The organism is Enterobacter cloacae complex sp. GYL001 (genome assembly GCF_049237125.1).
GTDB lineage: Bacteria > Pseudomonadota > Gammaproteobacteria > Enterobacterales > Enterobacteriaceae > Enterobacter > Enterobacter hormaechei_C.
This window is the reverse complement of the sequence record NZ_JBMKGW010000002.1, coordinates 456,875-514,545: the sequence shown is the minus strand read 5'-3', so window position 1 is coordinate 514,545 and position 57,671 is coordinate 456,875. Positions and strand designations below refer to the sequence as shown.

General features: G+C 56.1%; 45 protein-coding genes and 3 tRNA genes (2 of these 48 running past the window's edge). 13 read left to right on the top strand and 35 right to left on the bottom strand.

Going from position 1 to position 57,671, the window contains the following annotated elements; translation table 11 throughout:
• The 3 genes in view from queE to ACOTWU_RS06515 are tightly spaced (at most 54 nt apart) and all read right to left on the bottom strand, a layout consistent with a single transcriptional unit that may run on beyond the window.
• Positions 1-520, bottom strand: partial view of a 7-carboxy-7-deazaguanine synthase QueE gene (gene queE / locus ACOTWU_RS06525; RefSeq protein ID WP_015571722.1) — the 5' portion only. 152 nt of this gene lie to the left of the window's left edge; the window shows 520 of its 672 coding nt (coding positions 1-520); it begins with the start codon at positions 518-520; the stop codon falls past the left edge of the window.
• Between the two features lie 54 nt (positions 521-574).
• On the bottom strand, positions 575-1,282 hold the full coding sequence (locus tag ACOTWU_RS06520; protein ID WP_015571723.1) for an N-acetylmannosamine-6-phosphate 2-epimerase: 708 nt from the start codon (positions 1,280-1,282) through the stop codon (positions 575-577).
• Positions 1,282-2,841, bottom strand: coding sequence for a maltose/glucose-specific PTS transporter subunit IIC (locus ACOTWU_RS06515; RefSeq protein ID WP_015571724.1), 1,560 nt, complete (start codon positions 2,839-2,841; stop codon positions 1,282-1,284). The genes ACOTWU_RS06520 and ACOTWU_RS06515 overlap by 1 nt, the downstream gene beginning before the upstream one ends.
• 167 nt (positions 2,842-3,008) lie before the next feature.
• Here ACOTWU_RS06515 and ACOTWU_RS06510 point away from each other — a divergent pair, with 167 nt between their 5' ends.
• The gene (locus tag ACOTWU_RS06510) at positions 3,009-3,833 is read left to right on the top strand and encodes a MurR/RpiR family transcriptional regulator (protein WP_015571725.1); all 825 of its coding nucleotides are present in this window, start codon (positions 3,009-3,011) and stop codon (positions 3,831-3,833) included.
• Between the two features lie 52 nt (positions 3,834-3,885).
• Here ACOTWU_RS06510 and eno read toward each other — a convergent pair whose 3' ends face one another.
• From eno to rlmD, 5 genes are all read right to left on the bottom strand, one after another.
• Positions 3,886-5,184, bottom strand: a complete 1,299-nt coding sequence (gene eno / locus ACOTWU_RS06505; protein ID WP_006811784.1) for a phosphopyruvate hydratase — start codon at positions 5,182-5,184, stop codon at positions 3,886-3,888.
• A gap of 82 nt (positions 5,185-5,266) precedes the next feature.
• A complete protein-coding gene (pyrG, locus tag ACOTWU_RS06500) occupies positions 5,267-6,904 on the bottom strand; it encodes a glutamine hydrolyzing CTP synthase (RefSeq protein ID WP_003862718.1) in 1,638 nt (545 codons plus the stop codon).
• 223 nt (positions 6,905-7,127) lie between these two features.
• The gene (gene mazG, locus ACOTWU_RS06495) at positions 7,128-7,919 is read right to left on the bottom strand and encodes a nucleoside triphosphate pyrophosphohydrolase (RefSeq protein ID WP_126498807.1); all 792 of its coding nucleotides are present in this window, start codon (positions 7,917-7,919) and stop codon (positions 7,128-7,130) included.
• 67 nt (positions 7,920-7,986) lie between these two features.
• A complete protein-coding gene (gene relA, locus ACOTWU_RS06490; protein WP_003862722.1) occupies positions 7,987-10,218 on the bottom strand; it encodes a GTP diphosphokinase in 2,232 nt (743 codons plus the stop codon).
• Positions 10,219-10,269: 51 nt separating this feature from the next.
• Complete coding sequence (gene rlmD, locus ACOTWU_RS06485) at positions 10,270-11,568, bottom strand: 23S rRNA (uracil(1939)-C(5))-methyltransferase RlmD (protein ID WP_126498806.1); 1,299 nt, start codon at positions 11,566-11,568, stop codon at positions 10,270-10,272.
• Between the two features lie 57 nt (positions 11,569-11,625).
• Between rlmD and barA the strand changes: the two genes are divergently transcribed.
• Complete coding sequence (barA, locus tag ACOTWU_RS06480; protein ID WP_003862726.1) at positions 11,626-14,385, top strand: two-component sensor histidine kinase BarA; 2,760 nt, start codon at positions 11,626-11,628, stop codon at positions 14,383-14,385.
• Positions 14,386-14,435: 50 nt separating this feature from the next.
• On the opposite strand, the gene ACOTWU_RS06475 is transcribed toward barA, so the two are convergent.
• The 8 genes from ACOTWU_RS06475 to syd all read right to left on the bottom strand — a co-directional run bounded on the left by ACOTWU_RS06475 (position 14,436) and on the right by syd (position 22,770).
• Complete coding sequence (locus ACOTWU_RS06475) at positions 14,436-15,581, bottom strand: glycerate kinase (protein WP_040118044.1); 1,146 nt, start codon at positions 15,579-15,581, stop codon at positions 14,436-14,438.
• Positions 15,582-15,658: 77 nt separating this feature from the next.
• Positions 15,659-16,996 carry a glucarate dehydratase gene (gudD, locus tag ACOTWU_RS06470; RefSeq protein ID WP_045338400.1) on the bottom strand — a complete coding sequence of 446 codons (1,338 nt, stop codon included), beginning with the start codon at positions 16,994-16,996 and terminating at the stop codon, positions 15,659-15,661.
• Between the two features lie 15 nt (positions 16,997-17,011).
• The gene (locus tag ACOTWU_RS06465) at positions 17,012-18,352 is read right to left on the bottom strand and encodes an enolase C-terminal domain-like protein (RefSeq protein WP_126498838.1); all 1,341 of its coding nucleotides are present in this window, start codon (positions 18,350-18,352) and stop codon (positions 17,012-17,014) included.
• Positions 18,352-19,707 (bottom strand): galactarate/glucarate/glycerate transporter GudP, encoded by a 1,356-nt coding sequence (gudP, locus tag ACOTWU_RS06460; RefSeq protein WP_003862734.1) that lies wholly within the window; start codon positions 19,705-19,707, stop codon positions 18,352-18,354. The genes ACOTWU_RS06465 and gudP overlap by 1 nt, the downstream gene beginning before the upstream one ends.
• A gap of 308 nt (positions 19,708-20,015) precedes the next feature.
• Positions 20,016-20,465, bottom strand: coding sequence for a flavodoxin (locus ACOTWU_RS06455; protein WP_047741222.1), 450 nt, complete (start codon positions 20,463-20,465; stop codon positions 20,016-20,018).
• A gap of 15 nt (positions 20,466-20,480) precedes the next feature.
• Positions 20,481-21,266: a tRNA pseudouridine(65) synthase TruC gene (gene truC / locus ACOTWU_RS06450; protein WP_252049356.1), complete on the bottom strand. Its 786-nt coding sequence runs from the start codon at positions 21,264-21,266 to the stop codon at positions 20,481-20,483.
• Positions 21,263-21,592, bottom strand: coding sequence for a YqcC family protein (locus tag ACOTWU_RS06445; protein ID WP_045347787.1), 330 nt, complete (start codon positions 21,590-21,592; stop codon positions 21,263-21,265). The genes truC and ACOTWU_RS06445 overlap by 4 nt, the downstream gene beginning before the upstream one ends.
• Before the next feature lie 632 nt (positions 21,593-22,224).
• Complete coding sequence (syd, locus tag ACOTWU_RS06440; RefSeq protein ID WP_126498804.1) at positions 22,225-22,770, bottom strand: SecY-interacting protein; 546 nt, start codon at positions 22,768-22,770, stop codon at positions 22,225-22,227.
• A gap of 69 nt (positions 22,771-22,839) precedes the next feature.
• Here syd and queF point away from each other — a divergent pair, with 69 nt between their 5' ends.
• From queF to xni, 5 genes are all read left to right on the top strand, one after another.
• Positions 22,840-23,682 (top strand): NADPH-dependent 7-cyano-7-deazaguanine reductase QueF, encoded by an 843-nt coding sequence (queF, locus tag ACOTWU_RS06435; protein WP_015571734.1) that lies wholly within the window; start codon positions 22,840-22,842, stop codon positions 23,680-23,682.
• 116 nt (positions 23,683-23,798) lie between these two features.
• Positions 23,799-25,163, top strand: coding sequence for a nucleotide 5'-monophosphate nucleosidase PpnN (gene ppnN, locus ACOTWU_RS06430; RefSeq protein WP_003862748.1), 1,365 nt, complete (start codon positions 23,799-23,801; stop codon positions 25,161-25,163).
• A 504-nt stretch (positions 25,164-25,667) separates the two neighbouring features.
• Positions 25,668-26,957, top strand: a complete 1,290-nt coding sequence (locus tag ACOTWU_RS06425) for an HAAAP family serine/threonine permease (RefSeq protein ID WP_045907382.1) — start codon at positions 25,668-25,670, stop codon at positions 26,955-26,957.
• A gap of 62 nt (positions 26,958-27,019) precedes the next feature.
• Entirely contained in the window at positions 27,020-28,387 is a 1,368-nt protein-coding gene (locus tag ACOTWU_RS06420) for an L-serine ammonia-lyase (protein WP_126498803.1), read from the top strand.
• Between the two features lie 112 nt (positions 28,388-28,499).
• Complete coding sequence (gene xni, locus ACOTWU_RS06415) at positions 28,500-29,255, top strand: flap endonuclease Xni (protein WP_023295348.1); 756 nt, start codon at positions 28,500-28,502, stop codon at positions 29,253-29,255.
• Positions 29,256-29,312: 57 nt separating this feature from the next.
• On the opposite strand, the gene rlmM is transcribed toward xni, so the two are convergent.
• From rlmM to ACOTWU_RS06395, 4 genes are all read right to left on the bottom strand, one after another.
• Entirely contained in the window at positions 29,313-30,413 is a 1,101-nt protein-coding gene (gene rlmM / locus ACOTWU_RS06410) for a 23S rRNA (cytidine(2498)-2'-O)-methyltransferase RlmM (RefSeq protein ID WP_126498802.1), read from the bottom strand.
• Entirely contained in the window at positions 30,406-30,801 is a 396-nt protein-coding gene (locus ACOTWU_RS06405) for a DUF423 domain-containing protein (RefSeq protein ID WP_003862756.1), read from the bottom strand. Before ACOTWU_RS06405 ends, rlmM begins: the two co-directional genes overlap by 8 nt.
• Positions 30,802-30,840: 39 nt before the next feature.
• The gene (gene gcvA, locus ACOTWU_RS06400) at positions 30,841-31,758 is read right to left on the bottom strand and encodes a glycine cleavage system transcriptional regulator GcvA (protein WP_003862758.1); all 918 of its coding nucleotides are present in this window, start codon (positions 31,756-31,758) and stop codon (positions 30,841-30,843) included.
• Positions 31,759-32,108: 350 nt separating this feature from the next.
• Positions 32,109-32,336, bottom strand: coding sequence for a YgdI/YgdR family lipoprotein (locus tag ACOTWU_RS06395; protein WP_015571738.1), 228 nt, complete (start codon positions 32,334-32,336; stop codon positions 32,109-32,111).
• Positions 32,337-32,527: 191 nt separating this feature from the next.
• Between ACOTWU_RS06395 and csdA the strand changes: the two genes are divergently transcribed.
• Both csdA and csdE read left to right on the top strand, forming a co-directional pair.
• Positions 32,528-33,733, top strand: coding sequence for a cysteine desulfurase CsdA (gene csdA, locus ACOTWU_RS06390; protein WP_126498801.1), 1,206 nt, complete (start codon positions 32,528-32,530; stop codon positions 33,731-33,733).
• Positions 33,733-34,179: a cysteine desulfurase sulfur acceptor subunit CsdE gene (csdE, locus tag ACOTWU_RS06385; RefSeq protein ID WP_017382839.1), complete on the top strand. Its 447-nt coding sequence runs from the start codon at positions 33,733-33,735 to the stop codon at positions 34,177-34,179. The genes csdA and csdE overlap by 1 nt, the downstream gene beginning before the upstream one ends.
• Here csdE and tcdA read toward each other — a convergent pair.
• On the bottom strand, positions 34,170-34,976 hold the full coding sequence (gene tcdA, locus ACOTWU_RS06380; RefSeq protein WP_006811804.1) for a tRNA cyclic N6-threonylcarbamoyladenosine(37) synthase TcdA: 807 nt from the start codon (positions 34,974-34,976) through the stop codon (positions 34,170-34,172). The two genes, csdE and tcdA, sit on opposite strands and share 10 nt — an antisense overlap.
• A gap of 75 nt (positions 34,977-35,051) precedes the next feature.
• Complete coding sequence (gene mltA / locus ACOTWU_RS06375; protein ID WP_015571742.1) at positions 35,052-36,149, bottom strand: murein transglycosylase A; 1,098 nt, start codon at positions 36,147-36,149, stop codon at positions 35,052-35,054.
• Positions 36,150-36,357: 208 nt separating this feature from the next.
• Between mltA and ACOTWU_RS06370 the strand changes: the two genes are divergently transcribed.
• From ACOTWU_RS06370 to ACOTWU_RS06360, 3 genes are all read left to right on the top strand, one after another.
• Positions 36,358-36,434, top strand: a tRNA-Met gene (locus ACOTWU_RS06370).
• A gap of 44 nt (positions 36,435-36,478) precedes the next feature.
• A tRNA-Met gene (locus tag ACOTWU_RS06365) sits at positions 36,479-36,555 on the top strand.
• A 44-nt stretch (positions 36,556-36,599) separates the two neighbouring features.
• Positions 36,600-36,676, top strand: a tRNA-Met gene (locus tag ACOTWU_RS06360).
• A gap of 89 nt (positions 36,677-36,765) precedes the next feature.
• Here ACOTWU_RS06360 and amiC read toward each other — a convergent pair.
• On the bottom strand, positions 36,766-38,019 hold the full coding sequence (amiC, locus tag ACOTWU_RS06355) for an N-acetylmuramoyl-L-alanine amidase AmiC (RefSeq protein ID WP_017382840.1): 1,254 nt from the start codon (positions 38,017-38,019) through the stop codon (positions 36,766-36,768).
• 227 nt (positions 38,020-38,246) lie between these two features.
• Here amiC and argA point away from each other — a divergent pair, with 227 nt between their 5' ends.
• Entirely contained in the window at positions 38,247-39,578 is a 1,332-nt protein-coding gene (gene argA, locus ACOTWU_RS06350) for an amino-acid N-acetyltransferase (protein WP_252049355.1), read from the top strand.
• A 33-nt stretch (positions 39,579-39,611) separates the two neighbouring features.
• Here argA and recD read toward each other — a convergent pair whose 3' ends face one another.
• The 12 genes from recD to rppH all read right to left on the bottom strand — a co-directional run.
• Positions 39,612-41,432 carry an exodeoxyribonuclease V subunit alpha gene (recD, locus tag ACOTWU_RS06345; RefSeq protein WP_126498800.1) on the bottom strand — a complete coding sequence of 607 codons (1,821 nt, stop codon included), beginning with the start codon at positions 41,430-41,432 and terminating at the stop codon, positions 39,612-39,614.
• The gene (recB, locus tag ACOTWU_RS06340; RefSeq protein ID WP_252049354.1) at positions 41,429-44,971 is read right to left on the bottom strand and encodes an exodeoxyribonuclease V subunit beta; all 3,543 of its coding nucleotides are present in this window, start codon (positions 44,969-44,971) and stop codon (positions 41,429-41,431) included. The genes recD and recB overlap by 4 nt, the downstream gene beginning before the upstream one ends.
• Positions 44,968-47,850: a pitrilysin gene (gene ptrA, locus ACOTWU_RS06335; RefSeq protein ID WP_023304348.1), complete on the bottom strand. Its 2,883-nt coding sequence runs from the start codon at positions 47,848-47,850 to the stop codon at positions 44,968-44,970. Before ptrA ends, recB begins: the two co-directional genes overlap by 4 nt.
• Positions 47,851-47,989: 139 nt before the next feature.
• Positions 47,990-51,364 (bottom strand): exodeoxyribonuclease V subunit gamma, encoded by a 3,375-nt coding sequence (gene recC, locus ACOTWU_RS06330; protein WP_126498798.1) that lies wholly within the window; start codon positions 51,362-51,364, stop codon positions 47,990-47,992.
• Between the two features lie 12 nt (positions 51,365-51,376).
• Positions 51,377-51,700 carry a prepilin-type N-terminal cleavage/methylation domain-containing protein gene (locus ACOTWU_RS06325; protein ID WP_023295356.1) on the bottom strand — a complete coding sequence of 108 codons (324 nt, stop codon included), beginning with the start codon at positions 51,698-51,700 and terminating at the stop codon, positions 51,377-51,379.
• Positions 51,685-52,083 carry a DUF2509 family protein gene (locus ACOTWU_RS06320; RefSeq protein WP_126498797.1) on the bottom strand — a complete coding sequence of 133 codons (399 nt, stop codon included), beginning with the start codon at positions 52,081-52,083 and terminating at the stop codon, positions 51,685-51,687. The genes ACOTWU_RS06325 and ACOTWU_RS06320 overlap by 16 nt, the downstream gene beginning before the upstream one ends.
• Positions 52,080-52,640 (bottom strand): prepilin peptidase-dependent protein, encoded by a 561-nt coding sequence (locus ACOTWU_RS06315; protein ID WP_126498796.1) that lies wholly within the window; start codon positions 52,638-52,640, stop codon positions 52,080-52,082. The genes ACOTWU_RS06320 and ACOTWU_RS06315 overlap by 4 nt, the downstream gene beginning before the upstream one ends.
• Positions 52,631-53,095, bottom strand: coding sequence for a prepilin peptidase-dependent protein (locus tag ACOTWU_RS06310; RefSeq protein WP_047726665.1), 465 nt, complete (start codon positions 53,093-53,095; stop codon positions 52,631-52,633). Before ACOTWU_RS06310 ends, ACOTWU_RS06315 begins: the two co-directional genes overlap by 10 nt.
• Positions 53,096-53,279: 184 nt before the next feature.
• A complete protein-coding gene (thyA, locus tag ACOTWU_RS06305; RefSeq protein WP_015571751.1) occupies positions 53,280-54,074 on the bottom strand; it encodes a thymidylate synthase in 795 nt (264 codons plus the stop codon).
• 6 nt (positions 54,075-54,080) lie between these two features.
• The gene (gene lgt / locus ACOTWU_RS06300; RefSeq protein ID WP_003862787.1) at positions 54,081-54,956 is read right to left on the bottom strand and encodes a prolipoprotein diacylglyceryl transferase; all 876 of its coding nucleotides are present in this window, start codon (positions 54,954-54,956) and stop codon (positions 54,081-54,083) included.
• Between the two features lie 228 nt (positions 54,957-55,184).
• Positions 55,185-57,431: a phosphoenolpyruvate--protein phosphotransferase gene (gene ptsP / locus ACOTWU_RS06295; protein WP_015571752.1), complete on the bottom strand. Its 2,247-nt coding sequence runs from the start codon at positions 57,429-57,431 to the stop codon at positions 55,185-55,187.
• A 12-nt stretch (positions 57,432-57,443) separates the two neighbouring features.
• Positions 57,444-57,671, bottom strand: the final stretch of a protein-coding gene (rppH, locus tag ACOTWU_RS06290; protein WP_003862791.1) for an RNA pyrophosphohydrolase. It continues 303 nt past the right edge of the window; 228 of the gene's 531 nt are visible here — the last part of the coding sequence; its start codon lies off the right edge, out of view — the gene reads right to left on this strand; its stop codon occupies positions 57,444-57,446.

Sequence of the window (57,671 nt, the reverse complement as noted above, 5' to 3'; positions counted from 1 at the left end):
GTTCATCCAGCGCTTCGATGTCACGCACGCGCCCCACCGGATGTTTGATCTCATCAGCACGCTCAAGCGCCTGCGACAGTACGTCATACCCGCCGCGCATATTCACTTTTGGTGAAACCGTAACCCACGTTGAATGGGAGCAGCGCACTTCATGGGTGCCGCTGGTTTCGATCTGACAGCTATAGCCGTTCTTCTCGAGCAGTTCGGTGAGCGGCATCAGATCGTGAATGCAGGGTTCCCCGCCGGTGATCACCACATGCCGCGCCGTCCAGCCCTGACGACTAATAATGGCAAGCAGATCTTCCGCGCTGCCCGCGCCCCATTTATCGCTCTCTTTGGTTTTCGCCAGAATGCTGAACAGCGACACTTCCCGATCTGCGAGCTTATCCCACGTATGTTTGGTATCACACCAGGCGCAGCCAACCGGGCATCCCTGTAAACGAATAAAGATAGCGGGAACGCCGGTAAAGTAACCCTCGCCTTGCAGGGTCTGGAACATCTCGTTAATCGGGTACTGCATAGTCAACTCTGTTAAGGGGATAAACGATAAGTATCGCAGATCCCCGTCAGATGATCATGCTCCATCGGTGCTTTGCGCGCCAATTGCCGCCATAAACCGTTCCGTAATTTGCTGTGGTCGGGTGATCGCCCCGCCGACGACAACCGTGTGCGCCCCCAGCGTCAGACACCTGGCCGCGCGTTCAGGCGTATCCACGTTACCTTCAGCAATCACGGGGATCGTGACGGCAGACAGCACCTCTTTCAAAAACGCGCAGTCATTTTCCGGTAGCGAATGGCCCGCAGTCTCCGCCGTATAACCGTAAAGGGTGGTTCCGACGCAATCAAACCCCAGCGCCTGCGCGGTCACGGCCTCCTGCACGGTGGCAATATCCGCCATCAGCAGCAGCGAAGGGTAACGGGTGCGGATCTGCGCGATCAGCATGTCCAGCGATCCGCCACCGGGCCGTTTCCGGGCGGTCGCATCCAGCGCAACGATCTCCGGGCCGACCGCCATCAACTCATCCACTTCTTTGAGCGTTGCGGTGATGAACACCTCGCTGTCCGGATAGTCTCGTTTGATGATGCCGATTACCGGCAGTGAGACCAGCCCTTTGATAGCCTCAATATCCACCACGCTATTGGCGCGGATCGCAGCGGCACCGCCCTGGGCCGCCGCCAGCGCCATTCGCGACATAATAAACGGGCTGTGCAGCGGTTCGTTTTCCAGCGCCTGGCAGGAGACGACCAGTTTTCCTTTCAGGTTATCCAGTACAGTTTTCATTACGATAAGATCTCTTCTACTTCGTTTTTGATAATGGTGACGTGCGGTCCATAGATGACCTGGACACCGTTGCCGCGGACGATTACGCCGCGGGCGCCGGTCGCTTTCAGTGCAGATTCATTGACTTTGCTACCGTCTTTCACCGTGACGCGAAGGCGCGTGGCGCAGCAGTCAACGTCATCCAGATTGTCTTTTCCTCCCAGCCCGGCGATCACCGCCGCGGCGCGCTCGCTTTGCGGCAGGGTAGCCTCGTCAGCCAACGCCTCCTTTTCACGGCCCGGCGTGGCAAAATCAAAACGTTTGATCAGATAGCGGAAGGTACAGTAGTAAAGGAAGAACCACGGTACGCCCACCAGCGGGACGAACATCCAGTTAGTTTTCGCTTCCCCCTGCAAAATGCCGAACAGCACGAAATCAATAAACCCGCCGGAGAATGTTTGTCCGATGGTGATGTGCAGCATGTGCGCGAGCATGAACGCCAGCCCGTCAAACAGCGCATGAATGACGTACAGCACCGGGGCAATAAACAGGAATGAGAACTCTATGGGCTCGGTAATTCCCGTCAGGAATGAGGTTAACGCCGCAGAGAGCAGCAGCCCGGCAACCCGCTTTTTGTTCTCCGGCCTGGCCGTGTGGTACATCGCAAGGCAGGCGCCGAGCAGACCAAACATCATGGTAATAAAGCGCCCGGACATGAAGCGCGACGTGCCCTCATAGAAATGCTGCGTGTTCGGGTCGGCGAGCTGGGCGAAGAAGATCCGCTGCGTGCCCTCAACCAGGTGACCGTTAACAATTTCACTGCCGCCAAGCGCGGTGGTCCAGAACGGAAGATAGAAGATGTGGTGCAAACCAAACGGGCCAAGCATGCGCAGGATGAAGCCGTACAGCAACGTCCCCAGATAGCCGGTGGCATCCACCAGCCCGCCGAGGCCAAAGATCAGCTTCTGAAAATTCGGCCAGACCACGGTCATCAGCGCGCCGACGAGTATCGCCGCCAGTGAGCTGATAATGGGAACGAAGCGTGAGCCGCCAAAAAAGCCCAGGAATTGCGGAAGCGCGATTTTATTAAACCGATGATGCAGTGCGCAGGTCACCAGCCCAATAACTACCCCGCCAAACACGCCCGTTTCAAGCGTCTGAATACCCAGCGTCATGCCCTGCCCTACGGCGCCCGGGTTCTCATGCGCCAGTTTTCCGGTCAGGATCAGCAGCGCATTGATAGTGGCATTCATCACCAGATAAGCGAGTAACGCCGCCAGCCCTGCCGTGCCTTTATCATTTTTTGCCAGCCCAACGGCGACCCCAACAGCAAACAGTACCGACAGGTTTGCAAACACAATCGAGCCTGCGCTGCTCATGATGGTAAAGATGGCCTGTAGCCAGCCAACGTCTAAAAATGGATACGCGGTAAGCGTATTCGGATTCGATAGCGCCCCGCCGATCCCCAGCAACAGACCTGCTGCGGGCAGTATGGCGATGGGTAACATAAAGGATTTGCCGAAGCGCTGCGCTTTTTCAAACCATCCGCCGGAAGACGCTCCGCTGAACATTTGCATCATTTTTTTATCCCCCCTGGTTATTGATGAAAATTTTTACCATATATATTTTTAATTGTGAAAATTACCACCAAAAACCAGGGCACCGATCATACTTTTTCGAAATGACTGGCATCTCTCCCCCGCTTTCCGCCACACTAGTTGGCAGAGAAACGCATTAAGGATCTAGCATGTCGGACCATGAAAACCTGCTGCTGAAGCTACGCCAGGAGGCTTCCGGGTACAGCCCAACGCAACAAAAACTGGGGGAGTTTGTCCTCAACGATCCTGCCAGGGTGCTCTACCTGACGATCACCGAGCTGGCGCGTGAAAGCGGCACCAGCGAGGCCAGCGTCACACGCCTTTGCCGCACGCTGGGCTGTAAGGGATATAACGAATTTAAAATGGCGCTTGCGCTGGATATTCAGCAGGGTTTGCCGGAGCGTCAGGCAGGAGATGCAATAGATAACGTGGTGGATGAGTCTGTCCAGGCGCTGCAAGATACCGCAAAACTCCTCGACCGGGCCCAGCTTGAACAGGCGACACTGGCCCTGCATCAGGCGCAGTCAGTGCAAATTTACGGAGTGGCGGCCAGCGCGATTCTGGGGGAGTATTTGCATTACAAGCTGCTGCGACTCGGCAAACCTGCACAGCTGTTTAGCGATATGCATCGCGCCGCCATGAATGCGACGACGCTCTCGAAAGAGACGCTGGTGGTGGCCATCTCAAGTTCCGGCTCTACACGGGATCTGCTTCACGTGGTGAAACTCGCCCGCAAGAGGGGCGTTAAGGTACTGGCACTCAGCAATACGCCTCGCAGCCCGCTGGCCTCCCTGAGCGATTTACAGCTGGTTGCAGCCAAACCCGAGGGACCGCTGAGCGCGGGTGCGCTCAACGCCAAGGTTGGTGTGATGCTACTGGTTGAACTGCTAACCACTTCCCTTATTGCAGTAGACAGCCATTACGGTGACGTTAGCCAGCAAACGGCAAGCGCCACGTTGCCGCTTCTGCTATAGAAAACAAAAAACCCGCCGAAGCGGGTTTTTTCATAAGAACGAAGGTTCAGGCTTATGCCTGGCCTTTGATCTCTTTACGACCGTTGTAAGGTGCTTTTTCGCCCAGCGCTTCTTCGATACGAATCAGCTGGTTGTATTTAGCAACACGGTCAGAACGGCTCATAGAACCGGTTTTGATCTGGCCAGCAGCGGTACCAACAGCCAGGTCAGCGATGGTAGCGTCTTCAGTTTCGCCAGAACGGTGAGAGATAACCGCGGTGTAGCCAGCGTCTTTCGCCATTTTGATCGCAGCCAGCGTTTCGGTCAGAGAACCGATCTGGTTGAATTTGATCAGGATGGAGTTAACGATGCCTTTCTCGATGCCTTCTTTCAGGATCTTGGTGTTGGTTACGAACAGATCGTCACCAACCAGCTGGATTTTGTCGCCCAGTACTTTGGTCTGGTATGCGAAACCATCCCAGTCAGACTCGTCCAGACCGTCTTCGATAGAAACGATTGGGTACTGTTTGGTCAGGTCTTCCAGGAAGTGGGTGAACTCTTCAGAGGTGAACGCTTTGTTGCCTTCGCCGGCCAGAACGTATTTACCGTCTTTGTAGAATTCAGATGCTGCGCAGTCCATCGCCAGGGTGATGTCTTTGCCCAGCTCGTAGCCTGCTGCTTTAACTGCTTCAGCGATAACAGCCAGTGCTTCTGCGTTAGAACCCAGGTTTGGCGCGTAGCCGCCTTCGTCACCAACAGCCGTGTTCATGCCTTTAGCTTTCAGAACTTTAGCCAGGTTGTGGAACACTTCAGAACCCATACGTACCGCTTCTTTCAGGGTTTTCGCGCCAACTGGCTGAATCATGAATTCCTGAATATCAACGTTGTTGTCTGCGTGCTCACCACCGTTGATGATGTTCATCATTGGTACAGGCATGGAGTATTTGCCTGGGGTGCCGTTCAGTTCAGCGATGTGCTCGAACAGTGGCATGCCTTTAGCTGCCGCTGCCGCTTTGGCGTTCGCCAGGGAAACGGCCAGGATTGCGTTCGCACCGAAGTTAGATTTGTTTTCAGTACCGTCCAGATCGATCATGATCTTGTCGATGCCAGCCTGATCTTTAGCATCTTTGCCAACGATAGCCTGAGCAATAGGACCGTTAACAGCGCCAACCGCTTTCAGTACGCCTTTGCCCATGAAACGGGATTTGTCGCCATCACGCAGTTCCAGCGCTTCGCGGGAACCTGTAGAAGCACCTGATGGAGCCGCTGCCATACCGACGAAACCACCTTCCAGATGAACTTCAGCTTCAACGGTCGGGTTACCACGGGAGTCGATGATTTCACGACCGATGACTTTAACGATTTTGGACATTAGATTTTCCTCAGTACAAGTTAAACTAAAACTCCAGACAAACAACGCGTACCAAAGGTACGCGTTGCCGTTCTAACTTTTTTTACTTCGCCTGACGCTTCTGGTACTCGCTGGCGGCTTTCACGAAGCCTGCAAACAGCGGATGCCCGTCACGCGGCGTAGAAGTAAATTCCGGGTGGAATTGGCAGGCCACGAACCACGGATGGTTAGGCACTTCGATGATCTCGACTAACTGATCATCCCCGGAACGGCCCGCAACACGCAGACCCGCAGCTTCAATTTGTTTCAACAACATGTTGTTGACTTCATAGCGGTGACGATGGCGCTCGGTGATGACCGGCTCGCCGTACAGCTTGCGTACCACGCTATCGTCGGACAGCTGGCAGGCCTGTGCGCCAAGACGCATGGTGCCACCCAGATCGCTCTTCTCGGTACGGACTTCGACGTTACCGTCTTCGTCGCGCCATTCCGTAATCAGCGCCACAACAGGGTACTTACAGTCTGGCACAAATTCCGTAGAGTTCGCGTTTTCCATTCCCGCTACGTTGCGCGCAAATTCAATCAGCGCAACCTGCATACCCAGGCAGATACCGAGGTATGGAATATTGTTTTCACGCGCATAGCGTGCAGTGGCGATCTTGCCTTCAACACCACGGTAGCCGAAGCCGCCAGGGATGAGGATAGCATCCAGATCTTTAAGAATTTCAACGCCGCGCGTCTCCACATCCTGTGAATCAATCAGCTTGATGTTCACAGAGACGCGATTCTTCAGACCACCGTGTTTCAGCGCTTCGATAACTGACTTATAGGCATCTGGCAGTTCGATGTACTTGCCGACCATACCGATAGTCACTTCGCCGCCCGGATTGGCTTCTTCGTAAATCACCTGCTCCCATTCAGACAGGTTAGCTTCCGGACAGTTCAAGCTGAATCGTTTACAAATATAATCGTCCAGACCCTGTGATTTCAACAGGCCCGGGATTTTATAAATGGAATCGACATCTTTCATTGAAATAACGGCTTTTTCAGGCACGTTACAGAACAATGCAATTTTCGCGCGTTCGTTTGCCGGAATCGCGCGATCGGAACGGCAAACCAGGATGTCAGGCTGAATACCGATGGAGAGCAGCTCTTTAACAGAGTGCTGAGTCGGTTTGGTTTTCACTTCACCTGCCGCCGCCATGTAAGGCACCAGCGTCAGGTGCATGAACAGCGCGTGCTCACGACCAATATCTACCGCCAGCTGACGAATCGCTTCGAGGAACGGCAGGGATTCGATATCCCCTACGGTACCGCCGATTTCAACCAGCACAACGTCATGCCCTTCGCCACCGGCAAGGACACGCTCTTTAATGGCGTTAGTGATGTGTGGGATGACCTGCACGGTCGCGCCCAGGTAGTCACCACGGCGCTCTTTACGCAGAACGTCAGAGTAGATACGGCCAGTCGTAAAGTTGTTACGACGGGTCATTTTGGTACGGATGAAACGCTCGTAGTGGCCAAGATCCAGATCGGTTTCAGCGCCGTCTTCAGTAACGAACACTTCCCCGTGTTGGGTTGGGCTCATGGTGCCAGGATCGACGTTGATGTACGGATCCAGTTTCATCATGGTCACATTGAGGCCACGGGCTTCAAGAATGGCTGCGAGGGAGGCTGCGGCAATGCCTTTACCCAGAGAGGATACGACCCCGCCGGTCACAAAAATATAGTTCGTTGTCATGCTGAACCTGAGAAGTTAGGGTGAAACGATGGAATAACCAGGACGGGAAAGTAGTATACCCGAACACGACGAGCGCCACAAACTTTCATTCTCCGTCTCCACTCCAGGCCATGACAAACATAAGGAGTGAGAAAATAGCCCCTTTTGGGTAAATGTTTTTGACGCAAATCAAGCGCTTGTCATTTAAAAAATCACACAAATTGCGCTTGATCGCAAAATCTCGTTAGAGATCATGTTCCTGGCGTTTTACTTCATGCCAGACTTCTTCCATCGCGTCGAGGTCAATCCCGCTCATTTCCAGACCGCGCGAGGCCACAATCCGCTCAACTTCGCGAAAGCGTCGCTCGAATTTAATGTTCGCTTTTTGCAGGGCGGTTTCCGCTTTTACACCGAGGTGGCGCGAAAGGTTGACGGTCGCAAACAGCAGATCGCCCATCTCCTCTTCCAGCTTTGCTTCATCCACAACGGCCTGCTGCGCTTCATGCATCACTTCGTCGATCTCTTCGTGCACTTTTTCCAGCACCGGGCCGAGAGAGTTCCAGTCAAACCCTACCGCCGAGCAGCGCTTTTGAATTTTGTGCGCGCGCATCAGCGCGGGAAGGTTCAGGGGAATGTCGTCCAGCGCCGAGTGCTGGGATTTTTCAGCGCGTTCGGCGCTTTTTATCTGCTCCCAGCGCGCCAGCACTTCCGCACTGTTGCCTGCGGAGGCATCGCCAAAAATATGCGGATGACGACGCTCCAGCTTGTCGCTGATAGCGGCGCAGATATCGTCAAAGTTAAAGCGCCCCTCTTCCTGCGCCATCTGCGCGTAGAACACAACCTGGAACAGCAGGTCGCCCAGCTCACCGCGCAGGTCGTCGAAATCTTCGCGCGAAATCGCGTCCAGCACTTCGTAGGTCTCTTCCAGCGTGTAAGGCGCAATGGTGGCGAAAGTCTGCTCTTTATCCCACGGGCAGCCGTTTTCCGGGTCGCGCAGGCGTTTCATGATGCCAAGCAGGCGGTCGATTTGAGTCATAACAGATTCCATTAAATGCCTGAGCCGGGTGGCGGCGTTGCCTTACCCGGCCTACAGAAGAGGATGTTTAGCCGCCGTGCAGACGACGCGCGTCAATCACATCCGGCACCTGATTCAGTTTGCCGAGTACGCGGCCCAGCACCTGAAGGTTATAGATTTCGATAGTCATATCGATGGTGGCAAGCTGCTCGCGGGTATCGCTGCGGCTGGCAACGCCCAGCACGTTGACCTTCTCGTTGGCGAGAATGGTGGTGATGTCGCGCAGCAGGCCGCTGCGGTCGTTGGCAGTGACGCGCACCACCAGCGAGTAACCCGCCGAGTAGCTCTCCCCCCAGACGGCTTCCACGATACGTTCCGGCGCATGCGATTGCAGCTCTGCAAGCTGATCGCAGTCGGAGCGGTGAATCGAGATCCCACGCCCCTGGGTGATAAAGCCGACAATATCGTCTCCCGGGATCGGCTGGCAGCAGCGGGCAATATGGTGCATGAGGTTACCCACCCCTTCAACCACCACGCGGCCATTGTCCTTGCTGCGCTGCTGCGGAGCGTAGGTTTTCTGCTGGAGCTGTTTCAGCGCCGCCGCATCCTGCTCCGCTGCGCTTGGCTTGTTGAACTGCGCTTGCAGGAAGTTCACCATCTGGTTCAGGCGGATATCGCCGCCACCAATCGCCGCTAACAGTTCGTCGAGCTCGTTGAAGTTGTAGCGTGGCAGCAGGAACTTCTCCGCCTCTTTCAGGCTTATCCCGATATGTTCCAGCTCGTCGTCCAGGATCTGACGACCGGCAAGGATGTTCTTGTCACGATCCTGCTTGCGGAACCAGGCGTGGATTTTAGAGCGCCCACGGCTGGTGGTAACGTAACCGAGGTTCGGATTCAGCCAGTCGCGGCTTGGGTTTGGCTGCTTCTGGGTGATGATTTCAATCTGATCGCCCATCTGGAGCTGGTAGGTAAACGGTACGATACGTCCGCCGATCTTCGCCCCGATGCAACGGTGCCCCACATCGCTGTGGATGTGGTAGGCGAAATCGAGCGGCGTGGAGCCTGCCGGCAAATCAACAACATCCCCTTTCGGGGTAAAGACGTAGACGCGATCGTCGAAGACCTGACTGCGCACTTCGTCGAGCATTTCGCCGGAGTCGGCCATCTCTTCCTGCCACGCAATCAGCTTACGCAGCCAGGCGATACGGTCCTCGTGACCGGAGCGACCGCCGCCGGAGGTACCCTCTTTGTATTTCCAGTGCGCCGCCACGCCCAGCTCGGCGTCTTCGTGCATCTGTTTGGTACGGATCTGAATTTCCACCGTTTTGCCGCCAGGGCCGAGCACCACGGTATGAATAGACTGATAGCCGTTTGGTTTGGGATTGGCGACGTAGTCATCGAACTCATCCGGCAGATGGCGGAAGTGAGTATGCACTATCCCCAGCGCGGCATAGCAGTCCTGGAGACGCTCTGCCACGATACGTACGGCGCGCACGTCAAACAGCTCGTCAAAGGCGAGATGTTTCTTCTGCATTTTGCGCCAGATGCTGTAGATGTGCTTTGGACGCCCGTAGACCTCGGCGCGCACATTCTCCTCTTTCATCGACTGGCGCAGCCCGCTGACAAATTCCTCGATATAGTGCTCGCGGTCAATGCGGCGTTCGTGCAGCAATTTTGCAATGCGTTTGTATTCCGCCGGATGCAGATAGCGGAAGCAGTAATCTTCCAGCTCCCACTTCAGTTGCCCGATACCGAGACGGTTCGCCAGCGGCGCATAGATATTCGTACACTCTTTAGCGGCCAGGACGCGCTCGTCTTCCGGCGCATCCTTCACTTCACGCAGATGGGCAACCCGTTCGGCCAGCTTGATCACCACGCAGCGGAAATCATCTACCATCGCCAGCAGCATGCGACGGACGTTATCCACCTGCTCGGAAGAGACAGAGTCCGTTTGCGCGGCTTTAAGCTGACGAATGGCTGCCATGTCACGCACGCCGTGGATAAGCGCCACGACGGACTGGCCGACGCTTTCACGCAGGACGTCTTCCGTCACCACGTCGGCGTCCGCCAGGGGGAACAGCAGTGCGGCCTGTAGCGTTTCGATATCCATGTTCAGCATGGAGAGAATTTCAACCATCTCCACGCCGCGCCACAACAGCAGTTCAGCGTCCGGATGCCCCTGCGTTGTGCGTAAACAATAGGCCCAGGTTTCGGTTAAGCGTTCACACGACTGCTGGCTGGAAATCCCCAGACTTGCGATCCATTTTTGAGGGTCAAACTCACCAGCTTTATTTAAATGTGCACTTCTTACCGCAACCATCGTCCTCTCCTTTAGGGACAAGGGCCTGTCGAAGTCGACAAGCCAAACTCATTAGATGTGCTCGAACAACACCATCGATTCCAGATGACCAGTGTGCGGGAACATGTCCAGCATTGCCAGACGTCGAATCTGGTAACCCCCGCTCAATAATGCTTCGCTGTCACGGGCAAGCGTCGCCGGGTTACAGGAAACATAGACCACGCGTTCAGGCGCGAGTTTAATTATATGCTGCATCACGCCCGGCGCACCTGCGCGCGCCGGGTCGAGCAGGATCTTATCAAAGCCCTGCTTAGCCCACGGTTGCTGAGTAACATCATCCTCAAGATTTTGATGAAAGAATGTCACATTTTGCAAGCCGTTCTGTTGGGCGTTTTCCTGGCCTTTCACCACCAGCGCCTCAACGCCTTCCACCCCGACCACGCTTGCTGCTTTGCGGGCCAGCGGCAGGGTAAAGTTCCCCATACCGCAGAACAGATCGAGCACCCGGTCAGTGGGCTGTACGTCCAGCCACGCCAGCGCGTTCGCCACCATCTGCTGGTTCACGCCGTCGTTAACCTGGATAAAATCCCGCGGGCTGAACGTTAAGCGTAGCCCGTCTGACGCATACCAGGGCGCTTCTCCGCTGACCTGCTCAAGTATCTCGCTTTGCGGCGCGAGGAAAAGCGCAAGCTCATGAGAATGCGAAAAGCGTTCCAGTTTTTCGCGATCCGCCTTTGACAGCGGCGCGGTGTGGCGCAGTACCATCAGCGGGCCACTGTTGGCCAGCACCAGTTCGACATGGCCCAGCGAACGCACGCCATCCAGCGATGCAAGACAGTGGTGCACGTCCGGGAGCAACGCCTCAAGATGGGGCACCAAAACAGGGCACTGCGTGACAGAGACGATATCGCTGGAGCCGGCTTTGCGAAAACCCATCTCCAGCCGCTCGGTTTTGGACTGGTAGCTGAGGCTCAGGCGAGCGCGGCGACGGTAGCCCCAGGGCCGATCGGCAATGATGTCATTCACGTCGTGTCCGACCAGGCGGGCCAGCGCGCTGCTTTTACTTTTTTGCTGTAATTCTGTGCTGGCATGCTGTTGCTGGCAGCCACCGCAGACGCCAAAATGGGGGCAGCGAGGCATCACGCGCTCCGGGCTATCATTAAGACGGCGCTTGACCTGACCGCGCGCATACTGACGTTTTTCTTCCGTCAGCGTAATATCTGCGCGTTCTCCTGGCAGCAAACCTGCGATAAACAGTGTCTTACCCTTGTGACGCGCCACCCCCTGTCCAAAAGGATCGAGGTCCGTGGCTTCAACAGTTATGATCTGACGCGTCGTCACGCGTCGTTTTGCAGAGTAGAATTGCGCCATCGCCGAGATTGTTCTCAAATAAACATAATTAGCCTGATTGTCCCATAACGGAACTCCATGACCAACTACAGCCTGCGCGCGCGCATGATGATTTTGATCCTCGCTCCTACCGTTCTCATCGGTTTGCTGCTGAGCATTTTCTTTGTGGTGCATCGCTATAACGATTTGCAGAGACAACTTGAAGATGCCGGGGCCAGCATTATCGAACCGCTGGCCGTCTCCAGCGAGTACGGTATGAACCTGCAAAACCGTGAATCCATTGGTCAGTTAATCAGCGTGCTGCACCGCCGTCATTCAGAGATTGTGCGCGCCATTTCCGTTTACGATGAGCATAACCGTCTGTTCGTCACCTCGAATTTCCATCTGGATCCCACGTCGCTGAAAATCCCGGATGGTACCCCCTTCCCGCGTCACCTTACGGTGTTGCGGCGCGGCGATATCATGATCCTGCGCACGCCGATTATCTCCGAAAGCTATTCACCCGATGAATCCGCCCAGTCCGATGCGAAGTCCAGCAATAATATGCTGGGATATGTGGCGCTGGAGCTGGATCTTAAGTCGGTACGGCTCCAGCAGTACAAAGAAATATTCATCTCCGGCGTGATGATGCTGTTCTGTATCGGCATCGCGCTGATCTTCGGCTGGCGACTGATGCGCGACGTCACGGGGCCTATCCGCAACATGGTGAATACCGTTGACCGGATCCGCCGGGGTCAGCTCGACAGCCGCGTGGAAGGCTTTATGCTCGGCGAGCTGGATATGCTGAAAAATGGCATCAACTCAATGGCGATGTCGCTGGCGGCTTATCACGAAGAGATGCAGCACAACGTTGACCAGGCCACCTCTGACCTGCGCGAAACGCTGGAGCAGATGGAGATCCAGAACGTGGAGCTGGATCTGGCGAAAAAACGTGCGCAGGAGGCGGCACGTATTAAGTCTGAGTTCCTGGCGAACATGTCGCACGAGCTGCGCACGCCGCTGAACGGGGTGATTGGCTTCACCCGTCTGACGCTCAAAAGCGAGCTGAACCCGACCCAGCGTGACCATCTGCATACCATTGAACGCTCAGCCAACAACCTGCTGACCATTATTAACGACGTACTGGACTTCTCGAAGCTGGAAGCGGGCAAGCTGATTCTGGAGAGTATTCCCTTCCCGCTGCGCAGCACGCTGGATGACGTGGTCACGCTTCTTGCCCACTCATCGCATGATAAGGGTCTGGAACTGACGCTCAATATTAAAAATGATGTGCCGGATAACGTCATTGGCGACCCGCTGCGCCTGCAACAGGTCATTACCAATCTGGTGGGCAACGCGATTAAGTTCACCGAGAGCGGCAACATCGACATTCTGGTCGAAAAAAGGGCGCTCAGTAATAACAAAGTCCAGATTGAAGTGCAGATCCGGGATACCGGCATCGGTATTCCCGAGCGCGATCAGACGCGTCTGTTCCAGGCTTTCCGCCAGGCCGATGCGAGCATTTCCCGTCGTCACGGCGGAACGGGCCTGGGGCTGGTGATCACCCAAAAGCTGGTGAAAGAGATGGGAGGCGATATCTCCTTCCACAGCCAGCCTAACCGGGGCTCAACCTTCTGGTTCCATATCAACCTTGATCTTAACCCGAACGTGCAGACCGACGGCCCGGTCACCGGCTGCCTGAAAGGGATGCGTCTGGCCTATGTGGAACCGAACGCCGCGGCGGCGCAGTGTACGCTGGATGTATTAAGCAGCACGCCGCTGGAGGTCATCTACAGCCCGACCTTCTCCGCGCTGGCTAACGATCATTACGATATCCTGTTGTTGGGGATTCCGGTGACGTTTACCGGAGAACTGACCATGCAGCAGGAACGCCTGGCGAAGGCGGCCTCAATGACGGACTACCTGCTGCTGGCGCTGCCGTGCCACGCCCAAATCAACGCCGAAGAGCTGAAAAACGACGGAGCGGCGGCGTGTCTGCTGAAACCCCTCACCGCCACACGGCTGTTACCTGCGCTGACCGAATATTGCCGTCTGACGCATCAGTCCCTGCCGCTGGAAAACGACGAACATAAGCTGCCGATGACGGTGATGGCCGTGGACGATAACCCGGCGAACCTGAAGCTGATTGGCGTGCTGCTTGAGGATCAGGTTCAGCATGTTGAGCTGTGTACCAGCGGCGCCGAAGCCGTGGAACAAGCCAAACAGATGCAGTTCGACCTGATCCTGATGGATATTCAGATGCCGGGCATGGATGGCATCCGCGCCTGCGAGTTGATTCGCCAGCTTCCGCACCAGCAGCAGACGCCGGTGATTGCCGTGACGGCGCACGCGATGGCGGGGCAAAAGGAGAAACTGCTGGGTGCGGGCATGAACGATTATCTGGCGAAACCGATCGACGAAGAGAAGCTGCACAGCCTGCTGCTGCGCTACAAGCCGGGGCACATTGGCGGGACATACACCATTACAGCTGAATCGCCGGAGATCAGCGTTAACCAGAATGCCACGTTTGACTGGCAACTGGCGCTGCGCCAGGCGGCGGGCAAACCCGATCTGGCCCGCGATATGCTGCAAATGCTGGTGGACTTCCTGCCTGAGATCCGTAACAAGGTTGAAGAACAGCTGGTGGGTGAAAACCCCGAAGGACTGCTGGAAGCCATTCATAAACTGCATGGCAGCTGCGGCTACAGCGGCGTACCGCGGTTGAAAAATCTCTGCCAGTTGCTTGAACAGCAGCTCCGCGCGGGTACGCCAGAATCCGATCTCGAACCGGAGTTCCTGGAGCTGCTGGACGAGATGGACAACGTGACGCGGGAAGCAATGAAGGTGTTGGGGAGCTAAGACCAAAGCCCGGTGGCGCTTCGCTTACCGGGCCTACAGGAGCACGAACGTTAACGCGACATCCCCTGCCCCATCTTTATCACCGCCGCAATATTCCTTGCGGCCATCTGTACATTCTGTTGCGCATTTTCCAGCGCATCCTCCAGCGAGCAGATGGTGTAGATCACGCTGAATACGGCATCCAGTCCATGCTCATGCACCACGCCAACATCCGCCGTCAGGCTGCCGGCAATGCCGATAACCGGCTTGTTATAGCGTTTCGCGACTCTCGCCACGCCAACGGGCACTTTGCCGTGGATCGTCTGGCTGTCGATACGCCCTTCGCCCGTGATCACCAGATCGGCGTCCGCGACCTGTTCATCAAGATGCAGGGCATCGGTGACAATCTCAATCCCCTGACGGAGCTGTGCGCCGCAAAATGCATACAGCGCCGCCCCCATTCCGCCAGCCGCACCGCCGCCCGCCAGGTTTAAGACGTCAATATCCAGATCCCGGGCGATAATTTTTGCGTAATGCGCCAGCGCGTTGTCCAGCGTCCTGACCATCTCCGGCGTCGCCCCTTTCTGCGGACCAAATACCGCAGAAGCGCCAGCTTCGCCGATCAGGGGGTTGGTCACATCGCAGGCCACTTCAATTCGACAGTCTGCCAGCCGCTTATCCAGCCCGCTAAGATCGATATGCGCAAGGCTTGCCAGTTCGCCGCCGCCCGGCCCTACGGGCTGCGCTTTCGCATCCAGCAGTTTTACGCCCAGCGCCTGCACCATGCCTGCGCCACCGTCATTGGTCGCGCTGCCTCCAATGCCAATAATGATATGCTTAACGCCCGCATCCAGCGCATGACGGATCAGTTCCCCGGTTCCCCAGGAGGTGGTGATTAACGGGTTACGCTTTGCCGGAGCAACAAGCTCCAGACCGCTCGCTGCCGCCATCTCGATAAAGGCGCTTTTCCCGTCTCCGGATAACCCGAAAAACCCTTCCACGCGTTCACCCAAAGGCCCGGTAATGGGAACATGGACAAGACGCCCATGCGTGGCTGCCACCATCGCTTCCACCGTCCCTTCGCCACCATCGGCAACCGGTAATTTGACATAGTCCGCTGACGGGAAAATGTCGCGAAAACCGACCTCTATCGCTGTCGCCACCTCCAGCGCGCTCAAGCTTTCCTTATACGAGTCCGGAGCGATAACAATTTTCATAAGCCATCCTTACGCATGTTAGTTACGTTAAGCATACACCACGTAAGGGACCACCCATGGGAGCGGTCCCAATGTGCTTATCGTACCATGCACGGACGTTTATTGTCGAATGTCCACTCTGGGATCAGGTATTGCATCGCCAGCGCGTCATCACGCGCACCCAGGCCGTGTTTCTGGTACAGCTCATGTGCTTTCATGACCTGGTCCATATCCAGCTCTACGCCCAGACCCGGCGTAGCAGGAACCTGTACCATACCGCCTTTGATTTCAAACGGCTGTTTGGTCAGGCGCTGGTTGCCCTCCTGCCAGATCCAGTGGGTGTCGATGGCGGTAATGTTGCCCGGCGCGGCAGCCGCCACGTGGGTGAACATCGCCAGCGAGATGTCGAAGTGGTTGTTGGAGTGCGAGCCCCAGGTCAGGCCGAACTCATGGCACATCTGCGCCACGCGAACCGAGCCCTGCATCGTCCAGAAGTGCGGGTCTGCCAGCGGAATGTCCACCGATTGCAGCGAGAGCGTGTGCCCCATCTGACGCCAGTCGGTCGCGATCATGTTGGTGGCGGTTGGCAGCCCGGTGGCGCGACGGAACTCCGCCATCACTTCACGTCCGGAGAACCCCTGCTCTGCACCGCACGGATCTTCCGCATAGGCCAGCACGCCTTTAAGCTGCTTACCGATTTTTATCGCCTCATCAAGCGACCAGGCACCGTTCGGATCCAGCGTGACGCGCGCCTGCGGGAAGCGCTTCGCCAGCGCGGCGATCGCCTCTGCTTCTTCTTCACCCGCCAGTACACCGCCTTTCAGCTTGAAGTCATTAAAGCCATATTTTTCATACGCGGCTTCCGCCAGGCGCACTACCGCGTCCGGGGTCATCGCTTCATCGTGACGCACACGATACCAGTCGCATTTTTCGTCCGGCTGGCTCTGGTACGGCAGCGGGGTGAGTTTGCGGTTGCCGATAAAGAACAGGTAGCCGAGCATTTCCACTTCGCTGCGCTGTTGGCCGTCGCCCAGCAGGGAGGCGACATTGACGCCAAGATGCTGGCCCAGCAGATCCAGCATCGCGGCTTCAATGCCCGTGACCACATGGATAGTGGTGCGCAGATCAAACGTTTGCACACCACGGCCACCCGCATCACGATCGGCAAAGGTCGTACGCACGCGAGTCAGCACATTTTTGTACTCGCCCAGCGTTTTACCCACCACCAGCGGAATGGCGTCCTCCAGCGTTTTACGGATCTTCTCCCCGCCCGGGATTTCACCGACACCGGTATGCCCTGAGTTGTCCTTGATCACCACAATATTACGGGTGAAGAACGGCGCATGGGCGCCGCTCAGGTTCATCAGCATGCTGTCATGTCCCGCGACAGGAATGATCTGCATGGAGGTGACTACAGGGGTAGAAAATGTGCTCATCGTTCGATCCTTTTATCAGTGACGTCCAAATACAGGGCGCTTACGGTCAAATGTCCAGCCGGGGATAAGGTACTGCATCGGGCCTGCGTCGTTGCGCGCGCCGCCCGGCAGTTTTTTATACGCTTCATGCGCCTTGTGGATCTGATCCCAGTCAAGCTCCACGCCCAGCCCCGGCGCATCCGGTACGGCAATGGTGCCGTTTTTGATTTCAAGTGGATTTTTGGTCAGGCGCGCTTCGCCTTCCTGCCAGATCCAGTGCGTATCGATGGCGGTCGGGTTGCCCGGCGCCGCCGCGCCAACGTGGGTAAACATCGCCAGCGAAATGTCGAAATGGTTATTGGAGTGGCAGCCCCAGGTGAGCCCCCAGTCATCGCACAGCTGCGCCACGCGCACCGCGCCGGAAAGGGTCCAGAAGTGCGGGTCCGCCAGCGGTATGTCCACCGCATTCAGCATCACCGCATGGCCCATTTCACGCCAGTTGGTGGCGATCATGTTGGTCGCAACCGGCAGCCCGGTAGCGCGGCGGAATTCGGCCATCACCTCGCGGCCAGAAAATCCCTGCTCGGCGCCGCACGGATCTTCCGCGTAGGTCAGCACGTCGCCCAGCCCTTTGCACAGCGCGATAGCTTCATCCAGCTGCCAGGCGCCGTTCGGATCGACGGTGATGCGTGCCTCCGGGAAGCGTTTTTTCAACGCGCGCACGCTGTCAATCTCCTGCTCGCCGGGCAGAACGCCGCCTTTCAGCTTGAAGTCTTTGAAGCCGTAGCGATCCTGCGCCGCCTCTGCAAGGCGTACCACCGCCTCGCCAGAGAGCGCCTCCTGATGACGCAGGTGATACCACTCGTGGCTGCCCGGCGAGCGTTCCAGATACGGCAGATCGGTTTTCGTCCGGTCGCCAACGTAGAACAGATAGCCCAGCACCGTTACCGCATTACGCTGTTTGCCTGGCCCCAGCAGTTCGCAGACCGGCACGTTCAGCGCCTTGCCCAGTAAATCGAGGAGAGCCGCCTCCAGCGCCGCCACCGCGTTAACGCGCAGTTCAAACGTCCAGGCGCCTTTGCCGAAGGTATCAAAATCCGCCGACTGGTTGCCCTTATGCACCCGCTGAACCACCTTGTTCAGGCGGGCGACCTCCTGCCCAACCACCTGCGGGATGGCGTCGACCAGCGTCTGGTAAATCACCTCTCCGCCAGGCGCTTCCCCGACGCCGGTATTCCCTGCGCTGTCGGTCAGCACCACAATGTTGCGGGTGAACCAGGCGTTATGCGCGCCACCAATGTTGAGCAGCATGCTGTCCTGCCCCGCCACCGGAATGACCTTCATCTCCGTCACGATCGGGCTTGATTGCGTTGTCATCATCCGCGCTCCCCAACAGGTTTCAGTTCGATTCGTTTGATGTCACCCACCAGCACCAGATAACTGAGTACCGCCACCAGCGCATGGACGCCTACATAAATCAGCGCGCCGTTGAAGGAGCCAGTGGTGCCGACGATGTAACCGATAGCGATTGGGGTGACAATGCCGGAAATGTTGCCAAACATGTTGAACAGACCGCCGCTCAGGCCGCTGATCTCTTTCGGCGCGGTATCTGCCATCACCGCCCAGCCCAGTGCGCCAATGCCTTTACCGAAGAAGGCCATCGCCATAAAGCCGATAATCATCCACTCCGCGCTGACGTAGTTACAGAACACCATGGTCATGGAGAGCAGCATGCCGAGTACGATTGGCGTTTTACGCGCAATATTCAGCGAACCGGTACGACGCATCAGCCAGTCGGAGATGACCCCGCCAAGCACCCCGCCCACGAAGCCGCAGATGGCCGGCACGGAGGCGACAAACCCCGCCTTCAGAATCGACATCCCGCGTGCCTGCACCAGGTAAACCGGGAACCAGGTGATAAAGAAGTAGGTTAAGGCGTTAATGCAGTACTGGCCGAGATAGATACCGATCATCATTCGTGAGCCGACGAGCTGTTTGATCTGCCCCCATTTCTGGCTGAACGGAACTTTAGCTTTCTGGGTTTTCTGATCCATGTTGATCAGCGCCCCACCTTCAGCAATGTAGTCCAGCTCTTTCTTGTTCACGCCCGGATGCTGGTTTGGTTCGTGGATCACTTTCAGCCAGATGAAGCTGATGACGATCCCCAGCCCGCCCATGAAGAAGAAGACGTGCGACCAGCCCACTTCGTGCGTCAGCCAGCCCATGATTGGCGCGAAAATAACCGTCGCAAAGTATTGCGCCGAGTTAAAGATGGCTACCGCCGTTCCCCTCTCCTGCGCCGGGAACCAGGCGGCCACAATACGGCTGTTGCCAGGGAATGATGGCGCTTCCGCTAAGCCCACCAGGAAGCGGAGGGTAAAGAGCGCAATGATAATGCCGAAGCCGCTGAAGATATCCACGAAGCCCTGTAACAGGGTAAACATCGACCAGATGAAAATGGACCAGAAATAGACCCGTTTTGAACCAAAGCGGTCCAGCAGCCAGCCGCCAGGGATTTGGCCGATTACGTAGGCCCATGAAAATGCGGAGAAAACATAACCCATACCTACCGGATCAAGTCCGATGTCCTTTGCCATCTCAGAGCCGGCAATGGATAACGTGGCACGGTCGCCGTAGTTGAAAGAGGTGACGATAAACAGCATCACCACTATCCAGTAGCGGGCGTTGGTGCGCTTCTCAGCGCTGCTCGCCGCGTGGCTTAATGTACTCATTGTTGCACTCCTGAAACATAGCTTTCGCCTGGTTCATTCTGTACAGCACCTGTAGGGTAATCAGAATGAGAGATTTGTGTTTGGTTTTGGTACGGCCAGAAGCCGTTTTATAGTGACGGGAAAAGTATATGAAGGAGTGCCTCTTCACCTCACCGTGCAAAAACACAGTATTGAAGGGCGTGAGGGAGGTTGTTTAGGGCATAAGCCCAGAGGAGTGGAAGGTGGTTCACGGAAATGGCGTTTGGGGCGGGGTGTAATGCCGGGTGGCGGCTACGCCTGACCCGGCCTGGCGTTTGTATAGTACAGGGTTAGTTCAGGAGCGTTGCCCAGTGTTCAACCCAGGGATTTGACTCGCTTTCTGGCTCAGGGTGTTCACCCGCATCAATCAGCAACATCTCTCCGACGCGCTGAGCGCTCTGTTCCTGCAACAGCGCGTCGAACTGTTTACCGCCGCCGCAGAAATTAGCGTAAGAGCTATCGCCGAGGGCGATGATGCCATAGTGAACATCTGGCTGATAGCCGAGCTGGTCTTTAATGCCCTGGAAAAGCGGGACGATGCTGTCCGGCAGATCGCCCTGCCCGGTGGTGGAGGTCACCACCAGGATGTATTTATCTTTATACTTTTCCCATTCCGCCAGCTCCGGATCTTCATAGACCGTTGCTTTATGGCCCTGGTTTACAAGGATTGCTTCCGCTTCCTCCGCCACCAGCAGCGAGTTGCCGTACATCGTGCCGACAAAAATGCCTACTTCAGCCATGCTTTGCTCCCGTAATTATTGCGCTTGCTGTTCATCCTGAACGTTGCCTGCGGCAAACTCAACCCTTTCATTTTCGGCGAGTTGTCCCAGCCAGCCAAACTGTGACAACGCCTGCATCCAGACCTCGTCCAGCCCCGCGCGAATAGTCAGCGGTTCGCCGGTAAACGGGTGCGTCAGGCGTAGCTCGCTGGCGTGCAGCATCAGCCGGTTACAGCCAAAGTGCTCGGCCGCGCTGCGGTTCTGGCGCAGATCGCCGTGCTTGCTGTCGCCGATAATTGGGTGGCGCAGATGTGCAAGATGGCGGCGAAGCTGGTGCTTGCGCCCGGTTTTGGGCAAAAGCTCAACCAGACTGTATCGCGTGGTCGGAAATTTGCTGGTCGCCACCGGCAGTTCTGTGGCCGCCATACCGCGATAGTCGGTCACCGCAGGCTGCGGGCCTTTATCTTCGCGGGCAAATTTATCGGCAATTTTATCCAGTTCCTCCACCAGCGGATAATCAAGCGTGGCGGAATCCGTCAGCCAGCCACGCACGATGGCGTGGTAGCGCTTTTGCATCTGGTGCTGCTCAAACTGCTGCGAAAGCAGTCGACCCGCCTCACTGGAAAGCCCCATCAGCAGAACGCCAGAGGTTGGCCGATCCAGACGATGAGCAGTAAAGACGTGCTGACCGATCTGATCGCGCACGGTTTGCATGACCACGACTTTCTCATCGCGATCGAGCCAGCTACGGTGCACCAGCCAGCCGGACGGTTTATTCACCGCCACTAACCACTCATCCTGATAAAGGATCTCAAGCGTCATGCATCGTCACCGGCGAAAAGCGCATCGAGCTTTTCCAGCTCCACCAGCATCATGGCACGCGCCGGGTGGGTCGCTTCCAGCGCCATTTCGTAATAGGGAGAGACGGCAAAAGACGCGGGCAACGCGTGACCACCTTCCAGTAGCGCGTGCATACGCGGAATTAAGACCCACTGGAGCCACTCGAACGGGGCCAGCGTATCCAGACAAAACGGTTGGGTGCTGGCGAACGCGTCTGGCTGCGGCGCGTTATCCTGCCACAGCTGATGGTGGCGCATAAGGGCTTCGATGGCGTGCAACTGCGCACGAACGTTGTCATGATGCGACATATATACCTCAACTGAAAAACGGAATGGCGCGAAGCATAGCATTGCGGACGACAGAAATAAAAAAAGGGAGCACTGTAAAAACAGTGCTCCCGGTTCGTTTCGCAGCATTCCAGCTACAATACGTGCTCCCTGCTCATCCGTGACAACTTTTCCTGATGCCCGAAGGCCTGGTCATCCATTTACCTTTTGCTTCCTGCTCACATCGTCCTGATGTGTAGGTTTCATCCTGAAACGTCCTGGCCATCCTGACCCACCGACCATACTGACCGGCTCTCGTTCTCCTTCCTGGAGGTGTCCCTTACGCATCCTGCGTGATCCACTTTGCTTCATCCTGAAGCCTTCCTGCGGCGTCATCCTGACGTGTCCCTGGTAAGAAACGCCATCATCCTGATGTTCGTTTCTCGTGTCGGCATCCTGTCGACACAGATAGAATCCGCTATTCTGCTTCGTCTTACAACCCACCTTGTAAGCAATGTAAGCCAGGCGAAACGGGGGATTTCCTTTCAGAAAAACACTAACCTGTTGAAAGAAAAGTTAATATTAATCTGAAATTCCTAAGGCAACGCTAACTGTTTCGGCGATGTCTCACAGAGCGTGTAAGAGATCTCTCACACGTCCAGTAGCATCATGGATTACAGAAGCGGCTTAATTTGGGTAAGAAAATCCGCAAGTGAAGGCGCGAGAACGTCGCGATTGCGGGTGCCGAGCGTCTCTTTGATGACCTCGCCAGACAGGTTGCAGACAGAAATGACGTCCAGTTCACTGTCGAGCGTCGCAATAAAAAGAGTCGGAGAGAGCTTAAGGCGTTTTTGCGTGACCAGGTGACCAATGAGGTTTTCCTGAACGCGTTGCAGATCGTCTTCGCTCCAGGTTTGCAGCAGCGTCAACGGCTGTCCTGCAAAACATGCAGTCATATCCCCGGCAAACTGCGTGGTATAAAATGCATGAAGCGCAGGTTGTATCACAATGTCTATCGCGCGTTCAACCGCATTTACATTCTGCTCGCCCGTGAACGGTTTCGGTTGCCAGATAACGTAATCATCCTGCGAAGCGATAATGCACGGTGACGGCACGCCATATAAGTCAGTACTTTGCGGCCACGTCCCCCGCTTTTCATGCCAGGCATCGCAATAGCGGGACGTGAAGGACGTCAGGGCATTTGCAGTTTCGATATCCACCGATTTCTCTCTTCTTGTAAGACAGGATAAACTCAGCCCATAAGTGTACCTGTAAAGTGGCTATGAAACATGTCTTACGAAAATCATCAGGCGTTAACGGGCTTAACGCTGGGTAAATCGACCGATTACCGCGACACCTACGATGCAAGCCTGTTGCAGGGCGTGCCGCGCAGTCTGAACCGCGATCCGCTCGGGCTGCACGCTGACGCGCTGCCGTTTGTCGGCGGCGACATCTGGACGCTGTACGAACTCTCCTGGCTGAATGCGCGCGGTCTGCCGCAGGTGGCCGTGGGCCACGTCGAGCTGGATTATGCCAGCGTAAACCTGGTCGAATCCAAGAGCTTTAAGCTCTATCTCAACAGCTTTAACCAGACCAAATTCAACAGCTGGGACGAGGTGCAACAGACGCTTGAACGTGATTTAAGCGCGTGCGCGCAGGGGAACGTAACCGTCTCGTTATACCGTCTGCATGAGCTGGAAGGACAGCCTGTCGCCCATTTCCACGGCACCTGCATCGACGATCAGGACATTGAGGTGGAAAGCTATGAATTTAGCACCGACTACCTGGAAAACGCGGCGGGCGGAAAAGTGGTCAACGAGACGCTGGTCAGCCATCTGCTGAAATCCAACTGCCTTATCACCCATCAGCCGGACTGGGGCTCGGTACAGATCCAGTACCGCGGCCCGCAGATTGACCGTGAAAAGCTGCTGCGTTACCTGGTGTCATTCCGTCATCACAACGAATTCCACGAGCAGTGCGTGGAGCGCATCTTCAACGACATCCAGCGTTTCTGCCAGCCCGAAAAGCTGAGCGTTTACGCCCGCTACACCCGTCGCGGCGGTCTGGATATCAATCCGTGGCGCACCAATACCGATTTTGTGCCTGCCACCGGACGGCTGGTGCGCCAGTAAGATAAATATTTTCACAATATGCGGGCGGTATTCCGCCCGAAGTGTTGTGAAACGTCATAAGCCAGGGCTATTGTAATCAACAGGGAAAGACGATAATCGTCCCATAAGGAGCTCACTTGATTACACATATTAGCCCGCTTGGCTCTATGGATATGTTGTCGCAGCTGGAAGTGGACATGCTTAAACGCACCGCCAGTAGCGACCTTTATCAACTGTTTCGTAACTGTTCACTTGCCGTACTGAACTCCGGAAGCCTGACCGACAACAGTAAAGAGCTGCTGTCCCGCTTCGAAAGTTTTGATATCAACGTGCTGCGCCGCGAGCGCGGGGTGAAGCTGGAAGTGATCAACCCGCCGGAAGACGCTTTTGTCGACGGGCGTATTATTCGCTCACTTCAGGCCAACCTGTTTGCCGTGCTGCGCGACATCCTGTTTGTTAACGGACAAATCAGCAACGCCGGTCGTTTCCAGCATCTTGACCTGGAAAGTTCCGTTCATATCACCAACCTGGTCTTCTCTATTCTGCGTAACGCCCGTGCCCTGCACGTGGGTGAAGCGCCGAACATGGTCGTCTGCTGGGGTGGTCACTCCATTAACGAAACCGAATACCTGTATGCCCGCCGCGTTGGGACGCAGCTCGGCCTGCGCGAACTGAATATCTGTACCGGTTGCGGTCCTGGTGCGATGGAAGCGCCGATGAAAGGCGCGGCAGTAGGACACGCGCAGCAACGCTATAAAGAAGGCCGTTTTATCGGCATGACCGAGCCGTCGATCATCGCCGCTGAGCCGCCTAACCCGCTGGTTAACGAACTGATTATTATGCCGGATATCGAAAAACGTCTTGAGGCGTTTGTCCGTATCGCGCACGGCATCATCATCTTCCCGGGCGGCGTAGGTACGGCGGAAGAGCTGCTTTATCTGCTCGGGATCCTGATGAACCCGGCCAACAAAGATCAGGTTCTGCCGCTGATCCTGACCGGCCCGAAAGAGAGCGCCGACTATTTCCGCGTGCTGGACGAGTTTATCGTGCATACGCTGGGCGAAGACGCGCGCCGTCACTACCGCATTATTATTGACGATGCCGCAGAAGTGGCCCGTCAGATGAAAAAAGCGATGCCGCTGGTGAAAGAGAATCGTCGTGATACCGGGGATGCCTACAGCTTTAACTGGTCCATCCGTATCGCACCGGATCTTCAGATCCCCTTCGAGCCGTCGCATGAGAACATGGCGAACCTTAAACTCTATCCGGATCAGCCGGTGGAAGTGCTGGCTGCCGACCTGCGTCGCGCCTTCTCTGGCATCGTGGCGGGGAACGTGAAAGAGGTGGGAATACGCGCAATTGAAGAGTTTGGCCCGTATAAGATCCACGGTGACCCGGAGATGATGCGCCGCATGGATGACATGTTGCAGGGCTTTGTCGCTCAGCACCGCATGAAGCTTCCGGGCTCTGCCTATATTCCGTGTTACGAAATCATCAAGTAAAGCGACATTTCTCTCCTCTCAAGCCGGATCGTCATCCGGCTTTTTTATTCGTGATGCAATTCATAGCGATCTTCAATGTTATTAACAAATCTGACGCCTGCGCAAACGATTACCTCGTTTTTGAAACCGTAAATAATCAGCCTTAATCGAAATTACCCGCCAGAAAATCCTAAAATCCCATTTCTTTACAGCGAAAGACACCTATATCGCGGGTCGACCTTTTCGAAAACATGTCGTTAATGGTAGCCTTCGCGCCCGTAAATTCTCTTTGATGTTTTTTTAACAGATAAATGGTCTAAAGATACCCACATCACAAGTGGATTATTGCATTTGGGATCGCGATCACTGATAGATTCATAACTAGAATGTATCTTTCCGCCCGCCAATAGTTACGGGCAAAAATTATTAAAAAACCGTCACTGAACGAATTTCATATTACCGTCAGGCACTTTTTCATCGGATTTGACTAAAAACCTGACAATTTGCTTCCTCCAGGAGATACAGATGGAAACCACTCAAACCAGCACCGTTGCTTCGATTGAATCCCGAAGCGCCTGGCGCAAAACGGATACCATGTGGATGCTTGGCCTGTACGGCACAGCAATCGGCGCTGGTGTACTGTTCCTTCCTATCAACGCAGGTGTCGGCGGTATGATCCCGCTGATCATCATGGCTCTCATCGCCTTCCCGATGACCTTCTTTGCACACCGCGGCCTGACCCGCTTCGTGCTGTCCGGTAAAAACCCGGGCGAAGACATCACTGAAGTCGTTGAAGAACACTTCGGCGTCGGCGCAGGTAAGCTGATTACACTGCTCTACTTCTTCGCGATTTACCCGATTCTGCTGGTGTACAGCGTTGCTATCACCAACACCGTTGAAAGCTTTATGATGCACCAGCTTCAGATGACCCCGCCGCCGCGTGCGATTCTGTCCCTGATCCTGATCGTCGGTATGATGACCATCGTGCGCTTCGGCGAGCAGATGATTGTGAAAGCGATGAGCGTGCTGGTGTTCCCGTTTGTTGCGGCCCTGATGGTGCTGGCTCTGTACCTGATCCCACAGTGGAACGGCGCTGCGCTGGAAACCCTGTCTCTGAGCAGCGCATCCACGACCGGCAACGGTCTGCTGCTGACCCTGTGGCTGGCGATCCCGGTGATGGTGTTCTCCTTCAACCACTCGCCAATCATCTCTTCCTTCGCAGTAGCGAAGCGTGAAGAGTACGGCAATGGCGCTGAGAAGAAGTGCTCCAGCATCCTGGCTCGCGCGCACATCATGATGGTACTGACCGTCATGTTCTTCGTGTTCAGCTGCGTGCTGAGCCTCTCCCCGGCGGATCTGGCGGCGGCGAAAGAGCAGAACATCTCTATTCTGTCTTACCTGGCAAACCACTTTAACGCACCGCTGATTGCGTGGATGGCGCCGATCATCGCAATTATCGCCATCACCAAATCCTTCCTGGGCCACTACCTGGGCGCACGTGAAGGCTTCAACGGCATGGTGATTAAATCTCTGCGCGGTAAAGGCAAGACCATTGAAATCAACCGACTGAACAAAATCACTGCGCTGTTCATGCTGGTGACCACCTGGGCGGTAGCCACCCTGAACCCAAGCATTCTGGGCATGATTGAAACCCTTGGCGGCCCGATTATCGCGATGATCCTGTTCCTGATGCCGATGTACGCGATTCAGAAAGTGCCTGCGATGCGTAAATACAGCGGCCATATCAGCAACGTGTTCGTTGTTGTGATGGGCCTGATTGCCATCTCCGCTATTTTCTACTCGCTGTTCAGCTAATACCTCCTGCGCCGTCTGCGGACGGCGCACTTCTCCCCTCTGACTGAAGCAATGGACGCATCATGATTAGCGTATTCGATATCTTCAAAATCGGTATTGGTCCTTCCAGCTCTCACACCGTCGGACCAATGAAAGCCGGTAAACAATTCACGGATGACTTGATTGCACGCGGCATTTTGCACGACATCACCCGCGTGGTTGTCGATGTATATGGTTCCCTTTCCCTGACCGGTAAAGGCCACCATACCGATATTGCCATTATCATGGGGCTGGCGGGTAATCTGCCGGATACCGTTGATATTGATGCAATACCTGGCTTTATCCAGGACGTGAACACCCACGGTCGTTTGCTGCTGGCGAACGGCGAGCATGAGGTTGAATTCCCGGTTGATCACTGCATGAATTTCCATGCGGATAACCTGTCGCTGCACGAAAACGGCATGCGCATTACCGCGCTGGCCGGTGACAAAGCGGTTTACAGCCAGACGTATTACTCCATCGGCGGCGGGTTTATCGTCGACGAGGACCATTTTGGTCAAAGCACTAATTCTGCCGTTGACGTGCCGTACCCGTACAAAAACGCGGCCGACTTACAGCGTCACTGCCAGAAGACAGGGCTTTCTCTCTCCGGCCTGATGATGAAAAACGAGCTGGCCCTGCACAGCAAAGAGGAGCTGGAACAGCACTTCGCTAACGTCTGGGAAGTGATGCGCAGCGGCATTGAGCGCGGGATCACCACCGAAGGCGTGCTGCCGGGTAAACTGCGTGTTCCGCGTCGTGCGGCTGCGCTGCGCCGCATGCTGGTCAGCACCGACAAAACCACCACCGACCCGATGGCCGTCGTCGACTGGATCAACATGTTCGCGCTGGCGGTGAACGAAGAGAACGCCGCGGGTGGCCGCGTCGTCACCGCGCCAACCAACGGGGCGTGCGGCATTGTTCCGGCAGTCCTGGCGTATTACGACAAGTTTATCCGCGAAGTGAACGCAAACTCACTCGCGCGCTACCTGCTTGTCGCCAGTGCGATTGGCTCACTGTACAAGATGAACGCCTCAATTTCCGGCGCGGAAGTGGGCTGTCAGGGTGAAGTGGGCGTAGCCTGCTCTATGGCGGCGGCGGGTCTGGCCGAATTGCTGGGCGCAAGCCCTGCGCAGGTTTGTATTGCGGCGGAAATCGGCATGGAACATAACCTGGGGCTGACCTGCGATCCGGTCGGCGGACAGGTCCAGGTGCCATGCATCGAGCGTAACGCCATCGCCTCGGTGAAAGCGGTGAACGCGGCCCGTATGGCGCTGCGTCGTACCAGCGAACCGCGCGTCTGCCTCGACAAGGTTATCGAAACCATGTACGAAACCGGTAAAGATATGAACGCCAAATACCGCGAAACCTCCCGCGGTGGCCTGGCGATGAAGATCGTCACCTGCGATTAAGCCTCTCAGGAAGCCTCGTTTTGCGAGGCTTCTTCCTGTTTTCCCCACCATTCATAGTTTCATGCTGCGCTCAGTGTTACCCTTCACCCATTAGACAGAAGGGAGATTATCTGTGGCCGTTCATTTGCTTATCGTCGATGCACTTAACCTGATTCGCCGTATTCATGCGGTACAGGGCACCCCCTGCAAGGACACCTGTTTACACGCGCTGGAGCAGCTCATTCGCCATAGCGAACCCACCCACGCTGTTGCCGTATTCGACGATGAAGCACGCAATACCGGCTGGCGGCACCAGCGCCTGCCGGACTACAAAGCCGGACGTGCGCCGATGCCGGACGATCTGCACGCAGAAATGCCCGCTATCCGCGCGGCCTTTGAGCAGCGCGGCGTTCCGTGCTGGGGCGCCCACGGTAATGAGGCTGACGATTTAGCCGCAACGCTGGCGGTTAAAGTCGCGAGCGCCGGGCATCAGGCGACTATCGTTTCAACCGACAAAGGCTACTGCCAGCTGCTCTCTCCAACGATCCGCATCCGGGACTACTTTCAAAAACGCTGGCTGGACGCGCCATTCATTGCCAGCGAGTTTGGCGTATCGCCTGAGCAACTGCCGGATTACTGGGGGCTGGCGGGGATCAGCAGCTCTAAAGTGCCGGGTGTCGCCGGTATTGGACCCAAAAGCGCCGCACAGCTGCTGACGGAGTTTCAGAGTCTGGAAGGAATTTACGCCAGGCTTGATGAAGTGCCGGAAAAATGGCGCAAAAAGCTGGAGGCGCATAAAGAGATGGCGTTTATCTGCCGGGAGGTGGCGACGCTACAGACGGATTTACAGCTGGACGGGAATTTACAGCAGTTAAGGTTAGAACGTTAAAACAACTACACGATTTTGTAGGCCCGGTAAGCGCAGCGCCACCGGGCGTTACAAACGTTATCGCTCGTCGCGACGCCCACCCACGGCCGCCCACCAGCGACGGATATGGACCGTCACTTCTTCGCGGTCGTGATAAAGCTGACGCGCCTGGATTTCCGCGTTAATCCCGTGTTCGTCCAGCTGCTGCTGAATATAGGCCAGGTTCTGCGACACCTCTTCGTAGCGCTTTTTCATCGGCAGCTTGAGGTTGAAAATCGTCTCACGACACCAGCCGTTCACCAGCCAGGAGGCCATCAGCGCCGCGACTTTCGCCGGTTTTTCTACCATGTCGCACACCATCCAGGAGATGTTGTTGCGGTTCGGGCGATAGCGGAAGCCGTCCTCACGCAGCCAGGTGACCTGCCCGGTATCCATCAGGCTTTGCGCCATCGGGCCGTTATCCACAGACGAAACCCACATATTGCGTTTCACCAGCTGATAGGTCCAGCCGCCCGGGCACGCGCCAAGGTCGACGGCATACATGCCGTTTGCCAGACGTTCGTCCCACTCGTCCGCCGGGATAAAGACGTGAAACGCCTCTTCCAGCTTCAGGGTTGAACGGCTCGGCGCATCTGCCGGGAAGCGCAGACGCGGGATCCCCATAAAGAACGGCGAATTATTGGTGGTATACGAGTAGCCGGCGTAGCAACATCCTGGCGCAATAAAGAAGATATGCACGACCGGGCGCTTTGGCGTTTCGTAGTTTGTCAGCACACCCGCATCACGCAGCGCCGCGCGCAGCGGCACGGTGAACTTACGGCAGAACTTCATCAGCTCTTTGCTTTCGTTGGTGTCGGCCACTTCCACGCGCAAATCGCCGCCCTTCTCCACCACGCCCTGCAACAGGCCAACAATCGGCGTGATGCGATCTTCCGGCGGAAGATCTTTCAGCAGTTCGCCCGCTACAAACATCTGACGGGCGAAAATCAATGAGCTGAACGGCAGTTCGCGCGCCAGCTTGTCGCCATCATCAGGCTGATAGCATTCAAATACCACATAGCCCGCGTTCTCTTTGACGCGAGCGAATCCGAAGACTTCACGCTTCGCCGCTTTATCGGTGATTTCCGCGGCGCACTCTTTCTCAAACCCCGGGCGACAATATAAAACAACCTTATTCATGAACAACGCCCTTGCGTTTCAGACGGATAGCTCCGATAAACATTAACACCCAACCCGCCAGGAAGCTGACGCCGCCGACAGGTGTAACAAACGCCCACAGGCGTAAATGCGACAGCGCCAGACAGTAAAGACTGCCGCTGAACAGTACGGTACCCAGCGCCAGAAAGACGCTGCTCCAGTAAAACCAGATGCTGATGCGGCGCTGCATCGCCACCGCCAGCCCAAAAATTGCCAGCGTGTGGAACGCCTGATATTCAAGGCCGGTCTGGATCCAACCCATCTCCACAACGCCCAGAGATTTGCTTAAGACATGCGCGCCAAACGCGCCCAGAGCTACAAAAATAAAGCCACTCACCGCGGCGAAAATCAGCATGAATCGGCTGGTCATGTTTAAGTCCTGAATTGATGCGTGCCCGGCACACAAACGTTATTGTTCATACCTGAAGCGGAATTTTTCTTGCTCGCTTGCCGCTTTCGCCAGTATCCACTGCCGGAAAGCGGCTATTTTACCCAGTTCTGCCTGACTGTCATGACAAACCAGATAAAATGCATTCTTGCTGACCAGTACATCGTTAAATGGGCAAACCAGACGGCCTGCCTCAATTTCGGACTGCGCCATAACGTTGTTTGCCAACGCCACGCCCTGCCCGTGAATGGCAGCCTGTAGCACCATCGCGCTGTGGCTAAAAATGGGCCCCTGCTGCACGTTTATATGATTAAGACCTAACTGGCGGGTATAAGTTTGCCAGTCGCGACGCGAAGCATCGTGCAAAAGCGTATGTTGCGCCAGATCGGCGGGCGTTTTGAGCGCTTTATCCCCCGTCAGCAGCAGCGGTGAACAGACCGGCAACAGATATTCTGCGTATAATTTTTCCACACGCAAGCCCGGCCAGTTACCGCGACCGTAAAAAATCGCCACGTCCACATCATCTGCCAGCTTGTCTTCCTGACGGTCCACCGCCTGGATTCGGACATCGATTCCCGGATAAGTTGAGTTAAAGCTTGAGAGTCGCGGCACCAGCCACTGAATGGCAAAACTGGGCAATAAACTCACAGTCAGAGCGCCTTTTGCGCTCCGGGCCTGAAGCTTGCGCGTGGCTTCCGTCAGCTGGGAAAAAATCTCTTTAATATCCTGAAAATAGCTCTGCCCCTCTTCGGTCAACAGCAACGAACGGTTGCGTCGACGGAACAGCTTAAGCCCCAGAAAATCCTCCAGAGACTTGATTTGATGACTTACTGCGGCCTGTGTCACAAAAAGCTCATCGGCTGCGCGGGTGAAGCTGAGGTGGCGTGCTGCTGCATCAAAAACACGTAATGCATTTAGAGGTGGCAATCGCTTGGACATGGTTATCTGGCTTAGATGTTAACGAGATTTAACATATAGGAAACAACGTTTAACCTATTAGTTTTTTTTATCTGAGCCATTATAATTTGTCCGTTGAGGAACTACCAGCAAATACCTATAGTGGCGGCACTTCCTGAGCCGGAACGAAAAGCTTTTTTTGGAATGCGTGTTCTGAAGGGCTTTTGGCTTACGGTTGTGATGTTGTGTTGTTGTGTTTGCAATTGGTCTGCGATTCAGACCACGGTAGCAACGCTACCAATTTTTCACTTCCTGTACATTTACCCTGTCTGTCCATAGTGATTAATGTAGCACCGCCAACTTGCGGTGCTTTTTTTTCGCTTATCTAACTGTTAATGCTCGATTTCCTTCATCTCTTTCACGTCACTGCGGTTGATCTGCTGTTTGTTCCCGTTAGCATCTTTGTATGAAATCATCCCGGTATCATTATCGGTTGTCGGTTTCCCTTCAGAGACGATAGATCGACCATCGTTGGTATGCATTACGTAGTTATTACCAGAACAGGCGCTCAGGGCAAAGGTCAACGCACAGGCAGAAATGATTGCAGCTGTCTTTTTCATGATTATCTCCTTTAGCAATTAATGCTATTCAAACCTCGATTTATAACAGGCTAAAACATCCGCCTAACACTATTTAGCATAACCTGCTTTTTCAGACTCGCCAGGATAAGCAGACAAATCTGATAGATATCAACTTCCTTGCCCTGCCGATGAATTTGCGCGACGATCATAGAATCGATATGAGGAATTCCATGAACGCTTTCAGTCCTGCGCAGTTTCGCGCACAGTTTCCTGCGCTGGCCGATGCCGGCATTTATCTTGATAGCGCCGCCACGGCCCTTAAACCGCAGGCGGTGATTGAGGCAACCCGCCAGTTTTACAGCCTGAGCGCCGGGAACGTGCACCGCAGCCAGTATGCCGACGCGCAGCGCTTAACGGCGCAATACGAAGCCGCACGGGATCAGGTCGCGCGCCTGATCAATGCTGACAGCGGTAAGAACATCGTCTGGACGCGGGGCACCACCGAGGCCATTAACATGGTGGCGCAATGTTACGCGCGTCCGCTGTTGCAGCCCGGGGATGAGATCATCGTCAGCGAGGCGGAACACCACGCCAACCTGGTACCCTGGCTGATGGTGGCCGAACAAACCGGGGCACAGGTTGTAAAGCTCCCGTTGGGTGCGGACTTCCTGCCTGACGTGGCGCGTCTGCCTGAGCTGATTACGCCGCGCAGCCGTATTCTGGCGCTGGGGCAGATGTCCAACGTCACCGGCGGCTGCCCGGATCTGGCGCGTGCCATTGAGATTGCCCATGCCAGCGGCGTGGTGGTGATGGTCGACGGTGCGCAGGGTGTGGTGCATTTTCCGGCTGACGTTCAGGCGCTGGATATCGACTTCTATGCCTTCTCAGGACACAAATTGTACGGGCCAACCGGTATCGGCGCGCTGTACGGCAAACCTGAACTGCTGGCCCGGATGAAGCCCTGGCTCGGCGGCGGCAAGATGATTACCGAAGTCACCTTCGACGGTTTTAAAACGCAGGATGTACCCTACCGCCTGGAAGCCGGTACCCCAAACGTGGCCGGGGTTATCGGTCTGAGCGCGGCGCTCGAATGGCTGGCAGAAACGGACGTGGTTCAGGCTGAAAGCTGGAGCCGGGGTCTGGCGACGCTGGCGGAAGAAGAACTGAAAAAACGTCCGGGTTTTCGCTCGTTCCGCGTCCAGGACTCCAGCCTGCTCGCCTTTGATTTCGCGGGCGTGCACCATAGCGACATGGTGACGTTGCTTGCCGGATACGGCATTGCCCTGCGTGCCGGACAGCACTGCGCCCAGCCGCTGCTGGCGGCTATTGGTGTGAGCGGTACCCTGCGCGCCTCGTTTGCACCGTACAATACAAAAAGTGACGTCGATGCGCTGGTTTCCGCCGTCGACCGCGCCCTGGAATTACTGGTGGATTAATGACAAGTTCAGCTTTAGCCGGGCACCCGTTCGGCACCGTTATTACTGAAGAGACGTTAAAGCAGACCTTCGTCCCGCTCACGCAGTGGGAAGATAAATATCGTCAGCTGATCCTGCTGGGTAAACAGTTGCCCACGCTGTCAGACGAGCTGAAATCACAGGCGAAGGAGATCGCAGGCTGCGAGAACCGCGTCTGGCTTGGGTTTAGCGTATCCGGAGAGAAACTGCATTTCTTCGGCGACAGCGAGGGACGCATTGTTCGCGGTCTGCTGGCGGTGCTGTTGACCGCAATCGAAGGGAAAAGCGCCGCAGAACTGCTGGCGCATTCTCCGCTGGCGCTGTTTGATGAGCTGGGACTTCGCGCGCAGCTTAGCGCCTCGCGCGGTCAGGGACTGATTGCGCTAAACGACGCGGTACTGGATGCCGCCCGTCAGGCTCAGGCCTGACGTTCCGCCTTCGCCATCATCTTCTTCAGGGCGTGAGAGACCGCCACAAAGCCGAAGGAGGCGGTCACCATGGTGGCCGCTCCAAACCCTGAGGCACAATCCATCCGCTTTGGCCCTTCCGCCGTGCTTTTCATTGCACAGACCGAACCATCCGCCTGCGGATAAACCAGCGCTTCTGTCGAGAACACACAGTCCACGCCCAGCTTGCCTTTGCTATTTTTCACCACGTTGAAGTCGCTTTTTAAGCGCTCGCGCAGCTTAGCGGCCAGCGGATCCTGAATGGTTTTCGCCAGATCCGCCACCTGGATCTGCGTCGGATCAATTTGTCCACCCGCGCCGCCCGTTGTCACCAGCGGCACCTTGTAACGACGACAGTAAGCGATCAGCGCCGCTTTTGGCCGCACGCTGTCGATGGCATCAATCACATAGCTGTAGCCTTTGCTCATGTACTCCGCGACGTTATCTGCCGTCACAAAGTCGTCGATCACCGTCACCCTACACTCCGGGTTGATGAGACGAATACGCTCCGCCATCACCTCGGACTTCGCCAGACCGACGTTATCACGCAGGGCGTGGATCTGACGGTTAGTGTTAGTGACGCAGACGTCATCCATATCAATCAACGTAATTGCGCCAATGCCGGTTCTCGCCAGCGCTTCTGCCGCCCACGAACCCACACCACCAATGCCCACCACGCAGACATGCGCATCCGCGAACAGTTGCAGGGCTTTTTCACCATATAACCGTGCCGTGCCGCCGAAACGCTGGCGCCAGGCATCGCTGATTACCACAGACATAAAACCTCAGATGTAAAAAGGGTGAGGTATTCCTCACCCTGAACCGTAATCCGTCTTGCCCTCAGAATACCACAATCAGCCGCTGAATACGTTTCCGGTACCCGGCGCTGCCTTCAGCACCCACACGCGTCCGTAGTGGTTATACCAGCCTGCACGATGGCCGGCATCCGGGCCGATGCCCTGATAAATGTCGAAGTGCTGGCCTTTGATCGCCCCACCCACGTCCAGCGCCACCATCAGGCGTAATTCATACTTGCCGTTGAATTTGCCGTTGTTGTCGAGGAGTGGAACTTCCGCCAGCAGCGTAGTACCTGCCGGGATAATCGAACGATCCGATGCCACAGAAGCGCGGCCAATCAGCGGGACGGCGCTCGCCCCTTTCACCGGCGCAAAGTTCTGCGGTTTGAAGAAGACAAACGATGGGTTCTGCTCAAGCAGCTCACGCACTTCCGCTTCGCTGTGTTTTTCGCCCCACTCGCGGATCGCCTGCATCGACATATCTTCTCGTTTCACTTCGCCACGGTCGATGAGCACCTTACCGATGCTGCGATAGGCATGGCCATTTTTCCCGGCGTAGCTAAAGAAGTTCAGCGGCGAGCCGTCGCCAAAATCAATATAGCCGCTGCCCTGCACGTCCATAATGAAGTTGTCCATCAGGGAGTTGCTGTAGGCCAGCACGTAATTTTCGCTCAGCGCGCCAGCGTAGATCTCGGCGCGGGACGGCAGACGACCGCGTTTCGGCGGCATACGGTAAATGGGATACTGGAACTCGCCCTGGCGTGTGTGTCGCGCCTGGACAACCGGGGTGTAGTAACCGGTGAACTGGACGTTACCGTAGTTATCCGCCCCCTCCATCTGCCAGGCATCGATACCAAACTGGCGCATATTGCGGGTATCACCGCCTGCACGCAGCCAGTCCTGGACGGCGCTATAGACATTGTTCTGCGAACCGTATAAACGCGGAGAAGCAGTGCGGATCTGGTAGACCTGCTCGGAGAAGTCTCCGGCATTGATCGGAGCGCCCACGGCGTCTGGCTGGTTAACTAAAGAGAAAGGCTGGGATAACTTCCCGTCTTTATACTGTTGACCGCGATCGGTCGGTTTGGAAGAGCAGGCCGCAAGAATCGCCACCATTGCGCCTGTCATCAGATACTTCGCCCAACGTCCTTTCATTATATCTCGTCTTTTAGTTGCCCAATTCCGCGAGATGAAGATAACAAACCCACCGTGTTAATGAAATGCAATCACCTTCCCTTTGGCAAATTCTGCACAAAAAATAGTCCAAAGTGGCTTTTGCCGTTCATTTTGCATACAAAATAATGAATTATGTGAAAAAGGGGTTGCATCACAAACCTATCCGAGTATAGTGCGCTTCCACGGACGCGGGGTGGAGCAGCCTGGTAGCTCGTCGGGCTCATAACCCGAAGGTCGTCGGTTCAAATCCGGCCCCCGCAACCAATTAAAATTTGATGAAGTATCTTCTACGACTGTAGAAAGACGGACGCGGGGTGGAGCAGCCTGGTAGCTCGTCGGGCTCATAACCCGAAGGTCGTCGGTTCAAATCCGGCCCCCGCAACCAATCAAATTTGAAGAAGTAAGTTTCTACAAGTGTAGAAAGACGGACGCGGGGTGGAGCAGCCTGGTAGCTCGTCGGGCTCATAACCCGAAGGTCGTCGGTTCAAATCCGGCCCCCGCAACCAACACTTCTTAAAACAATAAACACCCTGAAGGGTGTTTTTTTGTATCTGGCGTTTGTGAAAATGCCGGGCATGATACCCGGCTTAATGCCCTACCCCCGCCGCGCCAGCGTTTCCCCGTCTGAGAAGTAGGCCCGGATCCCCGCCAGAATCGACTCCGCCACTTCCTGCTGGAATTTAGCCGTCTTGAGCTTACGTTCCTCTTCCACGTTACTGATAAACGCGGTTTCGACCAGAATGGATGGAATATCTGGCGCTTTCAGTACCGCAAATCCGGCCTGCTCGACGCTGTTTTTGTGCAGCTTGTTGACCCGGCCCAACTTGCCCAGCACTGCTTTACCAAACTTCAGGCTGTCGGTAATGGTCAGCGACTGCACCATATCAAACATCGTATGGTCGACGTAACGGTCGCCACTTTTGCTCACGCCACCAATTAAATCCGAGGCGTTCTGCGTGTCCGCCAGGTATCTCGCGGCGGTACTGGTCGCCCCTTTCGTTGACAGGGCAAACACTGAAGATCCACTCGGCTGGCGGCTGGTGAAGGCATCCGCGTGAATAGAGACAAACAGATCCGCGCGCTGCTTTTGCGCTTTTGCCACGCGGACCTTCAGCGGGATAAAGACATCTTCGTTGCGCGTCATGTAGGCGCGCATATTACCCTCTTTGTCGATCAAGGCCTTCAGACGACGGGCAATTTGCAGCACCACATCTTTTTCGCGGGTGCGATATTTCCCGACGGCGCCGGAATCTTCTCCGCCGTGGCCAGGATCGAGCATGATCACAATCGGGCGATCGCGCCCCGCCTTGCCCGGCTGTGGGCCACTTTGCGCTGGCGGAACCTGGCTGTCGAGATCGCCTTTGTTGTAATCCTCAAGTAATGCCAGAAGCGGATCCTGAATATCCGTCGCATTCGCCGGATAGAGATCCATCACCAGACGCTCCTTAAAGGCGGCTACAGGCGCAAGGGCAAAGAGCTGAGGTTTCACGTTCTGCTTCAGCTCAAACACCATGCGCACGGTTTGCGGATCGAACTGCCCGACGCGCGCCGATTTAATAAACGGATCGTCGCCACGGATCTGAGCTGCCATGCCTTTAAGCACGGAGTTGAGGTTCACACCTTCGAGATCAACCACCACACGTTCAGGATTGCTGAGGGCAAATTGCTTGTATTTCAGCACGCGATTGGACTCGACCGTCACGCGCGTATAGGTCGACGACGGCCAGACGCGCACCGCGACTACCTGGCTTGTGGCGGCAAGACCCACCTGGCTGACGCTAAGCAACCACATCGCCCCGGCCCCTTTTAACAGGCGGCGGCGGCTTATTGCTGAATTGGATCCCGACATGCTTCTCCCGAGCAAGAAATCTGATTGATGAACAAAATGCCCAAATTGACCGAAAACTTTAACGAATGACGCATAAACTGTCATCTATAAAAGGGTAAACAATCATACGTTAACGCACGGATTACTTATTATTTTCTGTGGGTCGCAGAAAATTTAGGCTTGCACACGCGGCCACAATCGAATAAAAATACAGAAATTACGAATAAACATTCACTAAGGGTTGTGTCATGGTTAAGGAACGCAGAACCGAACTGGTCCAGGGATTCCGCCATTCTGTTCCCTATATCAACACCCATCGGGGAAAAACGTTTGTCATCATGCTTGGCGGCGAAGCCATTGAGCATGAAAACTTTTCCAGTATTGTCAACGATATCGGCCTGCTGCACAGCCTCGGCATCCGTCTGGTGGTGGTGTATGGCGCACGTCCGCAAATTGAAGCCAACCTGGCCGCCCATCACCATGAGCCGATCTACCACAAACACACGCGCGTGACGGATGCGAAAACCCTCGAGCTGGTCAAACAGGCGGCGGGTCTGTTGCAGCTCGATATCACCGCCCGCCTGTCGATGAGCCTGAATAATACGCCGTTGCAGGGCGCGCACATCAACGTGGTGAGCGGCAACTTTATCATCGCTCAGCCGCTCGGCGTGGACGATGGCGTGGATTACTGCCACAGCGGCCGCATCCGCCGTATTGATGAAGAAGCCATTCACCGCCAGTTAGACAATGGCGCGATCGTTCTGATGGGCCCTGTTGCCGTCTCCGTAACGGGTGAAAGTTTTAATCTGACCTCAGAAGAGATTGCCACCCAGCTGGCCATCAAGCTGAAAGCGGAAAAAATGATCGGCTTTTGCTCCTCACAGGGTGTCGTGAACGATGAGGGCGTGATTGTGCCAGAACTTTTTCCGAATGAAGCCCAGGCGCGCGTCGAAGCGCTGGAAGCAGAAGGCGATTACTATTCCGGTACCGTGCGTTTTCTGCGCGGCGCCGTTAAAGCGTGCCGTAGCGGGGTGCGCCGCAGCCACCTGATCAGCTATCAGGAAGACGGCGCGCTGTTGCAGGAGCTGTTCTCCCGTGACGGGATCGGTACGCAGATCGTCATGGAGAGCGCCGAGCAGATCCGCCGTGCCACCATCAACGATATCGGCGGCATTCTGGAGCTGATCCGTCCGCTGGAACAACAGGGAATTCTGGTTCGCCGATCCCGTGAGCAGCTGGAGATGGAGATCGACAAGTTCACCATCATTCAGCGGGATAACCTGACCATTGCCTGTGCGGCGCTTTATCCGTTCCCGGAAGAGCAGATTGGCGAAATGGCGTGCGTCGCCGTGCATCCTGATTACCGTAGCTCCTCACGGGGGGAGCTGCTGCTTGAACGCGTGGCGGCACAGGCGCGCCAGAAGGGTCTGAGCAAGCTGTTCGTGCTTACCACGCGCAGCATTCACTGGTTCCAGGAGCGCGGCTTCACGCCGGTGGATATTGATTCCCTGCCGGAAAGTAAGAAAGAGATGTACAACTACCAGCGCCGCTCGAAGGTGTTAATGGCGGACCTGGGATAACAGTCACCCTCTCCTGCTGGAGAGGGCGTTCACTCAGACAGATTCAAATATCGCGCTTAATCCGCTTCTGCGCTCAGTACGGGTGGCAATCGCCTGACTCAACACGCGCTCATCCGCATACAGTGACAGACGCTGGCGCGCGCGAGTAATGGCGGTGTAGACCAGCTCGCGGGTCACAACCGGCGACAGCTGTGTCGGCAGGATCAGCGCCGCATGGTTGAACTCGGAGCCCTGAGATTTATGTACCGTCATCGCCCATGCCGTTTCATGCTCTGGCAGGCGGCTGGGCTGGACGGACTTCAGGCTACCGTCCGGTAGCTGGAACCAGACGCGCAGACCGTTGCCGCGATCGAGCGCAATGCCGATATCCCCGTTGAACAGCCCCAGCGCACTGTCGTTGCGGGAGATCATCACTGGCCGGCCCTCATACCATCGCGAATGCAGCTGACGGTTAATTTTGCGCTTCTGCACCAGCAACTGCTCCAGCCTGTCGTTCAGGCCCGCGACGCCAAACGGCCCTTCCCGCAATGCGCACAGAAGCTGGTATTCGCCAAATGCGGCGATGACCTGCCCGGGCTGACTGCGCTGCTGCACGCAGCTCAGAAAATGCTGGTATCCCTGGAGAGCCTCCTCAAGCATAGCCTGATACTCTTCCCCGCTTTGCAGCGATTTCTTTTCAATGTCAGTGAAGGAACCGTCAAACACCGTGCGCGTGGCGTGCCTGTCGCCACGGTTGACCGCCGCAGCCAGCTGGCCGATGCCGGAGTCGCTACCGAAACGGTAGCTTTTTTGCAGCAGGCACAGGCTGTCACGCAGTGCGCCCGCGATCGGCGTGTGATCGGGTTCAAGCGAGCAACCGGTCAGACGGGCGAGCTCCTGCGCCCGCGCGGCGGTATAACCGTAACTGGCGTAGGTACAGATATCTCCCAGCACCGCCCCGGCTTCTACAGAGGCGAGCTGGTCGCGATCGCCCAGGAAAACCACGCGCGCATGGGGTGGTAGCGCATCGATCAGGCGCGACATCATGGTCAGGTCGATCATGGAGGCTTCATCCACCACCAGCACGTCCAGATGCAGCGGATTGCCCGCATGGTAGCGCAGCCGCTGGCTACCCGGCTGCGCGCCGAGCAGACGGTGCAGAGTACTTGCTTCACCCGGGAAAAGCGCAAGCTGCTCCTGGGTGAGCGGCAGCCGTTGCATCGCACCGCCCAGTGATTCGGTCAGACGCGCCGCGGCCTTCCCGGTGGGCGCCGCCAGACGAATACGGCATCGCTGCTCGCCTGAAAGCTGTATCAGGGCTGCCAGCAGCTTTGCGACGGTCGTTGTTTTCCCGGTTCCCGGGCCGCCGGATATCACCGAGATCCGCCGCGTCAGGGCGACGGCTGCCGCCACTTTCTGCCAGTCTGTGGCCTCACCGGAGTCAAACAGCCTGTCCAGCGTCTGGCGAAGCTGTGCTTCGTCGCAGGGAAGCGGCGCATTGGTCTCACTAAAGAAACGCGCTACCGTCAGTTCGTTTCGCCACAGGCGGTTCAGGTATAAGCGCTCCCCCGTAAGGATCAGCGGTGCCTGGTTGTCTCCCGGTCCGACGGCTGACGATTCACGCAAGATTTTCTGCCAGTCCACCTTATCTCCCAGCAGCGCAAAGCAGGACTGGAGGACAGGCGGCATTTTCTCGTCAACCACCAGACGCGAGAGCGGCAGACACACATGCCCCTCTCCGGCGTCTTTACTCAACAGGGCAGCGGCAAGCATCACGGCGGGCTGGTCAGCGGCAATCATCATGGCAAACTGCACGTCCAGCTGACGCAGCACGCGTTGCTCTACCGCATCCAGCAATAAGTCCTGCATCGTCATGCCATCTCCTCCGTGTTTGCTGCAAACAGGTTATCCATTTTATTAATCAATTCCGCATCCGGACGAGTGCTGAAGATCCCGGAGCGCGGATCGGCAGCATCAACCCCGCGCAGGAACAGATAGATGACACCGCCAAAATGATCGTCGTAGCGATAATCCGCAATACGGTGGCGCAAATAGCGGTGCAGCGCCAGGGTATAGAGCTGATATTGCAGATCGTAGCGATGCATTTGCATGGCTGCCGCCATCGCCTGCTGGGTATAGGCTTCGCTGTTCTCGCCCAGCCAGTTCGATTTGTAATCCAGCAGGTAGTACCGTCCTTCGTGACGGAAGACCAGGTCGATAAACCCTTTCAGCATGCCCTGCACCTGACGGAAGTTCAGCGGCGGGCAACCGGCTGACAGCGGATCGTACTGACGGATGAGCGCATCGAGCGCGTCGGCCTTAAGCGGGCCTGCGACGGGCAGATAAAACTCCATCTCAACCTGCTTATTTTTAGCCGTTAACTGGCGAAGAGAGAAGCCCTGCGTCGTCAGCGGCGCCTGCAAAATGGCGTTGATCCAGTCAGTGAGAACGGGCTGCCAGTGCGCGTCATAGCCTCCGCTCTGCAACATCTTCAGCACCCACTCCTCACTGACAGGCTGGGTGAAATCAAGCTCTTCAAAGAGGCTGTGCAAAAAGGTGCCCGGCGACGCGCCGCGTGGGAACTGATGTGGAGTTAACGTCGGTTCAACCGGAACATCGCCCACCCCTGCGGCATCCACGTCCAGCTTCGGCATGAGATCCTGCGCAATACTTTGCCCGTGCTGTTGCAGGCCAGAGTAGCTGGTGACGCGCCAGTCGTCGGCAAGCACCCGTGTGATCTGGCGCGCGTTAAGATCGGTCGCGGGCTCTTGCGCCATTTCCCAGCGGCTGTTGTCTGGCAGAGAAGGGATATGCAGGGCGATATCGTCTCCGCAAAGCGACTCAATACAGAGGCGCAACCCCGCCGCATCTTTAGGCTCACCACGCTGAATAAGCCGCCCTAAGGCGCTTAAATGGAAATCGCTCTCCCCTGTTTTCTCCCCGCGACGGCGGAAAACCGGCGCGACGCCCAGGCTGCAATGCCAGACAGAACGGGTCAGCGCCACATAAAGCAGGCGCAAATCCTCCGCCAGACGCTCCGCTTCCGCCAGCTCAACGCTGGTTTCCGCCTTGCTGAGATCGAGCACCGCATCGAAAGTCTCGCGGTCATGATAATAGGCCTGATCCTGAACGCGGTAGTTGGCGATAAAGGGCAGCCAGACCAGCGGATACTCGAGACCTTTCGATTTGTGAATGGTGACGATTTGCACCAGATGCTTATCGCTCTCAAGACGCATCTGCTGGCTTGAGGCGTTACTGTTTGGATCCGCGATTTGCTGCGCCAGCCAGCGTACGAGGGCATGTTCACTTTCAAGCTGGGTGCCGGCTTCCTGCAACAGTTCGCTGATGTGTAAAATATCGGTAAGACGCCTTTCACCGCCGGATGACGCCAGCATATTTTCGGCAATCTGACGCCGCGTCATCAATTCGCGCAGCATCGCCATGACGCCGCGTTTTTGCCAGCGTTCACGGTAATGGACAAACTCTTCCACCACCGCATCCCATGCGTTTTCGTCATGGTTGAGCTCATCTATATCGCGCGCGTTCATCCCCAGCATAGAGCTGGCCAGCGCGCTTCGAAGCGTATTTTCGCGCTCCGGGGCCAGCACCGCCTGAAGCAGCCAGAGCATTTCCTGGGCTTCCAGCGTGTCGAACACGCTGTCGCGGTTAGAAAGATACACTGACGGAATATCCAGCAACGTTAGCGCATCGCGGATTAGCGCCGCTTCCTGACGACTGCGCACCAGCACGGTAATATCAGAGGCTTTAACTGGATTCGCCTGTTCCCCCTTCCACAGCAGCGCCTCGCCGCGCGCGCCTGCGCTCAGCCAGTCACGGATTTGCGCGGCGCAGTGCTGGGCCATCGCCGCCTGATAGTCGGCAACCCCATAGCCTTCCCCTTCCAGCAGCCAGAAGGTCATGGCGGGTTGCACCGCGCTACTGACTTCGAAGCGCAGGGATGCGTTTTTTGGGGCGGATTTCACCGGCAGGAAAGGGATTTCATTGAACATGAACGCCGTCTCCATACGGCTGAACAGCGCATTGACGCTCTCAACCATCCCCGGCGCGGAACGCCAGTTAGTGTCTAACGTGTAATGCGCGACAACCTCACTACGGGCTTTCATATAGGTGAAGATATCTGCCCCACGGAAGGCGTAAATCGCCTGTTTAGGGTCGCCAATCAACAACAGAGCAGTGTCGGGCTGCTGTCGCCAGATGCGGCGAAAAATGCGGTACTGCTGAGGGTCGGTGTCCTGAAATTCGTCAATCATCGCCACCGGAAAACGGGTACGGATCGCGCTGGCGATCGCTTCACCATTCTCGCTGGACAGCGCCTCGTCCAGGCGGCTCAGCATGTCATCAAACCCCAGCTCGCCCCGGCGACGTTTTTCGCGCGCGACGGCCTGGCGGATCTCCGTCATGGCGCGGGTGATCATCAGGTCATTGAGCGTTAATGGCTCCGCAAGCAGCGCATCAATCGCCACAAACAGGGAATGCTCAGGCACAATGCCGTCGGCTTTGGTTCGCTCGGTCAAAAAGCGCTGCGAAAATTTTTCCAGTGCGTCCGGAAGCTGGTAGCCCCGCGTCTCCTCCTGGGCCCAGACGCTGATCTTTTCGATCCACTTCCCCTGGTTCCCACGGTTGAACTTGCGTCTGTCGATGCCTGAGTTTTCGATGATTGCATCAATTTCACCAACCGACTCATTCCACTTCTGCTTAAGCGTCGCAATTTTGGCGACGATCTTTTCATGGCGCGAGGCCAGCGTTTCATCGGCAGGCGGCGGAGATTTAATGACCGGCGCTTCGCCTTGCAGGTAACGGTCGATGGCGCGAAGAAGCTCTTCCGGACCTTTCCACAGGGCGTGAACCGCTTCGGCAATGTCGCGCTGCAATGGATAACAGTGACGACGCCAGAAATCCGCACAGGCCTGATAGCGAAGCTCGGATTCATCTTCAATAAGCTGCTGCTCAAAGAGCATGCCGGATTCAAACGCATTCAGGCTTAACATGCGCTGACAAAAACCGTGAATGGTGAAGACGGACGCTTCATCCATTTGCCGCTCGGCCAGCAGCAGCCATTGCGCAGCCTGTTGCTTATCCGCAATCTCGTCCAGCAGGCTCGCGTAGAGGGGGTTATCCGTCGTCTGACGCAAACAGGCGATGCGCAGCTCATGAATGTTGCTGCGAATACGGCCACGCAGCTCGGCAGTGGCCGCTTCGGTGAAGGTTACCACCAGCAGCTCTTCCACGCTTAACGGGCGCGAAAAAGCGGCGTTGCCGCCGAGCCCCAACAGCAGACGCAGATAGAGCGCGGCGATGGTATAGGTTTTTCCCGTTCCCGCTGAGGCTTCAATCAGTCGCTCACCCTGTAGAGGTAAACTTAGGGGATCAAGCGGCTCAGCGGTATGGGTCATTCTTTCTTACTCCAGGGCATAGTTTGTTGCAGCGCGCTGACGCTCTTCCAGACGGTCCACTCTTTTGATTTTACGTAGTCCGTTTTCCCGTTCTGGCTGCCAGAAACCTGAGACAGGATGGCCATACCCTGCGGTTTTACTACCGCCTGATGGAAGAAATCGGCAACCTTTTGTGGCGTCAGCTGTTTTATTTCGGCCACTATTTTATCACGCGAATCAAATTTCATATTACCGCGATCAAAATCTTTGCTCAGCTGCGAGGCCTCTTCACCCAGCGTCTGCGGCGGCTGCATCACCTGGGCGATAACCGCCTGCTGGATCTGGGCAAACTCTTCCGGCTTCATGGCGCGCAGTTTTGCTTCCGCCTGCGGGAAGAACGCCTGATAACGCTGCCACAGGTAAGCGGGTTGCTTGTCGCTGCTTTGCAGAAGGAAGCCCAGCCCCCACTGACGGCCCACATTCATAGAGAAAGCGAATACCGCATAGCCCAGCTGCTCTTCGGTGCGCAGCTGGTTGTAAAACCACGGCTGAATAATTTGACCAAGCACCGCACTCTGGGCAGAGCTGGTAAATTCGTCATAACCGACAGGGACAAACACCGCGGCCAGCGCGGAATCCGTGCTGCTTCCCGCTTTTTCGAAGATCACGTTCTGCTTTTTCTCTACCAGCACATCCTGGTTACGGCACCACTCATCGCCTTTTGAACCCAGTTGCGCACGGACGTTTTGCGCCAGCGTTTTAGCCTGATCTTCGCTCATATTCCCTACAACCAGGAACTCCGGACGGGTATTGGTTTTCAGCGCATCACGGTAAGCCAGCACCTCTTTTAAGGTGACTGAGGGCAATAACGCGCGGCGATCTTCGCGCTGGAAGTACGGAATTTGCGACAGCATCTGTGCTGGCATAATCGCCTGATCGTAGGCTTTACCCTTCTCGGCAGAATCCATCATCTGGGCATACCAGGACTTAGCCTGCTCGAGCTGTTCTTCCGTAGGCGTATAGCTGAAATAACCGTCCAGCAGCGCCTGGAACAGCTGCGGCAAACGCTGGGTATAGCCGTTGGCATTCACCATCAGGCCGTTATTGGCATTGGTGGAGAAACTGATACCACCAACGGCAGCCTGGTTGCTGAGCTGATCGAGAGCAATACCGGCCAGATAATCGTTAAGCGCAAACAGCACCTGGTTTCTGGCGCTGTCCATTGCTTTGGGGTTACGCAGCACCACGCTAACATCCGCTTTTGGCTCGTCGGCGAAATAGCGGCTTGGGGTGTAGACCACGCGCAGCGTCGGCTCATCAACAATCAGCTCCGGGTGCGGATACGCCTTTGCGGGTTTGATCAGCGAGAAATCGTCCGGGATGTAGGGGTTAAGCTCCGGTAACTTCAGCGCAATTTCCCCGGCCTTTTTCTGCCAGCCCGCAAAGGTCTGTTCGCTGATTTTTTCAACCTGATACGGGGCATCAACGAAGTAGGCCATTTTGTTATGCGGTTCGTTCGGGCTGATATACCAGACGCGGGCATTCTGCGGAGTCATCATCGCCAGACGCGCTTTGAGCGCTCCGGCGTCATACTGGTCGGCAATATTTACCGCATCCAGCGTATGTTCCACCGGCACGCGGATCATGGTATCTGCCAGCCACTCAACGTAGTCCATATCACGCGTGATAGAGGGATAGCGGAAATCGAGATCCAGCACGTGCGCCAGCTCGTCAAAGTAGCGTTTATCGACGCCTTTATCGCGCAGCAGAGAGAGGTAACTGAAAATGGCCGCAACGACGTCGTCCCGGTGAGCCAGCCCTTTATCGGTCAGCGTCGCGGAGATGGCCAGCACGCCGCTATTCCCGTTTACAACGGGATCGGAGTCAGCGCGAATACCTTCCACCAGCCCCTGCTTTTGCAGCCAGTCGGAGAGCGTACCCGGGCTGCGGTTGCCGATAAGATACGTCACCAGCTCGTCGGTTTTGCTGCGGAACTGCGCCGTGTTGTTATCAATACGGAATTCAACGCGTAACACCTTGCGCGGCAAGGCCGGCACATAGTGAATAACAATGCCTTTTTGCGCGTCCGTGACAACCGGCACGTTAATCTGCGGCAGATCGATATTTTTATTTGGCACCCTGCCGTAGGTCTGCGCGGCCATGTTTGCCAGCGTCGGCAACGGTTTATTGCTGTAGATAACCGCTTTCATCAGATTGGCGGAATAGTATTTTTCACGAAACGCATGCAGCGCATCGAGCACCGGGCTACCTGGCTTGTCGCTCAGCGTTTCAAGGTTGCCGCCTGAGAAGCGCGAACCCGGGTGCGCCGGATTGATGGTTTCAGCGCTAACCTGCGCCATGCGCATACCGTCTCGCGTGCGCGCCATCGTCAGTTCGGCGTTCACGGCATTACGTTCACGGTCAGCGTATTTTTTATCCAGCAGCGGTGCGGCGATGGCATCCGCCAGACGGTCCACCGCCCCATCAAGCGCATCATTTTCCACTTCCAGGTAAAACGCGGTGCGATACGGCGCGGTACTGGCGTTGTGGCTGCCGCCATGCATTTTCAGAAATTCGGACAGGCTGTCAGGCTGTGGGTATTTTTTAGAGCCCATCAGCGTCATGTGCTCAAGGTAGTGCGCCAGTCCAGGATGGGCGTCAGGATCTTCCAGCGAACCCACCGGCACAACCAGCGCGGAGAGCGATTTCACCGCCTGAGGATCGGAAACCAGCAGCACGGTCATCCCGTTATCAAGACGAATCGCCTGATACTCACGGGTGTCCTTATCGCTCTTACGGATTGTTTCCTTGACAGGTTGCCAACCGGAATCGGCCTGAGTGACGGGAGCCCAAAGGGCGATAAACAAAACAAACGCTTTGAACAAGGTGCTGCCTGGCATTACGACCTCTTTATCACGGCTACATCATTAACAACGTGCGTGCTGGACACGCCAGCATCTCTTTCTTTGGGTACATCAGTCCGTGATAAGAGGTGCATCATAAATGAACACCTCACACTGCGCAATTTTTATACAGCACTCAGGACTGATTAAATTTGAACAACGGTAACAGGTAGCGTTGCGCCTCCTGGGTGATAATGTCGAAATATTCTGGCTCCAGCGTTCGCCATAAACGTTGATACCAGACATCATCACCTTCGCCACGTACCATCATGTTCCCTTCGTAGGCCTGCAAAAACTTGCTGCGCGCTTTCTGGAGCGAAGCCTCATCCGTTAACATGGCATCATTCTGCGCGTCGTAACAGGCTTTTATCCACGCCCCCCCACTTTCAGGCAGCAAAAGCAGAGGTTTGTTCATGCCCTGACGGTAACCTTCAATATAAAGCGACAGATACGTCAACGCCTGCTCAGGCTCCATCGGCGGGAAACGCCATTCGCCGTCCTTACGTACAAACAACCGGCTTTCACCTTCGTGACCACTCGCACTGTAGACAAGATGTTCGAGCCAGAGTTGCAGGCCATGTGAAACGCTGAGCATGGATGGCCGCCAGCGCAGCAGCCCGTCAGACTGCACGTGCGTGAGCCAGCCGCTGAGGTGCATACCGTTACAATCGAGATCGATTTCAATGCTGCTCGCCGGCTGCCGACACGCGATAACGCGGTCAGCAAGCGCTCGCATCTCCTCGCACTGGGCATCCCAGACGATTTCGCCGAATGCACCATACGGAAGTAATCCCGACGCCCTGTAACGTCGGAACAGTTTACTGGCGTCTTCTTCGTCAACCAGCGCATTCAGAAGCTGGGAATTAAGCTTAAAACGCTCCAGCCCATCAAGAATAAACGGTTCCGCATCGGGGATTTCGCTCTCTTCAGAGCGGAAATTCACCTGCAAGCGTTGCTGGAAAAAAGCCCGGACCGGGTGCGCCCAAAAACGCTGTAGCTGATCAAACGAGAGGGTATCTATGACGCGCGGTTCGAGCGTCTGAATAAAATCGGTTTGCGGCGTCCCCGCTTTCTTCGCTGCGGGAAGCCACTCGCGGGCGTAGCTTTGCAGTTCATCAGGAACGTAATTGACAGGATCAAACGGCATACGGCTATGGTGACAGGTGATATGCGCTATCACCCGACGTTCGCTTTCGTCGCAGTTGCAGGCTTCATCGCCCGGCAGATAGTGACTCTGTCCGATGTAATCCACCAGCTCCTGCACCAGCACAGACGGGAAACGCTCGCTGTTGTCCTGAATTGAACGACCGATATAGCTGATATACAGCCTGCTTTGCGCAGACATCAGCGCCTCAAGAAAGAGATAACGGTCATCATCGCGGCGGCTGCGGTCGCCCCGCTTCGGTTGTGCGCTCATGAGATCAAAACCCAGAGGTGGAAGCGCACGCGGATAAATACCGTCGTTCATGCCAAGCAGACAGACCACTTTGAACGGGATTGAACGCATTGGCATCAGGGTACAAATATTCACCGGCCCCGCAAGGAAGCGCTGGCTGATGCGCTCCTGATCGAGACGTTGCGTCAGCTCATCACGCAGAAGCGAAAGAGGAACCGCCTCGTGATAGTGCGAATTAACCCCCTCATCAACGATGGCCTGCCACTGCTTCTCGATAAGCGCCATGGCCGCTTCAGTTTCGCTGTCCGGCAGGAAGAAATCACTCAGCATTTCGCGGCTAATCGGCAGCCACTCTTCGAGCGGGCGGGGCTGCATCAACGCACGGCGCCAGCGGTTGAGCTGCATAAGCAGCGAGGCTAAGTGACCAACCAGTTCCGCGATTAACCCACTGGACTCATCGTACGGCAGCACGTCATTCCATTCGCCGTGGATGCTCTCCATCGCATACCCCAGCAGCATGCGCGTCAGGCCAAACTGCCAGGTATGCTGGCCGGTCGCAGGCAGTTCAAACTCCTGGACGTTATCATCGTCGATACCCCAGCGGACACCGGATTCGTTGACCCACTGGCGCAGATAGCGCAACCCCTCTTCGTTAATGTTGAAACGTGCGGCCAGAACAGGCACATCCAGCAGTGCCAGCACATCCTCAGAGATAAACCGGCTATCAGGCAGCGAAAGCAGGCTGAGAAAGGCCTGTAGCGCCGGGTGTGACTGACGAGCGCGACGGTCAGAGATTGCGTAGGGCAGATAGCGGTCGCCCGTTGCGCTGCCAAATACCGCCTGAATAAACGGGCTGTAGCTGTCGATATCCGCCACCATCACCACGATATCGCGCGGTGTCAGGGTTGGATCGTCCTGTAACATGGCCAGCAGGCGGTCATGAAGAATTTCAACTTCACGCTGTGGGCTGTGGCAAACGTGGATCGCGATACTGCGATCGTCAGGATCCAGTTTTCGCTTATTGTCGCTTCGCGCAAACTCCTCGGCGGTGATCCCGGCAACGGCACGGTTTTCCAAATCCAGAATATCAAGCTGAATATTGTGCAGCAGGCTGTCCGGCGTAATATCCGCAAACGCATCCACATCCCCTTCTCCCGAGGAGGTGATTTCAGAAAGCAGATAAATATAGTCGCGTCCGAGCTTGCCCCACGAGGCAAGCAGCGGGTTCGGCAGGTTCTGAATCCCCTCTTCATCAAAAAGCTGCGCCGCATTTTCACTGTCTTTAAACAGCGGCACGGCGCGTTCCTCAAAGAGGCGTTTTCTCTGGCGGGTGACCAGCCGTGAAAGCCAGCGCGGATCCTGAATATCCCCCCAATAGTGCCGACACGGGTTGGTAAAGAGGATATGGATATCAGTATGCTTACCGAGCGCTTTTAGCGCGTTCAGGTAGACAGGCGGCAGCGCGGAGATACCGCAAATGAACACGCGTGACGGCAAACGGGCTGGCCGTTCTGCGCTGTTCTCAAGTATTGAGATAAAGCGATCGTACAGGTTAGCACGGTGCCACTTAGGCTGACCGAGTTTCCCGGTATGCTCGACCAGCGCTTTCCAGAGCGGCGCCTGCCAGATTTGCGCTTCCGGTAACCCATCGACTAATTCTCCCGCTTCCCAGCGAATCAGCCAGTCTGCACGGTAAACCAGATACTGGTCATAAAGGTCGGCAGTACGTGAGGCCAGCTGGAAAAGTTTACGCTTGTCGGTGTCGTCATTCAGATAGTGCCGCAGCATGGCAAACTCATCATGCGCCAGCATGTCCGGCAGCAGCGTCATCAGTTTCCAGGCCATGCTTTGTTTGTTGAAGGCGCTCTGCTCAGGAATATCCGGCAGGACGCGAACAAACATCTCCCAGATAAAGCTCGCGGGCAGCGGAAAATCGATGTTCGCCGCAATGCCAAATTTCTGCGAAAGGGACATTTGCAGCCACTGCGCCATACCGGTGCTCTGCACCAGCACCATTTCTGGCTCAAACGGATCGTCAAGACGCTCTTGCTCAACGATATACTCCATCAGTGCTTCCAGCACATCCAGACGATTTGAGTGGTAAACCCTTAGCATAAACGCTCCCGACTAGCGGCTAACCGGGCAATGCAGACGCGTCAACGCGCCCTGCCGCCCCATAGGAGAAATAAGTGTGACCGTGATGCTGACACATCCGGACTGTGTTGTCTGCCCCCGACTGACCTGCCAGCCCGGCGGGAGCGTTAATGTTGAGATCTGCGACTGATTCCACGCATGATGCCATAGCTGACGATACTGGCTAAGCGCCGCATACCGGGCTGCCAGCGCGCGATGATAGCCGGATAACGCCATCACAACCACAACCAGCAACATCATTGCCAGCAAAACCTCAACCATGCTAAATCCTTTTTGTCTGCTCAGGGTAACTGACATAGCGTACTTTCCTTAAGGGGGCAGAAATCACTCCAGCCGTGGGCGGAAAAGCGTATCTGCCCCTCCGAGATGTCCCCGCCTCGCCATAGCAATAGATTGTCATTGCCGGCAATAAGCAACACACGCGCCCCAAGCAGCCTTATACAGACCCGCAAACGTTGTGTCTGTTTGCACTGAACCTCTGGCTGTAAAGCCCATTCCTGAACGCGCCCCCACTCCAGTGCAGATTGCACGGCAGCCTGCTGGCGAACAGACAAACTCTCGCCACTCACCAGCGTGCTAAAGGTTTGCAGCTGCTGATTTAATCCGGTGAGGATCAGCGTGCCGAGCACCAGTAATAGCAGGACCAGCGCCAGCGATGACATGCCCCGCTGACGATTCACAGATTAAACCCCGTTACGGTATGGCGAGCCGAAAAGGGTGCGGCCAGTCCACCTTTGCGGCGGGCACGCAGCTCGATACTGATGACCGGCGCAAAGCCATCACGATCGGTTTTAGTGACCATAAATTGCTCTATCAGGACCCGATCCGGGTCGGTGAGCTTATCCCATCCCTTATCGTCACAGGATGTGGCGCCCCGCAGCGTTTCAAGCGATCCGGACTCAAGCCGGAATCCCGTACTGTCGTTTTCTGACGCGGTGCTATCCCACTGGCCGTTGCTGTTCGCATCCCATAGCACAATCGCACATCGTCCTTGCCTGCCGATGATCATCCCCTGCCCCTGGCAATGCCCTGCACAATATCCTGCCCTCTGAAACTGTTTACCGATCGCGAACAGACGTTGCCAGACCTCATCCTCCAGCTCCTGCTGTCCGGATTGCAGTAAAACACCCCGCTGTAGCCCCGGTAAAAAACGTGACGTGCTGAGTAACAGAATGCTGCTTATCGTCATCGCAATAAGCACTTCCAGCAGGGAAAACCCTTTTCGATTTACTGGCATGCACCTTCTCCTGCGGCATTACACAGCCTGATACGTCCGCCATTTGAGACAATAACCCACCACCCACCAGCGCGGCTCTGCACGCGGATATGTCCGGCCCATGCGGTATCCCTTAAACCGTAAAATCCCAGCGCAGGGGTTATGTCGCTTATCGTGACCTCGGGCCACATCGGCTTCATCACGAACGGTCCGCCGCTGTCACAACCGGTCACCGCTGAACTGGCCAGACACTCCTTTTCACCGTCGTTATGCAGCGCGATCCTGTGCTCGCTGTTGTGACGGTTGGCGTCATTGCGCAAAAACACCAGGTAATCCCGCACCTGGCAGGCGGTTTGCCAAAGCCGCTGCCGCTGCTGCCAGCTGTCCCAGCCATAGAGCCCTGTGGCGCTGAGGATCACTGTCAGCGAAACGGCGATAAGGGTTTCGATAAGCGTAAAGCCTTGTTCGTTTTTCATGGCGGGAGTGTGGCGGAATAGCAAAAACGGTGCGAGCGTCAAACCAGAACTTTACGAGCCGCTTTCCGGAGATTTTCACCCGTTGCAACGCGTTGCATCATCTCTGGAAACAGGCTCGAAAAACAAAACGGGCGTGAAAAAAAACCGGCGCTAAAGAGCACCGGTTGTGTCAGGATTTGCCATATCAGATGGCGACAGGAGCTTTAATGCCGGGATGCGGGTCGTAACCCTCAATCTCGAAATCATCAAAACGGTAATCGAAGATCGATTCCGGTTTACGTTTGATCACCAGCTTCGGCAATGCACGCGGTTCGCGCGTCAGCTGGAGATGCGTCTGTTCCATATGATTGCTGTAGAGGTGGGTATCACCGCCCGTCCAGACAAAATCGCCCACTTCAAGATCGCACTGCTGCGCCATCATGTGCACCAACAGCGCGTAGCTGGCGATGTTAAACGGCAAGCCGAGGAACACGTCGCAGGAGCGTTGATAGAGCTGGCAGGAGAGCTTGCCGTCCGCCACATAGAACTGGAAAAACGCGTGGCAAGGCGCCAGCGCCATTTTATCCAGTTCCCCCACGTTCCAGGCAGAGACAATGATACGGCGCGAGTCCGGGTCATTTTTCAGCTGGTTCATGACGGTCGTGATCTGGTCAATATGGCGGCCGTCCGGGGTAGGCCAGGCGCGCCATTGCTTGCCGTAGACCGGCCCCAGGTCGCCGTTCTCATCTGCCCACTCGTCCCAGATGGAGACATTGTTTTCATGCAGATAAGCAACGTTGGTATCGCCTTGCAGGAACCAGAGCAGTTCATGAATGATCGAGCGCAGATGGCAGCGCTTCGTTGTCACCAGAGGAAAGCCTTCTTGCAGATTGAAGCGCATCTGGTGGCCAAAAATGGAGAGCGTACCGGTGCCGGTACGGTCGTTTTTCGGCGTGCCCTCGTCGAGCACTTTTTTCATCAATTCAAGATACTGTTTCATGATTCCTCAGGAAAGTTGTTGCTGTGGACGACGACGATACGCCCAAATCATCATAATGGCACCCGCGACAATCATCGGGATGGAGAGGATCTGCCCCATGCTGATGTACTGTACCCATTCCCCGGTAAACTGCGCATCCGGCTGGCGGAAGAACTCGACGATGATACGAAACGCGCCGTAGCCAATCAGGAACAGACCGGAGACAGCCCCCATTGGGCGCGGTTTGCGGATATACAGATTCAGGATGATGAACAGCACCACGCCTTCCAGCGCCAGCTCATAGAGCTGTGACATATGGCGCGGCAGAACGCCGTAGGTATCGAAAATGGACTGCCACTCAGGATGCGAAGGCAGCAGCGCGATGTCCTCCGCGCGGGAACCCGGGAACAGCATGGTAAACGGCACGCTCGGATCGACACGCCCCCACAGTTCACCGTTGATGAAGTTGCCAAGACGCCCTGCGCCCAGCCCAAACGGGATTAACGGCGCAATAAAATCAGCCACCTGGAAGAAGTTGCGTTTGGTGCGTCTGGCGAAGATCACCATGACCAGGATCACACCAATCAGCCCGCCGTGGAAAGACATGCCACCGTCCCAGACGCGGAACAGATAGAGCGGGTCGTTCAGGAATACCGGGAAATTATAGAACAGGACATAACCGATGCGACCGCCCAGGAACACGCCGAGGAAGCCGGCATAAAGCAGGTTTTCCACTTCGTTCTTCGTCCAGCCGCTGCCTGGACGACTGGCGCGACGGCCAGCAAGCCACATGGCAAAGACGAAGCCCACCAGGTACATCAGACCGTACCAGTGCAGCGCTACAGGTCCTATTGAGAAAATAACCGGATCGAATTCCGGAAAATGCAGATAACCACTGTTCATCTGTCACCACAAGATGTTGTTATTCCGCTGAAAGTGGACAGCGGGTGAATTGCATTCCCGCCGTTGGCAGGTGCTCCAAAGTTGCGAATCATAGCATAAGGCAGGCGTGGAGGATGCGCCTGAGATGTAAAAGATGTGTATAGGGTTTCATGCGCGCTGTTCCCCCTCACCCCATCCCTCTCCCTCAAGGGAGAGGGGGTCGCCGGAGCCGTCATTATTTTGTGGGGATCAGCGGCCGCCCCGGATCAAACCGCCCATGCCGCGTCGCTCCATAAACGCAGCCACCTGATGGCGCACTTCGGCTGCCAGCTGTGCTTCCAGGCTACGCGCGGCCAGTTCGCGCGCCTCATCTTGTTCGATGTGACGTAACAGGTATTTCACACGCGCAACGGAACGTCCGTTCATTGACAGGTGACGGAAACCGAGACCAATCAGGATCGCCACGCACATCGGATCGCCGGCCATTTCACCGCACAGGCGCAGGTCGATATTATGCTGCTCGGCTTCGCGGGCGATCATCGCCAGGGCACGAAGCATCGCCGGATGCAGGCTATCGTAGATGCTGGCAACGCGCGTATTGTTGCGATCGACCGCCAGAATGTATTGCGTTAAGTCGTTGGTGCCAACGGAGATAAAATCAACGCGGGTCGCCAGCTGCGGCAACATAAAGACCATCGAAGGCACTTCAAGCATCACGCCAATACGGGGTTTAGGGATCGCATAGCCGATCATCTCTTCCACTTCGCGCCCTGCACGTTCTATCAACCGCCGCGCTTCGTCGATCTCGTCAATACTGGTGACCATCGGCAGCAAAATGCTGAGATTCCCCGTGGCCGCGTTGGCACGCAGCATCGCACGAACCTGGATAAGGAAGATTTCCGGCTGATCGAGGGTTATGCGGATCCCACGCCAGCCGAGGCAGGGATTCTCTTCACTGATGGGCATATAGGGCAGTTGCTTATCCGCGCCGACGTCCAGGGTGCGCAACGTGACGGGTTTATCGTTAAACATCTGCAACATGCCCTGATACTGCGCCACCTGCTCCTCTTCTGACGGGAAGCCGCTTTGCAGCATAAACGGTATTTCGGTGCGGTAGAGGCCGATGCCATCGATGCGGCTGCCGAGCTTCTCTTCATGCTCAGGGCTTAAGCCAGCATTGAGCATCACCTTCACACGCTCACCGCTCTTGAGCTGCGCGGGCAGGTTGACGTCATCTTCCGCCAGCTTGCTTAATTCATTCTCTTCGCTGATAAGACGCTGGTACTCCTGAAGGAGAACCGGCTCAGGATCCACCAGCAACTCACCGCGGTATCCGTCCACCACCAGCGTACGGCGGTGCAGTACGGAGGGCTGAATATCCGCCCCCATCACGGTCGGAATACCGAGCGCGCGCACCATAATGGCGGCATGGGAGTTAGCTGCGCCATCGCGCACCACTACGCCCGCCAGCCTGTCCTGCGGTAATTCCGCCAGCGTCGTCGCCGAGAGTTCATCGGCCACCAGTACAAACCGGCTCGGCCAGGCATTCGCCCCCTGAATAGTATCATCAAGGTGGAACAGCAGACGTTGCCCAAGCGCGCGTAAATCGCCGGCGCGCTCTTTCAGATAACCGTCAGTCAGCACCGCAAACTGCTCGGCAAATTTTTCAATGACCTTTTTAACCGCCCACTCTGCCACCGAACCTTTATCGACCTCGGCAAATAACTCACGACGCAAACGCGCATCGGAAAGCAGGTGTGAGTAGAGGTCGAAAATGGCCGCCGTCTCTTTTTGAGCGCCAGCGGCAAAGCGTTTGCTGTAGCGACGAAACTCATTCGCCGCCTCTTCCAGCGCAGCGGTAAGCCGTTCGCGCTCAAGCGCTTCATCCAGCGTCGAGGCTTCATAGACCTGCTCCATCAGGGGGAGCGTGGCATCCATCCAGCCTTCGGCAATCGCGACGCCCGGCGAGGCCGGAAGCGCGCGGATGCGGGTATGACGATACTGCCCAAAAAGGGCTGCCAGCTGAGACTGGGAGAGGATCGCAGCCATCTGCGTTGCCAGCGTGACGAGGAAAGACTCCTCGCTTTCGTCGTACTGACGCAACTCTCGCTGCTGGACAACAAGCACGCCAAGCAGTTGACGACGCTGAATAATCGGCACGCCAAGGAAAGCGCGGAACCGCTCCTCTTTGACGGAAGGGATATATTTGAAGCTGGGATGTTTTTGCGCATCGGCAAGGTTGATTGGCTCCGCCAGTCGCCCGACCAGGCCAACAATACCTTCATCAAACGCGAGCGTGACGGTACGTCCCCGTGGTTTTTTTAAACCGCGGGTTGCCATCAGGTAGTAGCAACGTCGGTCATGGTCGGCCAGGTAGACCGAACAGACCTCGGTTTCCATCGCAAGACAGATGTCCGTCACCAGAATATTCAGCGCCTCGTTGAGGCGAGGCGCACTGGCAACCTTTTCAACTATTTCTCGCAAGCGGGTGAGCATGATTTGCGTAGCTTAACCTCTTTTACGTCGCCAGGCAGGTGCGCTCTGTGGCTTCGGAGGCGTCTCCTGAAGCTGCATCACGACACTTGCGAACTCTTTCATCACCCTACGATATACATCGCGCTTAAATGACACGACCTGACGAACCGGATACCAGTAGCTTACCCAGCGCCAGCCATCAAACTCTGGCGTGCTGCTGGTTTGCATATTGATATCTGAATCGTTGCCCACCAACTGCAA

Excerpts from the sequence above, each read along its gene's own strand:
- ACOTWU_RS06520 (WP_015571723.1), bottom strand. The coding sequence starts at position 1,282 with ATGAAAACTGTACTGGATAACCTGAAAGGAAAACTGGTCGTCTCCTGC.
- ACOTWU_RS06515 (WP_015571724.1), bottom strand. The coding sequence starts at position 2,841 with ATGATGCAAATGTTCAGCGGAGCGTCTTCCGGCGGATGGTTTGAAAAA.
- ACOTWU_RS06510 (WP_015571725.1), top strand. The coding sequence starts at position 3,009 with ATGTCGGACCATGAAAACCTGCTGCTGAAGCTACGCCAGGAGGCTTCC.
- eno (WP_006811784.1), bottom strand. The coding sequence starts at position 5,184 with ATGTCCAAAATCGTTAAAGTCATCGGTCGTGAAATCATCGACTCCCGT.
- pyrG (WP_003862718.1), bottom strand. The coding sequence starts at position 6,904 with ATGACAACGAACTATATTTTTGTGACCGGCGGGGTCGTATCCTCTCTG.
- mazG (WP_126498807.1), bottom strand. The coding sequence starts at position 7,919 with ATGACTCAAATCGACCGCCTGCTTGGCATCATGAAACGCCTGCGCGAC.
- relA (WP_003862722.1), bottom strand. The coding sequence starts at position 10,218 with ATGGTTGCGGTAAGAAGTGCACATTTAAATAAAGCTGGTGAGTTTGAC.
- rlmD (WP_126498806.1), bottom strand. The coding sequence starts at position 11,568 with ATGGCGCAATTCTACTCTGCAAAACGACGCGTGACGACGCGTCAGATC.
- barA (WP_003862726.1), top strand. The coding sequence starts at position 11,626 with ATGACCAACTACAGCCTGCGCGCGCGCATGATGATTTTGATCCTCGCT.
- ACOTWU_RS06475 (WP_040118044.1), bottom strand. The coding sequence starts at position 15,581 with ATGAAAATTGTTATCGCTCCGGACTCGTATAAGGAAAGCTTGAGCGCG.
- gudD (WP_045338400.1), bottom strand. The coding sequence starts at position 16,996 with ATGAGCACATTTTCTACCCCTGTAGTCACCTCCATGCAGATCATTCCT.
- ACOTWU_RS06465 (WP_126498838.1), bottom strand. The coding sequence starts at position 18,352 with ATGACAACGCAATCAAGCCCGATCGTGACGGAGATGAAGGTCATTCCG.
- gudP (WP_003862734.1), bottom strand. The coding sequence starts at position 19,707 with ATGAGTACATTAAGCCACGCGGCGAGCAGCGCTGAGAAGCGCACCAAC.
- ACOTWU_RS06455 (WP_047741222.1), bottom strand. The coding sequence starts at position 20,465 with ATGGCTGAAGTAGGCATTTTTGTCGGCACGATGTACGGCAACTCGCTG.
- truC (WP_252049356.1), bottom strand. The coding sequence starts at position 21,266 with ATGACGCTTGAGATCCTTTATCAGGATGAGTGGTTAGTGGCGGTGAAT.
- ACOTWU_RS06445 (WP_045347787.1), bottom strand. The coding sequence starts at position 21,592 with ATGTCGCATCATGACAACGTTCGTGCGCAGTTGCACGCCATCGAAGCC.
- queF (WP_015571734.1), top strand. The coding sequence starts at position 22,840 with ATGTCTTACGAAAATCATCAGGCGTTAACGGGCTTAACGCTGGGTAAA.
- ACOTWU_RS06425 (WP_045907382.1), top strand. The coding sequence starts at position 25,668 with ATGGAAACCACTCAAACCAGCACCGTTGCTTCGATTGAATCCCGAAGC.
- ACOTWU_RS06420 (WP_126498803.1), top strand. The coding sequence starts at position 27,020 with ATGATTAGCGTATTCGATATCTTCAAAATCGGTATTGGTCCTTCCAGC.
- rlmM (WP_126498802.1), bottom strand. The coding sequence starts at position 30,413 with ATGAATAAGGTTGTTTTATATTGTCGCCCGGGGTTTGAGAAAGAGTGC.
- ACOTWU_RS06405 (WP_003862756.1), bottom strand. The coding sequence starts at position 30,801 with ATGACCAGCCGATTCATGCTGATTTTCGCCGCGGTGAGTGGCTTTATT.
- gcvA (WP_003862758.1), bottom strand. The coding sequence starts at position 31,758 with ATGTCCAAGCGATTGCCACCTCTAAATGCATTACGTGTTTTTGATGCA.
- ACOTWU_RS06395 (WP_015571738.1), bottom strand. The coding sequence starts at position 32,336 with ATGAAAAAGACAGCTGCAATCATTTCTGCCTGTGCGTTGACCTTTGCC.
- csdA (WP_126498801.1), top strand. The coding sequence starts at position 32,528 with ATGAACGCTTTCAGTCCTGCGCAGTTTCGCGCACAGTTTCCTGCGCTG.
- csdE (WP_017382839.1), top strand. The coding sequence starts at position 33,733 with ATGACAAGTTCAGCTTTAGCCGGGCACCCGTTCGGCACCGTTATTACT.
- tcdA (WP_006811804.1), bottom strand. The coding sequence starts at position 34,976 with ATGTCTGTGGTAATCAGCGATGCCTGGCGCCAGCGTTTCGGCGGCACG.
- mltA (WP_015571742.1), bottom strand. The coding sequence starts at position 36,149 with ATGAAAGGACGTTGGGCGAAGTATCTGATGACAGGCGCAATGGTGGCG.
- amiC (WP_017382840.1), bottom strand. The coding sequence starts at position 38,019 with ATGTCGGGATCCAATTCAGCAATAAGCCGCCGCCGCCTGTTAAAAGGG.
- argA (WP_252049355.1), top strand. The coding sequence starts at position 38,247 with ATGGTTAAGGAACGCAGAACCGAACTGGTCCAGGGATTCCGCCATTCT.
- recD (WP_126498800.1), bottom strand. The coding sequence starts at position 41,432 with ATGACGATGCAGGACTTATTGCTGGATGCGGTAGAGCAACGCGTGCTG.
- recB (WP_252049354.1), bottom strand. The coding sequence starts at position 44,971 with ATGACCCATACCGCTGAGCCGCTTGATCCCCTAAGTTTACCTCTACAG.
- ptrA (WP_023304348.1), bottom strand. The coding sequence starts at position 47,850 with ATGCCAGGCAGCACCTTGTTCAAAGCGTTTGTTTTGTTTATCGCCCTT.
- recC (WP_126498798.1), bottom strand. The coding sequence starts at position 51,364 with ATGCTAAGGGTTTACCACTCAAATCGTCTGGATGTGCTGGAAGCACTG.
- ACOTWU_RS06325 (WP_023295356.1), bottom strand. The coding sequence starts at position 51,700 with ATGTCAGTTACCCTGAGCAGACAAAAAGGATTTAGCATGGTTGAGGTT.
- ACOTWU_RS06315 (WP_126498796.1), bottom strand. The coding sequence starts at position 52,640 with ATGCCAGTAAATCGAAAAGGGTTTTCCCTGCTGGAAGTGCTTATTGCG.
- ACOTWU_RS06310 (WP_047726665.1), bottom strand. The coding sequence starts at position 53,095 with ATGAAAAACGAACAAGGCTTTACGCTTATCGAAACCCTTATCGCCGTT.
- thyA (WP_015571751.1), bottom strand. The coding sequence starts at position 54,074 with ATGAAACAGTATCTTGAATTGATGAAAAAAGTGCTCGACGAGGGCACG.
- lgt (WP_003862787.1), bottom strand. The coding sequence starts at position 54,956 with ATGAACAGTGGTTATCTGCATTTTCCGGAATTCGATCCGGTTATTTTC.
- ptsP (WP_015571752.1), bottom strand. The coding sequence starts at position 57,431 with ATGCTCACCCGCTTGCGAGAAATAGTTGAAAAGGTTGCCAGTGCGCCT.